The 54,453-nt window shown below is 67.9% G+C and carries 55 protein-coding genes and 1 tRNA gene; 26 read left to right on the plus strand and 30 right to left on the minus strand.

The window, feature by feature from the left end; translation table 11 throughout:
• Positions 1–948: 948 nt before the first annotated feature.
• The 7 genes from ACQE3M_RS14910 (at position 949) to ACQE3M_RS14940 (ending at position 6,851) form a co-directional block, all read left to right on the plus strand.
• Entirely contained in the window at positions 949–1,188 is a 240-nt protein-coding gene (locus ACQE3M_RS14910; protein WP_430506324.1) for a SelT/SelW/SelH family protein, read from the plus strand.
• A 161-nt stretch (positions 1,189–1,349) separates the two neighbouring features.
• Positions 1,350–2,246 (plus strand): bile acid:sodium symporter family protein, encoded by an 897-nt coding sequence (locus ACQE3M_RS14915; RefSeq protein WP_430506325.1) that lies wholly within the window; start codon positions 1,350–1,352, stop codon positions 2,244–2,246.
• Between the two features lie 146 nt (positions 2,247–2,392).
• Positions 2,393–3,469, plus strand: a complete 1,077-nt coding sequence (locus ACQE3M_RS14920) for a metal ABC transporter substrate-binding protein (RefSeq protein ID WP_430506326.1) — start codon at positions 2,393–2,395, stop codon at positions 3,467–3,469.
• 2 nt (positions 3,470–3,471) lie between these two features.
• A complete protein-coding gene (locus tag ACQE3M_RS14925) occupies positions 3,472–4,338 on the plus strand; it encodes a metal ABC transporter ATP-binding protein (protein WP_430506327.1) in 867 nt (288 codons plus the stop codon).
• Between the two features lie 20 nt (positions 4,339–4,358).
• Positions 4,359–5,345, plus strand: coding sequence for a metal ABC transporter permease (locus tag ACQE3M_RS14930; protein WP_430506411.1), 987 nt, complete (start codon positions 4,359–4,361; stop codon positions 5,343–5,345).
• A gap of 509 nt (positions 5,346–5,854) precedes the next feature.
• Positions 5,855–6,019 carry a DUF7838 family putative zinc beta-ribbon protein gene (locus tag ACQE3M_RS14935; RefSeq protein ID WP_430506328.1) on the plus strand — a complete coding sequence of 55 codons (165 nt, stop codon included), beginning with the start codon at positions 5,855–5,857 and terminating at the stop codon, positions 6,017–6,019.
• Positions 6,020–6,497: 478 nt separating this feature from the next.
• Complete coding sequence (locus ACQE3M_RS14940) at positions 6,498–6,851, plus strand: hypothetical protein (RefSeq protein ID WP_430506329.1); 354 nt, start codon at positions 6,498–6,500, stop codon at positions 6,849–6,851.
• Positions 6,852–7,076: 225 nt separating this feature from the next.
• Here ACQE3M_RS14940 and ACQE3M_RS14945 read toward each other — a convergent pair whose 3' ends face one another.
• From ACQE3M_RS14945 to ACQE3M_RS14955, 3 genes are all read right to left on the minus strand, one after another.
• Positions 7,077–7,901, minus strand: a complete 825-nt coding sequence (locus tag ACQE3M_RS14945) for a fumarylacetoacetate hydrolase family protein (protein ID WP_430506330.1) — start codon at positions 7,899–7,901, stop codon at positions 7,077–7,079.
• On the minus strand, positions 7,901–8,248 hold the full coding sequence (locus tag ACQE3M_RS14950) for a cupin domain-containing protein (RefSeq protein ID WP_430506331.1): 348 nt from the start codon (positions 8,246–8,248) through the stop codon (positions 7,901–7,903). Before ACQE3M_RS14950 ends, ACQE3M_RS14945 begins: the two co-directional genes overlap by 1 nt.
• Positions 8,249–8,346: 98 nt before the next feature.
• A complete protein-coding gene (locus tag ACQE3M_RS14955) occupies positions 8,347–9,141 on the minus strand; it encodes an SDR family oxidoreductase (protein WP_430506332.1) in 795 nt (264 codons plus the stop codon).
• 160 nt (positions 9,142–9,301) lie between these two features.
• Here ACQE3M_RS14955 and ACQE3M_RS14960 point away from each other — a divergent pair, with 160 nt between their 5' ends.
• Entirely contained in the window at positions 9,302–10,549 is a 1,248-nt protein-coding gene (locus ACQE3M_RS14960; protein WP_430506333.1) for a CaiB/BaiF CoA transferase family protein, read from the plus strand.
• Between the two features lie 107 nt (positions 10,550–10,656).
• On the opposite strand, the gene aceA is transcribed toward ACQE3M_RS14960, so the two are convergent.
• A complete protein-coding gene (gene aceA / locus ACQE3M_RS14965; protein WP_430506334.1) occupies positions 10,657–11,730 on the minus strand; it encodes an isocitrate lyase in 1,074 nt (357 codons plus the stop codon).
• 7 nt (positions 11,731–11,737) lie between these two features.
• On the minus strand, positions 11,738–12,067 hold the full coding sequence (locus tag ACQE3M_RS14970; RefSeq protein WP_430506335.1) for a hypothetical protein: 330 nt from the start codon (positions 12,065–12,067) through the stop codon (positions 11,738–11,740).
• Between the two features lie 350 nt (positions 12,068–12,417).
• Between ACQE3M_RS14970 and ACQE3M_RS14975 the strand changes: the two genes are divergently transcribed.
• Together ACQE3M_RS14975 and ACQE3M_RS14980 are read left to right on the plus strand one after the other, a co-directional pair.
• A complete protein-coding gene (locus tag ACQE3M_RS14975; RefSeq protein ID WP_430506336.1) occupies positions 12,418–12,552 on the plus strand; it encodes a hypothetical protein in 135 nt (44 codons plus the stop codon).
• A gap of 212 nt (positions 12,553–12,764) precedes the next feature.
• Complete coding sequence (locus ACQE3M_RS14980) at positions 12,765–13,526, plus strand: class I SAM-dependent DNA methyltransferase (protein WP_430506337.1); 762 nt, start codon at positions 12,765–12,767, stop codon at positions 13,524–13,526.
• A 540-nt stretch (positions 13,527–14,066) separates the two neighbouring features.
• Here ACQE3M_RS14980 and ACQE3M_RS14985 read toward each other — a convergent pair.
• Genes ACQE3M_RS14985 through gcvT form a run of 5 tightly spaced genes read right to left on the minus strand, consistent with a single transcriptional unit; the run spans position 14,067 to position 18,635 of the window.
• A complete protein-coding gene (locus ACQE3M_RS14985; protein WP_430506338.1) occupies positions 14,067–14,333 on the minus strand; it encodes a hypothetical protein in 267 nt (88 codons plus the stop codon).
• The gene (gcvPB, locus tag ACQE3M_RS14990; RefSeq protein ID WP_430506339.1) at positions 14,297–15,733 is read right to left on the minus strand and encodes an aminomethyl-transferring glycine dehydrogenase subunit GcvPB; all 1,437 of its coding nucleotides are present in this window, start codon (positions 15,731–15,733) and stop codon (positions 14,297–14,299) included. The genes ACQE3M_RS14985 and gcvPB overlap by 37 nt, the downstream gene beginning before the upstream one ends.
• Positions 15,733–17,052: an aminomethyl-transferring glycine dehydrogenase subunit GcvPA gene (gene gcvPA, locus ACQE3M_RS14995; RefSeq protein WP_430506340.1), complete on the minus strand. Its 1,320-nt coding sequence runs from the start codon at positions 17,050–17,052 to the stop codon at positions 15,733–15,735. Before gcvPA ends, gcvPB begins: the two co-directional genes overlap by 1 nt.
• A gap of 13 nt (positions 17,053–17,065) precedes the next feature.
• Complete coding sequence (gcvH, locus tag ACQE3M_RS15000; protein WP_430506341.1) at positions 17,066–17,446, minus strand: glycine cleavage system protein GcvH; 381 nt, start codon at positions 17,444–17,446, stop codon at positions 17,066–17,068.
• Position 17,447: 1 nt separating this feature from the next.
• On the minus strand, positions 17,448–18,635 hold the full coding sequence (gcvT, locus tag ACQE3M_RS15005; protein WP_430506342.1) for a glycine cleavage system aminomethyltransferase GcvT: 1,188 nt from the start codon (positions 18,633–18,635) through the stop codon (positions 17,448–17,450).
• 207 nt (positions 18,636–18,842) lie between these two features.
• Between gcvT and ACQE3M_RS15010 the strand changes: the two genes are divergently transcribed.
• Both ACQE3M_RS15010 and ACQE3M_RS15015 read left to right on the plus strand, forming a co-directional pair.
• Positions 18,843–19,313 (plus strand): NYN domain-containing protein, encoded by a 471-nt coding sequence (locus ACQE3M_RS15010; protein WP_430506343.1) that lies wholly within the window; start codon positions 18,843–18,845, stop codon positions 19,311–19,313.
• Positions 19,314–19,442: 129 nt separating this feature from the next.
• Positions 19,443–20,462 carry a sodium:calcium antiporter gene (locus ACQE3M_RS15015; protein ID WP_430506344.1) on the plus strand — a complete coding sequence of 340 codons (1,020 nt, stop codon included), beginning with the start codon at positions 19,443–19,445 and terminating at the stop codon, positions 20,460–20,462.
• 854 nt (positions 20,463–21,316) lie between these two features.
• Here the strand turns inward: ACQE3M_RS15015 and ACQE3M_RS15020 are convergent.
• A complete protein-coding gene (locus ACQE3M_RS15020) occupies positions 21,317–22,567 on the minus strand; it encodes a tRNA (N(6)-L-threonylcarbamoyladenosine(37)-C(2))-methylthiotransferase (RefSeq protein ID WP_430506345.1) in 1,251 nt (416 codons plus the stop codon).
• 129 nt (positions 22,568–22,696) lie between these two features.
• On the opposite strand from ACQE3M_RS15020, the gene ACQE3M_RS15025 reads away from it, so the two are divergent.
• Entirely contained in the window at positions 22,697–22,882 is a 186-nt protein-coding gene (locus ACQE3M_RS15025) for a DUF5786 family protein (RefSeq protein WP_430506346.1), read from the plus strand.
• A gap of 93 nt (positions 22,883–22,975) precedes the next feature.
• Here the strand turns inward: ACQE3M_RS15025 and ACQE3M_RS15030 are convergent, their stop codons facing one another.
• From ACQE3M_RS15030 to deoC, 3 genes are all read right to left on the minus strand, one after another.
• Positions 22,976–25,402: an amino acid permease gene (locus ACQE3M_RS15030; protein ID WP_430506347.1), complete on the minus strand. Its 2,427-nt coding sequence runs from the start codon at positions 25,400–25,402 to the stop codon at positions 22,976–22,978.
• A 242-nt stretch (positions 25,403–25,644) separates the two neighbouring features.
• Entirely contained in the window at positions 25,645–26,385 is a 741-nt protein-coding gene (locus tag ACQE3M_RS15035) for an Lrp/AsnC family transcriptional regulator (RefSeq protein ID WP_430506348.1), read from the minus strand.
• Positions 26,386–26,499: 114 nt separating this feature from the next.
• Positions 26,500–27,135: a deoxyribose-phosphate aldolase gene (gene deoC, locus ACQE3M_RS15040; protein ID WP_430506349.1), complete on the minus strand. Its 636-nt coding sequence runs from the start codon at positions 27,133–27,135 to the stop codon at positions 26,500–26,502.
• A gap of 140 nt (positions 27,136–27,275) precedes the next feature.
• Between deoC and ACQE3M_RS15045 the strand changes: the two genes are divergently transcribed.
• The 3 genes from ACQE3M_RS15045 (at position 27,276) to ACQE3M_RS15055 (ending at position 30,647) form a co-directional block, all read left to right on the plus strand.
• On the plus strand, positions 27,276–27,677 hold the full coding sequence (locus ACQE3M_RS15045; RefSeq protein ID WP_430506350.1) for a hypothetical protein: 402 nt from the start codon (positions 27,276–27,278) through the stop codon (positions 27,675–27,677).
• Between the two features lie 98 nt (positions 27,678–27,775).
• Positions 27,776–28,201 (plus strand): universal stress protein, encoded by a 426-nt coding sequence (locus tag ACQE3M_RS15050; RefSeq protein ID WP_430506351.1) that lies wholly within the window; start codon positions 27,776–27,778, stop codon positions 28,199–28,201.
• 82 nt (positions 28,202–28,283) lie between these two features.
• Positions 28,284–30,647 (plus strand): amino acid permease, encoded by a 2,364-nt coding sequence (locus tag ACQE3M_RS15055; RefSeq protein ID WP_430506352.1) that lies wholly within the window; start codon positions 28,284–28,286, stop codon positions 30,645–30,647.
• A 37-nt stretch (positions 30,648–30,684) separates the two neighbouring features.
• On the opposite strand, the gene ACQE3M_RS15060 is transcribed toward ACQE3M_RS15055, so the two are convergent.
• The 3 genes from ACQE3M_RS15060 to gatD are packed head-to-tail and all read right to left on the minus strand — an operon-like array spanning position 30,685 to position 33,302.
• Complete coding sequence (locus ACQE3M_RS15060; protein WP_430506353.1) at positions 30,685–30,927, minus strand: hypothetical protein; 243 nt, start codon at positions 30,925–30,927, stop codon at positions 30,685–30,687.
• A 39-nt stretch (positions 30,928–30,966) separates the two neighbouring features.
• Positions 30,967–32,019 (minus strand): GNAT family N-acetyltransferase, encoded by a 1,053-nt coding sequence (locus tag ACQE3M_RS15065; protein ID WP_430506354.1) that lies wholly within the window; start codon positions 32,017–32,019, stop codon positions 30,967–30,969.
• The gene (gatD, locus tag ACQE3M_RS15070; RefSeq protein ID WP_430506355.1) at positions 32,016–33,302 is read right to left on the minus strand and encodes a Glu-tRNA(Gln) amidotransferase subunit GatD; all 1,287 of its coding nucleotides are present in this window, start codon (positions 33,300–33,302) and stop codon (positions 32,016–32,018) included. The genes ACQE3M_RS15065 and gatD overlap by 4 nt, the downstream gene beginning before the upstream one ends.
• A gap of 956 nt (positions 33,303–34,258) precedes the next feature.
• On the opposite strand from gatD, the gene ACQE3M_RS15075 reads away from it, so the two are divergent.
• Complete coding sequence (locus ACQE3M_RS15075; protein WP_430506356.1) at positions 34,259–34,543, plus strand: transcriptional regulator; 285 nt, start codon at positions 34,259–34,261, stop codon at positions 34,541–34,543.
• 22 nt (positions 34,544–34,565) lie between these two features.
• Here ACQE3M_RS15075 and ACQE3M_RS15080 read toward each other — a convergent pair whose 3' ends face one another.
• Entirely contained in the window at positions 34,566–35,120 is a 555-nt protein-coding gene (locus tag ACQE3M_RS15080) for a GNAT family N-acetyltransferase (RefSeq protein ID WP_430506357.1), read from the minus strand.
• A gap of 110 nt (positions 35,121–35,230) precedes the next feature.
• On the opposite strand from ACQE3M_RS15080, the gene ACQE3M_RS15085 reads away from it, so the two are divergent.
• The 4 genes from ACQE3M_RS15085 to ACQE3M_RS15100 all read left to right on the plus strand — a co-directional run bounded on the left by ACQE3M_RS15085 (position 35,231) and on the right by ACQE3M_RS15100 (position 38,182).
• On the plus strand, positions 35,231–35,794 hold the full coding sequence (locus ACQE3M_RS15085) for a cupin domain-containing protein (RefSeq protein ID WP_430506358.1): 564 nt from the start codon (positions 35,231–35,233) through the stop codon (positions 35,792–35,794).
• A gap of 164 nt (positions 35,795–35,958) precedes the next feature.
• Entirely contained in the window at positions 35,959–36,189 is a 231-nt protein-coding gene (locus ACQE3M_RS15090; protein ID WP_430506359.1) for an AbrB/MazE/SpoVT family DNA-binding domain-containing protein, read from the plus strand.
• Complete coding sequence (locus tag ACQE3M_RS15095; RefSeq protein ID WP_430506360.1) at positions 36,190–36,564, plus strand: PIN domain-containing protein; 375 nt, start codon at positions 36,190–36,192, stop codon at positions 36,562–36,564.
• A 43-nt stretch (positions 36,565–36,607) separates the two neighbouring features.
• Complete coding sequence (locus ACQE3M_RS15100) at positions 36,608–38,182, plus strand: replication factor C large subunit (protein WP_430506361.1); 1,575 nt, start codon at positions 36,608–36,610, stop codon at positions 38,180–38,182.
• Between the two features lie 57 nt (positions 38,183–38,239).
• On the opposite strand, the gene ACQE3M_RS15105 is transcribed toward ACQE3M_RS15100, so the two are convergent.
• The gene (locus ACQE3M_RS15105; RefSeq protein WP_430506362.1) at positions 38,240–39,832 is read right to left on the minus strand and encodes a S8 family serine peptidase; all 1,593 of its coding nucleotides are present in this window, start codon (positions 39,830–39,832) and stop codon (positions 38,240–38,242) included.
• 1,220 nt (positions 39,833–41,052) lie between these two features.
• Between ACQE3M_RS15105 and ACQE3M_RS15110 the strand changes: the two genes are divergently transcribed.
• Positions 41,053–42,111 (plus strand): zinc-dependent alcohol dehydrogenase family protein, encoded by a 1,059-nt coding sequence (locus tag ACQE3M_RS15110; RefSeq protein WP_430506363.1) that lies wholly within the window; start codon positions 41,053–41,055, stop codon positions 42,109–42,111.
• 41 nt (positions 42,112–42,152) lie between these two features.
• Here ACQE3M_RS15110 and ACQE3M_RS15115 read toward each other — a convergent pair whose 3' ends face one another.
• From ACQE3M_RS15115 to ACQE3M_RS15135, 5 genes are all read right to left on the minus strand, one after another.
• The gene (locus ACQE3M_RS15115) at positions 42,153–43,082 is read right to left on the minus strand and encodes an amino acid ABC transporter permease (RefSeq protein ID WP_430506364.1); all 930 of its coding nucleotides are present in this window, start codon (positions 43,080–43,082) and stop codon (positions 42,153–42,155) included.
• Complete coding sequence (locus tag ACQE3M_RS15120; protein ID WP_430506412.1) at positions 43,082–43,831, minus strand: amino acid ABC transporter ATP-binding protein; 750 nt, start codon at positions 43,829–43,831, stop codon at positions 43,082–43,084. The genes ACQE3M_RS15115 and ACQE3M_RS15120 overlap by 1 nt, the downstream gene beginning before the upstream one ends.
• A gap of 128 nt (positions 43,832–43,959) precedes the next feature.
• Positions 43,960–44,703 carry an amino acid ABC transporter permease gene (locus tag ACQE3M_RS15125; RefSeq protein ID WP_430506365.1) on the minus strand — a complete coding sequence of 248 codons (744 nt, stop codon included), beginning with the start codon at positions 44,701–44,703 and terminating at the stop codon, positions 43,960–43,962.
• Between the two features lies 1 nt (position 44,704).
• Positions 44,705–45,502: a basic amino acid ABC transporter substrate-binding protein gene (locus tag ACQE3M_RS15130; protein WP_430506366.1), complete on the minus strand. Its 798-nt coding sequence runs from the start codon at positions 45,500–45,502 to the stop codon at positions 44,705–44,707.
• A gap of 227 nt (positions 45,503–45,729) precedes the next feature.
• Positions 45,730–46,629: a COX15/CtaA family protein gene (locus ACQE3M_RS15135; RefSeq protein ID WP_430506367.1), complete on the minus strand. Its 900-nt coding sequence runs from the start codon at positions 46,627–46,629 to the stop codon at positions 45,730–45,732.
• Positions 46,630–46,777: 148 nt separating this feature from the next.
• Here ACQE3M_RS15135 and ACQE3M_RS15140 point away from each other — a divergent pair, with 148 nt between their 5' ends.
• Positions 46,778–48,109 carry a hypothetical protein gene (locus ACQE3M_RS15140; RefSeq protein WP_430506368.1) on the plus strand — a complete coding sequence of 444 codons (1,332 nt, stop codon included), beginning with the start codon at positions 46,778–46,780 and terminating at the stop codon, positions 48,107–48,109.
• Between the two features lie 10 nt (positions 48,110–48,119).
• Here ACQE3M_RS15140 and ACQE3M_RS15145 read toward each other — a convergent pair whose 3' ends face one another.
• Entirely contained in the window at positions 48,120–48,347 is a 228-nt protein-coding gene (locus ACQE3M_RS15145) for a hypothetical protein (protein ID WP_430506369.1), read from the minus strand.
• 112 nt (positions 48,348–48,459) lie between these two features.
• Here ACQE3M_RS15145 and ACQE3M_RS15150 point away from each other — a divergent pair, with 112 nt between their 5' ends.
• Positions 48,460–49,002 carry a DUF1684 domain-containing protein gene (locus tag ACQE3M_RS15150; protein ID WP_430506370.1) on the plus strand — a complete coding sequence of 181 codons (543 nt, stop codon included), beginning with the start codon at positions 48,460–48,462 and terminating at the stop codon, positions 49,000–49,002.
• Positions 49,003–49,071: 69 nt separating this feature from the next.
• On the opposite strand, the gene ACQE3M_RS15155 is transcribed toward ACQE3M_RS15150, so the two are convergent.
• The 3 genes from ACQE3M_RS15155 to ACQE3M_RS15165 all read right to left on the minus strand — a co-directional run bounded on the left by ACQE3M_RS15155 (position 49,072) and on the right by ACQE3M_RS15165 (position 50,642).
• Positions 49,072–49,902 carry an HpcH/HpaI aldolase family protein gene (locus tag ACQE3M_RS15155; protein ID WP_430506371.1) on the minus strand — a complete coding sequence of 277 codons (831 nt, stop codon included), beginning with the start codon at positions 49,900–49,902 and terminating at the stop codon, positions 49,072–49,074.
• Positions 49,903–50,030: 128 nt separating this feature from the next.
• Positions 50,031–50,330: a hypothetical protein gene (locus ACQE3M_RS15160; RefSeq protein ID WP_430506372.1), complete on the minus strand. Its 300-nt coding sequence runs from the start codon at positions 50,328–50,330 to the stop codon at positions 50,031–50,033.
• Between the two features lie 154 nt (positions 50,331–50,484).
• Positions 50,485–50,642, minus strand: a tRNA-Met gene (locus ACQE3M_RS15165).
• A 227-nt stretch (positions 50,643–50,869) separates the two neighbouring features.
• On the opposite strand from ACQE3M_RS15165, the gene ACQE3M_RS15170 reads away from it, so the two are divergent.
• The gene (locus ACQE3M_RS15170; protein ID WP_430506373.1) at positions 50,870–52,162 is read left to right on the plus strand and encodes a DUF7115 domain-containing protein; all 1,293 of its coding nucleotides are present in this window, start codon (positions 50,870–50,872) and stop codon (positions 52,160–52,162) included.
• A gap of 57 nt (positions 52,163–52,219) precedes the next feature.
• Here the strand turns inward: ACQE3M_RS15170 and ACQE3M_RS15175 are convergent, their stop codons facing one another.
• Positions 52,220–52,594, minus strand: a complete 375-nt coding sequence (locus ACQE3M_RS15175; RefSeq protein WP_430506374.1) for a DUF5830 family protein — start codon at positions 52,592–52,594, stop codon at positions 52,220–52,222.
• Positions 52,595–52,723: 129 nt separating this feature from the next.
• On the opposite strand from ACQE3M_RS15175, the gene ACQE3M_RS15180 reads away from it, so the two are divergent.
• Complete coding sequence (locus tag ACQE3M_RS15180) at positions 52,724–53,368, plus strand: TVP38/TMEM64 family protein (protein WP_430506413.1); 645 nt, start codon at positions 52,724–52,726, stop codon at positions 53,366–53,368.
• Positions 53,369–53,400: 32 nt separating this feature from the next.
• On the opposite strand, the gene ACQE3M_RS15185 is transcribed toward ACQE3M_RS15180, so the two are convergent.
• A complete protein-coding gene (locus tag ACQE3M_RS15185) occupies positions 53,401–54,390 on the minus strand; it encodes an alpha/beta fold hydrolase (RefSeq protein ID WP_430506375.1) in 990 nt (329 codons plus the stop codon).
• Positions 54,391–54,453: the final 63 nt, after the last annotated feature.

A 54,453-nucleotide genomic window follows, 5' to 3' on the forward strand; every position in this document is an offset into this window, starting at 1 on the left:
ACTCGGTGAGGCGGGCGGTTTCTGGCATAGGCACTAGAAGATCCTCCCGCCTCATCCTTAACTTAACACCGCGGAAATCCCTCGGCCGCTCTTTATAACCGGGTTCAAAAAGGCGATACGGTCTTGCTCTCGACAGTACCGCAAACACCCAGAAAGCCCTCGGCCGCTCGCGGTCGCTGAGCAGGATATCTGCGCTCTCCGCACCGCCCGCGCAGATAGGGCCTGCTCAGCGACTCCCCGTTGGCGCGACCGGCCATCGCCCTTTCAGTCCGCCAGGACCGCGACCGCACGGCAACGGCACCGCCTGCAACGCAACCGCAATACCTCAGTCCACCCCAGCCTCCGCCGGGGCGCGCCGGCACAGCACCGCACCGATCGGCGCGCCCCGGCCTCCCTCGCACGCGTTGCTCGCGCGCGCGCCGACCGCCCTGCACTGCATGCCGGACAGCCGGCCAGCGACGCCCGCCGAAGAACCGCTGCGAGCGACATCCGGCCACCACTCCCGGGCGGGACTGAAAGGGGCAGTCGCTGAGCGGGACGCCCTGCGAAGTAAGCACCGCAATCCCGGCGAGCGACCGTAGGGAGCGAGCCGGGTGAGGAGCGCAGGGAGCAGCGCGACCGCTCAGCGGCTGGGGCTTTCTAGGCATGCTGAGTGGTGTCGCTGATGGCAATCACCACTCTTACTTATAAAATCGCGACCGCTCAGCGGCTGGGGCTTTCTGGGCATGCCGAGTAGTGTCGCAAGCGACGATGCCCGGAATCATTTATAAATGCGACCCTCGCAGCAGCTTGGGATTTCGACGCGAACAGCCCGATCTCGCCGCGGAAGAATTCCGATACTCCCCGCCTGGTCACCGTCGATTAAAGCCAAACATCCATCTTTCACCACTTACCTGCAGGGTATCCCGCCTTTATCAGGCGGCGCGGTATATACTAACACGAAAGACCATGACAAACATCGAGATCGAGTACTGCGTCTCCTGCAATCGACGGCGCGAAGCGCTGGACACCGCGGACCGCATCCTCGCGGAGTTCGGGCACGACCTCGACGCCGTGGCGCTGACGCCGGGTCGCGGCGGCGTGTTCCGGATCGCCGTCGACGGCGACCTCGTCTACGACATGAAAGAGCGGGGCTACGACGTCGACGCGATCGTCGACGCGGTCGCCGAGCGCGCGAACGCGACGTAACCCCGTCCATCGGGGACGTACAGGGTCCGCGACCACGGAGACGGACGCGGCAGGGCCAGACTCAAGGGGCATCGACGATGACCGCAAAGGAAATGCGGACCGCCGGTCGGAACGTAACGCAGTACAGGCTGGGCGCCGCCACCGGTAGCGGGGTCGCCTGAATGCGCGTGTCGACGCTCGTCGACGACTACCTGCTCCTCTGGATACTCGCCTCGGTGCTCGTCGGCGTCCTCGTTCCGGCGGTCGGCGTGATCACGGAGCTATCGACCCTCATCCTCGCGGTCATGGTCGGCAGCGTCTCCCTGACGCTGTCGCTCGGCGAGTTCCGCGAGGTCGACGTACCCGGGCTGGGGTCCATCCTGCTCGGCCACGTCGCGATGCCGGTCGTCGCGCTGGCCATCGCCCGGGCACTCGGGCTCTCGCCGGCGCTGACCGCCGGGTTCGTGCTGCTCGGCGCCGTGACGCCGGAGCTCGTGACGCCGACGATGACGAAGCTCGCCGGCGGCGACACCGCCCTCGCGTCGATCGCGCTCGTCGTCATCGGCTTCGGCAGCAGCCTGTTCATCCCGGCCGTCGTGACGGTCCTGCTCGGCGGGCGCGTCGCCGTCGACGGGTTCGCAGTCGTGACGCAGCTGCTCGTCGCGGTCGTGATCCCGATGATCCTGGCCATCGGCATCCGCGCTCGCTACACGGACCCGGTCGCGAGCCGCGAAGCGCTCTACTCGTCGGTGTCCGCGGTGATGGTCGTCCTCATCATCGGCGGAGTGACCGCCGAGAACGCCGCGCTCATCCGCGGGAACGTCGACACGCTCGCCGTCGTCGGAGTCGGCGGCCTCCTGTTGAACGCCGTCGGCTACGCGCTCGGCTGGCTCAGTTCCGTCTCCAGCGACCGGGAGACGCGCATCGCGGCGGCTCTCTCCGTCGGGATGCGGGACTTCGCCATCGCCGCGGCGCTCGTCGTCGCCGCCGGCTTCCCCGCGGCCGCGTCGCTTCCGGCGGTGGTCTTCGGGATCGTCGAGATGCTCTCGAGCGCCGTGCTGGTGCGGGTTTTCCGCTAGTACCAGGAACTTCGCGCGAAGCAACGGGCAGATTCTCGGTGCTTTCGGATCAGGGAGGCTCGGCTCAGACGCAAAGGATTAGACTTGTCTAAATTCTGGATTTGATCCAAACTACTATATTGTTCGTCCACTCACTATCAGACGAGATGAACGACACGCGACGAGCGGAAGAACCACGGGAATCTACACGCCGGCAGGCGCTCGCGGCCGGTGCCGGCCTTCTCGGGACCGGTCTCGCTGGCTGTCTCGGCGGCGGCGCGAGCGGCGAAACTGGGTCGAACGGGGGCGACAGCGACGACGGCCCCGTCGCCGTCGCGTCCTTCTTCAGCTTCTACGACTTCGGTCGGAAGATCGCCCAGGACACGCCGATCGACGTGAAGAACCTGGTGCCGACCGGCCTCCACGGGCACGGCTGGGAACCGAACGCGAGCGTCACGCGGGAGATCATCGAGGCGGACGCGTTCGTCCACGTCGGCGAGGGGTTCCAGCCGTGGGCGGACCGGGCGATCCAGACGCTCGAGGACGACGACGTCGACACCCAGCTCATCAACGTCCGCGAGAACGTCGAGCTGATCTCGCTCGCGGAGACCCTCGACGAGGAGGAGGAAGGCGTCGGCGAGGACCGGGGGAAGGACCCGCACTTCTGGCTGGACCCCCAGCGCGCGAAGCAGTCCGTCGACAGCATCACGGAGGGGTTCGTCGACCTCGCGCCCGACCACGAGTCTACCCTGCGTGAGAACGCGTCGACGTACAAATCCGACGTCCTCGAGCAGATCGACCGGGACTACCGCACGATCTTCGAGGAGGCCGACCGCGAAGTCGTCCAGCTGGCCGCGCACAACGCGTTCCAGTACGTCGGCAACCGCTACGGGGTCCGAATGCGGCCCCTCGTCGTCAACCTCGCCGCCAGCGGCGACGTGAAACCCTCCGACATCACCGAGGCGAAGGAGGTGATCGAGGCCAACGACATCGAGTACGTCGCGAACGGCGTCTTCGAGTCGCGCCGCCCGGCGAAACAGCTCGTCGCCGAGACCCCCGTGACGGCCTACTTCCCGGTGACGCCGTACGCGGGCGTGCGCGAGGACTGGGTCGAGAACAACTGGGGCTACGAGGAGATCGCCTACGAGATCAACATGCCGACGTTCAACGTCGTCGTCGGCAACAAAACGCCCGCGGAAGCCGGCCCCGAGGGCTGGGCCGAGCAATGGCGGAACTTCGAGTGACCATGGCTGAGGACGTCGCAGTCCCGACCGACGAGACGGAGAACTCGTCGGCTGAGGCGGGAACCTTGACCGACGAAGACCGAAACCCAACCGCCGAAGCGACGGCCGCAACCGACGAGGCGCGCAGTTCACGCGAGACGGTCATCGAACTCGCCGACGTCGAGTTCGGCTACACGGCGACGCCGGTCGTCGAGAACGTTTCGCTCGGCGTCGACGAGGGCGAGTACGTCGCCATCGTCGGCCCGAACGGTTCCGGGAAATCGACGCTGCTGGAGCTCATGCTCGGCCTCCTCCGGCCGGACGAGGGAACGGCACGGCTGTTCGGCGAGCCTGCCCACCAGTTCGACGATGGGAACCGGCTCGGGTACGTGGCCCAGCAGGCCACCGCAGCGAAGGACATGCCCATCACCGTGCGGGAGGTGGTGAAGATGGGCCGGTTCCCGCACGTCGGGTTCGGCAGGCTGTCGGACGCGGACTGGGACATCGTCGACGACGCGCTCGAGACGGTCGGAATGAGCGCGTTCGCGGATCGACGAATCACCCAGCTCTCCGGTGGCCAGCGCCAGCGAGCCTTCATCGCCCGTGCGCTCGCGAGCGAGGCCGACCTGCTCGTCCTCGACGAGCCGACCGTCGGCGTCGACGCGGAATCCGTCGAGGCCTTCTACGAGCTCCTCGACGCGCTCAACGACCGCGGTATCACGGTCCTCCTCATCGAGCACGACCTCGGGGCCGTCGCCGAGCAGGCCGACCGCGTCGTCTGTCTCAACCGCGAGGTCTACTTCGACGGCCCGGCCGCTGAGTTCGTCGAGAGCGACGCCCTCGGCCGAGCGTTCGGCACGGCCGCAAAGTTCGTGGGTGATTCCGCGTGAGCGTGCCAGCCAGCACCCCGATGCAGTCGAGCACGATCGACGTCGTTCTGGGACCCCTCTACTGGTTCCTCGAGCTCTGGTCCGCGCTGCTGTTCGCGGTCGCCCGCGTCACCGGTCTCGAACTCCTCCAGTACTCGTTCATGCATCGGGCGATCCTCGTCGGGCTGTGTATCGGCGTCATGGCCCCCCTCATCGGCACGTTCCTCGTCCACCGCCAGCTCGCGCTCATCGGCGACGCGCTCGCGCACACGGCCTTCGCGGGCGTCGCCATCGGTCTGTTCCTGAACGCCGTCCTCGAGCTCGGCGTCTCCCCGTACCTCACGGCCGTCGTCGTCGCGGTGATCGCCGCGCTGTTCATCGAACTGATCTCGGAAGCGACCGACGCCTACAACGACGTGTCGATGGCCATCGTGCTCTCGACCGGGTTCGCGCTCGGGACGACCCTGATCAGCATCAACGCCGGCGGCCTCGCCGTTGGCGTCAACCAGTACCTCTTCGGGAACCTCTCGACCGTCTCGGCCGAGAACGCGGCGATCCTGCTCGTCCTCTTCGGGATCATCGTCGCCACGGTCGCTCTCACCCGCAATCAGCTCCTCTACGTGACGTTCGACGAGACTGCCGCCGAGGTCTCCGGCCTCTCCGTGAGCTGGTACAACCGCGTGATGGTGATGTTGACCGCGCTGGTCGTCGTCGGCGCGATGCAGATCATGGGGGTCATCCTCGTCGCGGCGATGCTCGTCGTGCCCGTCGCCGGCGCGACGCAGGTCTCCCGGAGCTTCAGCGAGTCCATCCTCGTCTCCGTCGTCCTGGCGGAACTTGCGGTGCTGCTCGGCATCGGCGTCGCCTACTACGGGCAGGCGACGGCCGGCGGGGTCATCGTCCTCGTCGCCGTCGGGCTGTACGTCCTCGCAGTGGTGTTCGGCAAGGTTCAGACGCGACTCGGCGAGGACTCGACGCCGGAGCTTGACGCCATCGACGCTACCGATGCCGAAGCACGAGGAGACTGAACGAACTCCGGACCGGGTTCTTCCGGCTCACGTGACGCAACGTCCCACCGAGGGTGGGAAACGTCGTACGAGCTTCGTCGTTCGAGGATCGTTCGTAGCGACGAAGCAGTAACTGGAACGACCGGGACACATTCGATATCGCGATATGCGGTTTATTGAGAGGCATACTTAAAAGATAGCGGCGTTCGTTCCCGCATCCGCCGAGGTCTCGGGACGGCCGTAGCGACAGTCGAGTCGTGAGCGACGGGTCCTCGACGACAGCTGCAGCAGCCGATCGACGGCTGCGGCGTTCGAGCGGTCCGATCGGGACACCGACCTCCGAACGACGATAGCGCCAGCAACTTCCGGTACTCTACCCAGCGGTGTCTCGTGTTTGGACGCACCCCAAACCACGACGATCCCGATGGCGAGCTATCGAACTTCGTGTTTCCGAGGAGGTTGCTCCAGCGAGCTGGTCGGCGGTAAGGCGAATCAACATGTTAAACATGGACGCGGACGGAATCCAACGTATGGCTCTGGAGAAAGAGATCGAGTGTCCGCGCTGTGAGGAGACCCATCCGTTCTACCGGACGGCCGCGACGACGCTTCACCTGGGTGAGAAGTCGAAGTGGCGGTGTCCCGAGTGTAGCTACGGATATATCGAAATCAACGGTATCTCGACGCTGGAAGCCTGACCGCTTCTCCGCCCCGAACCCCTGGGGTGACGCCCCGAAAGACACCCTCGAGGGACCGCTCTATCACGAGGGTCGTAGGTCAGTTTCCACGCACGTGCGACCGGGCGTGCAATTTGCACTCCGTTGTCCTGGCTACTGCGTCGACACTGACTCCGAATTCACCTTACCACCCCTTTTCGAAAGTGTCGTAGTCGACCCACGGAGCTCGTCGAAACGGGATGAGCAACCAGGACTGATATCGCTGTTTCCGGTTCCGGACGGCGCGATCGTGTATCCAACCTTCCCGTTTTGATGCCGCGACGACGACTGATAAACTGTATATCGCGATAGCAAAAGAGAGAGTCGGATCGATCCTCGAGCTTTTCCGAAACCAGCCGAACGCTGCGTCTCGGAGCCGATAGCGACCGTTGCGGACTGACTGCTAAGGGCTCGAGAGGGGGACAGTCGAAAGGGGGCGTGATCGGATTTTAGGGTCACCGTGACCCCGATACTGGACCTCTCAGTCGGGTCGTTGCGTTCAGGACTCGAGATCGAGCGCGACGACCCGGCCGTCCCCGTAGCGAACCAGGATCTCGGCGCGACCGTCGCCGAGGTCCGCAGTCGTCGCGAACGGCAGTATCGGCACGTTTCGCTCGTAGGTTGCCAGCTCGCTTTCGGACGACGCGTCGAATACGGTGACGCTTCCCGGTTCGGCGACAGCGACGACCTCCCCGGAACCGTCACCGTCTACGTCGTCGAGGACCGGCGAGCGAACGGCTGCGTCGCTGGCGGACGTGATCGTCGTCGACCACTCCGTGTCGCCCGAGGCGGCATCGAGCAGCGCGAGCGCTAAAGCGGCTGGGGCTTTCGAACCATGTTGAGTGGCGTCGTCGGCGACGATAATCGACGTTATTTATAAGGGTGACAATCTCAGCGGCTGAGACTTTCGAGACGGACTGAGTGGTGTCGCAATCGACGAGAAATCGTTAACAGCGGGAATTCCAGACAAAATAGCTCGGTGTTCGGCTCGCGCCACGACCCCCAAACCCCACTTATAAACCGGATGTCGCTATCGCAATTACGGCTCGCGCCGGACGACGTCGGCTTCGAGTACGCCGACGCCGTCGACTTCGGCGCGTACCGTGTCGCCGTCCTCGACCACGCCGGCGCCGGGCGTCCCGGTCGAGATGAGGTCGCCGGGCTCCAGCGTCATCACGCGGGAGTGGAACGCGACCAGCTCCGGCGGCGAGAACAGCATGCGGTCGAGCGTGTTCTCGGCGACGACCTCGTCGTTGACGACGGTCCGGACGGAGACGTCCGCCAGCCGGTCCCGCGTCGCCGGCACCGAGATCCAGGGGCCGACGACGAGGAACGAGTCGTAGCTCTTCGCCCGCGTGAGGAACCGCGGGTTGCGTTCGAGGACGTCCTCGGCCGTCACGTCGATAACGGGAACCAGTCCGGCGACGACGTCGCCGAAGTCGTCGGCGTCGACGTCCCGACAGGTGCGACCCAGCACGACGCCGAGCTCCGCTTCGGCCGTGACGCGCTCGCTCTCTTCGATCGGCGGGAGCTGGATCGGCCCGCCAGGGGCGGCGAGGCTCGTCGCCGGGCGCATGAAGCTCGCCGGCTCGTCGGGACGAACTTCGTCGAGGTCGGCGGCGTGGTCGGCGTAGTTGAGCCCGATCCCCCACAGCTTCCCCGGGTCGAACGGCGTGGCGAGCTGGTGGTGCTCGGCCGGACGCCGGCTCGCGGGAAGCGCGTCCAGGTCGGGCAGCTCGTCGGTCGCGCCGAGCGCGTCGTCGACGGTGTCGAAGCCCGCGGACGCGAGCGGAACGAACCCCTCGTCGTCGCCGAGCAGTGGTCGTCCCTCGACCGTTCGGGCGAGGCGTTGCTGTCCGGCCATTACTCCTCCCGGTCCGTCCAGAAGTCGAAGCCGCGGCCGGGGGCGAACACGTCGAGGCCGACGGCGCGCTCGTCGCTCTCGTTCTCGACGCGGTGGGACTCCCAGGCGTCGAGGTGGACGGAGTCGTACTGCTCGAGGGTGACGGACTCCTCTTCCGTATGGACCGTCAGCTCGCCCTCGAGACAGACGCAGACCTGCTCGTTCTCGTGGTCGTGCATCGGCGAGGAGTGGCCCGGCGGCTTCTCGAACCACTCGAAGGTCGCCCGGTCGCTGCCCGCCAGCGACGCGCGCATCCAGCCTTCGTCCGGTTCGTACTTCTCGGCGTCGTCAAATGGGACGTGTTCCATACCCGGTCGGTGGCACAGCCGGGCCTAAGCGGTTGTGGAAGCGGCGGAGTGGACGCGGTCGCTCTCGTGTTCAAAAACCCGGACTGCGGCGGTGCTGCCTACAGGTTCGACTGCGACGCGCCGCCGTCGATGGTCACCGTCTCGCCGTTGATGTAGCCGGATTTCGGCGACGAGAGGAACGCGACCGTGTTGCCGAGTTCGATGGGGTCGCCGATGCGGCCCAGCGGGTTCGCGCCCCAGTCGTCGAGCCCCTCCTCGTAGTTCTCGTACTCGCCGCGCTCGATGGCCTGCTCGATGAGGTCCTCGATGCGGCCCGTCTCGTGGGGGCCCGGCAGCACCGCGTTCGAGCGGACTTCGGGGGCGAGTTCCTTCGAGAGCGTCTTCTCGAGGCCGATGACGCTCATCCGGACGGAGTTCGACAGCACGAGCCCGTCGATGGCCTCCTTCACGGAGCGGGAGGTGATGTTGACGATGGTGCCGCCGTCGTCGGCCTGGAGCGGCTCCGCGACCTTCCGGGTGAGGCGCACGACGCTCATCACGAGCAGCTCGTAGGCCTCCTCCCAGTCCTCGTCGGACGTCTCGAGGAACGCGCCGGACGGCGGGCCGCCCATGGAGGTGACGAGGTGGTCGAGGCGGTCGAACTCCTCGAGGGTCGTGTCGACGAGTTCGTCGATGTCGTCCTCGTTCGTGAGGTCGCCCTGGACGGCGACGACGCGCGCGTCGCCCGTTGCTTCCTCGCGGAGTTCCTCGGCCGCTTCCTCCAGTCGGTCCTGGTCGCGGCCGTTGATCACGACGTTCGTTCCCTCGCGGACGAGCGCCTTCGCGGACGCGAAGCCGAGGCCGCTGGACGATCCGGTCGTCAACGCGACGTTGCCGTCGATATTGAGGTCCATACCTCACCGTGTCGCCTACGACGGCTTAATCGTTGGCGACGCGGCCGGGGAAGCCGCCGTCAGCGCGTTTAAATGCGCGGAGTGGAACCTCCGAGCATGCAACCGATTTCGAACGGCGGCGCCGGCGCGTCGCGGCTGGCCAGCCGGTCCGGAGGTGCCGATGGTCGGTGAAGCGGAGACCGCCGACGAGGACGAAGGGCCGCTCGACGGACTCACCGTGCTCGACGCCTCGCGCGTGCTCGTCGGCCCCTTCTGCACGATGCAGCTCGGCGACCTCGGCGCGGACGTGATCAAGATCGAGCGCCCGGGCTCGGGCGACCAGACGCGCACCTTCCGGCCGCCGACGTACGGCGAGAGCGACGAGAGCGCCTACTACATGTCCGTCAATCGCAACAAGCGCTCGGTCGAGCTCAACCTCGCAAGCGAGGAAGGTCGGGCCGTGTTCCGGGACCTCGCGAGCGAGGCCGACGTCGTCGTCCACAACTTCCGCGTCGGGAAGATGGCGGAGTGGAACCTCGAGTACGGCGACCTCGCCGCCGACAACCCGGAACTCGTCTACTGCGCGCTCTCCGGGTACGGGGAGTGGGGGCCGGACAAGGACCGGCCGGCCTACGACATCATGATGCAGGCGAAGGGCGGGCTCATGAGCATCACCGGGATGGAAGACGGCCCGCCAGTCCGCGTCGGCGTCGCGCTCGCGGACATCGGCGCCGGGATGTTCGCCACACAGGCGATCCTCGGCGCGCTGCTGGAACGCGAACTCGGCGACGGCACGGGCCAGAAGATCGACGTGAGTCTGCTCGACGGGCAGGCCGCCTGGATGAGCTATCAGGCGATGAACTACTTCGCCACCGGCGAGTCGCCGGGGCGGATGGGGAGCAAACACCCCTCCATCGCACCGTACCAGGCGTTCGAGACCGCCGACGGCTACGTCGTCGTCGCCTGCTCGTCGAACAACTTCTGGCCGAACCTCTGTGAGGCCCTCGACCGGCCGGAGCTGCTTGCCGACGAGCGCTTCGAGACCAACGAGAAGCGCGTGCGCAACCGCGAGGAACTCGACCCGATCCTCGACGAGGAGTTCGCGACGTACGAGACGCGGGAGGCGGTCGACCTGCTGGAAGACCACGGCGTCCCCGCCAGCGACGTGAAGAACATGGAGCAGCTGTTCGAGGACCCCCAGATCGAGGCTCGCGGGATGCGCGCCTCGGTCGAGCATCCCACCGCGGGCGAGGTGGAGATGCCCGGCTCCCCGATGCACTTCTCGCGGACGCCGACGACGATCCGTCGGCACCCGCCGCTGCTCGGCGAGCACACCGACGACGTGCTCGGGGAGTATGGCTACACAGACGGGGACCTGTCGACGCTGCGAGAGAAAGGCGTGATCCCGGAGTCACCGGGACACGAGTGAGCTACCAGTCGGTTCGTTCCGTCGAGCGATTCGGGTGCCGGACCAACCTTGCCGTCGTGTTACCGGTCATCGGTCGGGGGCACTGAACGGGCGAGCCCGTTCGGAGTTCAGTCGTCGTCGGTCGACGACGGCGGGGCCTCCGCTGGCTCCTCGGAGTCCGAGCTGATCGGGTCGCTCTCCTCCTCGCTGAAGCCGGCGGACTCCTCCTGGCGCTGCTTCGCCTCGGGGTCGAAGCGGGCCTCGATGTCCTGGTACCGCGGGACGAAGGAGAGCTCGTGGTGGCTCTCCGTCTCGTGGCCGATGTAGCGGTCCTCGAGGTCCCACTGCGCCTCCTCGGCGTTCTCCGCGATGTTCTCCATGTCCTCGTAGACGGCGTGGGCGCCGGAGTGGAGCCCGTAGAGGGTGATGAAGATGTAGCTGTACCCCAGATCCCCCAGCTCCTGGAACGTCAGCGGATCCTCCTCCTCGCTCCACGCGAACGACGAGGAGTAGTTGAACGCGAGCTCCAGGTCGGGGTGGGTCTCCTTGATCTCCTCGGCGTACCGGACGGCGTCCTCGCGGGACGGGTCCGGCATCTCGGGCCAGACCATGTCGACGCCGGCGTCGGCGTAGATGCGGCCGCGCTCGAGGTGCTCCTCCCAGTCGCCGTTGGCGGAGCCGTACGCGTCCGTGCGCGCGATGATGACCGTGTCCTCGCTCTGCTTCGCGTCGACGGCGGCCTCGAAGCGCGAGCGGGCCTTCTCGCGGGAGACGATCTGCTTGCCGGCGATGTGGCCGCAGCGCTTCGGCGAGGTCTGGTCCTCGATGTGGATCGCGGCGACGCCGGCCTTCTCGTACTCGCGGACGGCCCGGCGGACGTTGTGGACCCCACCGTAGCCGGTGTCGCAGTCGGCGACAATGGGGAGGTTCGTCGCCTCGACCATGCGCTTGGCGTTCTCGACCATCTCGGTCATCGAGACCATCTCCAGGTCCGGGAAGCCGAACTGCCCGAGGACCGTGGAGTAGCCGCTCATGTAGGCGGCGTCGAGGTCGGCCATCTCCGCGAGGCGCGCGTCGAGCGCGTGGTAGATGCCCGGGGCGAAGACGTAGTCCTGCTCGTCCAGTAGCTCCCGGAACTCGCGGCCGGCCGGGTTGTCGATATCACGGGTGAAGACGTCGTCGTCGAGGTCGTTGGGATGCATGGATGGGTTAGTTGGGTCGGTCGTCGCGCGGCTGCTCGGTCGTCGTTGGCTCGGTACTCGTCGGCGTCGCGTCGGCCCGGCGCCGCTCGGTCCGGCGCCGCTCGGTCCGGCGCAGATCCGGGACGAGCGGCGCGTTGCGCTCGCCGGCAGCCGGCGGGCGCCGTCGCCGTCGCTGGTCGGCTGGGTCGTCGTTCGGCGAACTCGGCGGCCTCGCCGTCGGCGGCGCCGTCGGAACGATGGGCGCCCCGGCCTCCTCCGTCAGGGGCGTGCGGCCGGGAATCGAGATGGTCGCGGAGCGGTTCGTCCGGGTCGTGGGGGAGTCGTCAGTTCGTGGCATTCGGTCGTGTCGGGGGTTGCGGCGATCGGCTGTCGAACGGTTCCGGCGCGGTGCGTGCGTGAGCGGATACGTGTACTGCCATGCGCACCTGGGAAGACCGGGGACTCCTAAATAAATGTAATGAACAATAATGATAATATTCGTTAATGGGTTTTAGGTGGACGAGGCTCCTTAAATGGCCCTTGGTAACTTGCCACACTATAGGTCGAATACACCTGAAAACAAAACGCACGTCCGATATCGACGTTCGAGGCGCCGGGATGGACCGCGACCACGTCCGCTCATCGGTTGTGCGGACACTGTGCACGGGCGGGGTACCATTAGGTGTGCGGGGAGTTACCACGCCCACCATGAGCCAATCCGAGACCGACCTCGCGACGCCCGAGTTCCGCGGCTGCGTCTTCTGTTACTCGGCGGAATGGGGCATCTACGGCGTCCGGAAGGCCGCGAAGCAGCTGGGCGACGGCGGGGACGACTGCGGGTAGCGCTGGTCGGCAGTGCTGTTGTGAGTCGTGTTCGGCGACAGTCGATCCCGTGAGAGCTGGCTGGGTTTCTGGCAGTCACGCGAATACAGCAGAGAAACCGAAAAGTTCGGTGCAGTTCCGATCGGTCTATACATGGGTGGGATAGCACGATGGGAGACAACAACTCACACGGACCCGGTACTTCTTTCTCCGGAATGCGCCTGCGTGGTCATATGAGTCTCTCGAGCGTCATCGAGGACATACACGAGAACCCGCATCGGCAGCGAAGTTTCTACGAGTATCCGGAACTCTACGACTTCTATCACTCACGGATTCTCAATCAGGATCTGCAGGTAAACCTGCTGAAGCAATTCGAACCAGACAGGACGAGTCGGGTGCTTGAATTGGGGTGCGGAACCGGCCCGCTTCTGACGCGGATCGAAGACGAGTACGATGCGGTTCTGGGCGTTGATAACAACGAAGCGATGCTGGAACTGGCCCGGGAGAAAGTCCAGGAGGCCGACGTTCTCGAGGCCGATTTCACGGAGTGGTCGGCCGCTGACGAAGGGCTGGTATTCGACGCGGCCGTCCTCATGGGCGGGTTACTGCATCTCACCGATGACCGCAGTATCGAGTCCTTCGCCGAGAACGTCTACCGGAGTCTTCGAGACGGGGGGACGTTTATCACCTTCTTCCAGCCGTTCGACAAGAGTGTGGACAACGGGAGTAAGGAGGTTCAAACAGTCGAATCGGAACGGTTCTCGCTGGACCGCCACTCGATTAGCGCACTAACCTCGACGGAGGGTCACTACACGACGACGTACCTGTTCGTCATCCGGGATAACGACCGAGATACTGAAGCGAGAATGGGTACGGTGTTTCACGGCCGCTTCCACGACCCGGACGCACTCGAGTCAACGTTTACCGAGGTTGGCTTTGCAGACGTCGAGATCGTCGAGCGGGACGGCCCAACGATACTCCACGCCGTGAAATAAGCCCCACTTCGACAGCTAATTCGAACACGACACGGCGAACCAGGCGGGCGCCTCTCGAGGGATGGAACAGCCGTACCGACCAGGGACCGTCGGAAATATCACCGATCGAGAAGCGCAACAGGAATCCGCGTCTTATAAAAGACGTTGGCCCTCTTCTCGGCAGTCCCTTCAGGGCCCTCCGGGAAACCCGACCGGCAGTACCAGCAGCAATAGACGCGTGGTCACGGCCCTCCGGCGGAGTCCGCTCGACACGGTCAGGACTCCGCCCGAGACCGGCGACGTCGAGTTCGTGCTGTTGCTGCTATCAGTGCCCGAACCCGCGGAGGGTCCTCGGAGTGTGCTATCGTGGCAATTCTACGGACACTGTAAACCCGGATGGGTCGAATCACGATGGTACTACTCGAAGCGATCAGCTGGTACTTCCTCCAGTCGTCACGGAACACCGATCGCGGTACCGCCACGGCGACCTCGTCGATAGCTGATTCTGCAGAGCGGTTGCCGAGCGAAACAGTCGGCCGCTGTTGCACTGTACTACCCGACTCACGGCCGACGAGTTTCGACGAACGCGACTGACTCAGCCACTGGGTCCTGCTGGCGACTGTCCAGGGGCGGTGCCAGCGACGACGACAGCGACAGCGCCGACGAAAGAGACAGCGACGACGACAGCGACGACGACAGCGACAGCAACGGCGACAGCGACAGCAACGGCGACAGCGACAGCAACGGCGACAGCGACAACGACGGCGATGGCGAAGCCGCCGACAGTCCGCTCAGTCCGCGTTCGCGTCGGCGTCGATGGCCTGCCACGAGAGCTGCGGGTCGCGGGCGGCCGACACCTGGTCGATCCGGGCGGCGGCCGTCCGGTTCGGCGCGCTCTCGAGCACCTCGTCGCTGTCGGCGTACGCGAGGTTGAACGCCTCGGCGAGGTCGTCGAGCGAGCTTTTCCCTTCGATCTCCGTCGGCTCGGTCAGCATCGCCTCGGGCACCATCTCGGGCCACTTCGTCGTCGGCGGGTGGACGCCGTAGTCGAGCATGCGCTTGGCCACGTCGGCGGCGTCGCGTTCGCCGGAGGTGGCGGCGAACTCGTGGTGGAACGGGCCGTGCGGGATCTCCAGGTCGATCTGCTCGGCGAGGTAGTTCGCGTTGAGGACGGCCTTCGCGGAGGCGTCGAGGAGCCCGTCGTCGCCCAGGCGGGCGATGTAGGCGTACGCCTTCACGAGGACGAGCCAGTTGCCGAGGAAGCCGTGGACCTTGCCGATCGAGTTCTCGGGCTCGTAGAGCTCGTAGCCGGCTCCGGTCTCCGTCTCGCGGACGCGCGGGCTCGGGAGGTACTCCGCGAGCTCGTCGACGACGCCGACCGGACCGGCACCCGGCCCGCCGCCGCCGTGGGGCGTCGCGAACGTCTTGTGCACGTTGTAGTGCATGATGTCGAAGCCCATGTCGCCGGGGCGCGCGCGGCCCAGCAGGGCGTTGAGGTTCGCGCCGTCGTAGTAGAGGAGCCCGCCCGCGTCGTGGACGATCTCGGCGATCTCCTCGATGTCGCGCTCGAAGAGCCCGACCGTGTTCGGGTTCGTGAGCATGAGGGCGGCGGTGTCCTCGGAGACGGCGGCTTCGAGGGCCTCGAGGTCGACGCGCCCGTCCTCGCCGGACGGGAGCTCGACCACGTCGTACCCGGCCATCGCGGCCGTGGCGAAGTTGGTCCCGTGCGCGGACGCCGGGACGATCACTTCGCTGCGGTCGTTGTCGTGGGCCTCGTGGTACTGCTTCGCGACGAGGATGCCCGTGAACTCGCCGGCGGCGCCGGCGGGCGGCTGGAGCGTGACCGCGTCCATCCCGCCGATGGTCGCGAGCTGCTCCTGGAGCCCGTGGAGCAGTTCGAGGTTGCCCTGGACCGACTCGGCGCTGCGGTCCGGGTGAACCGCGGCGTTGGGGTCGGCGGCGACGTCCTCCGTGAACTTGGGGTTGTACTTCATCGTGCAGCTCCCCAGCGGGTACGGGCCGGCGTCGATGGCCCAGTTCATCTGGGAGAGCCGCGTGTAGTGCCGGGCGATTTCCGGCTCCGAGAGGTCGGGGAGCGTCAGCTCGTCCCGGGTGAGGTCGTCCGGCAGCGGCGAGTCCTCGGTCGTGTCGACCGTGGTCTCGTTCTTCTCCGAGAGGAGCGGTTCGTGCTGGCCGTCGCGGCTGTAGCGTGCCTGGTCGTAGTTCATCAGGCCACCTCCTCGAACGCGGCGACGAGGTCGTCCGCGTGCTCGGCGTTCAGGTCGGTCACACACACTTGCAGCAGATGGTCGTCGATCGCGTGGACGGCGAACCCTTCCGCTTCGAGGTCGCCGGCGATCGCCTTCGCGGGCTGGTCCGTCCGGACCGCGAACTCGCGGAGGTGATGGCGGTCGTGGACCGGCGCCTTCACGCCCGTGAGGTCGTCGAGGCGGTCGGCGAGCTCGCGGGCGTCGCGTACGCAGGTTTCCGCGAGGTCGACGAGCCCGTCCGGCCCGAGCGTGGCGGCGTGCATCGCCGCGCGGAGCGCGACCCACGCCTGGTTCGTACAGATGTTCGAGGTCGCGCGCTCCTTCCGGATGTGCTGTTCGCGCGTCTGGAGCGTCAGCGTGTACGTCCGGGTGTCCTCGGCGTCCTCCGCCGCGCCGACGAGCCGCCCCGGCACCTGCCGGAGGTAGTCGTCCTTGCAGGCGAACAGCCCGAGACCCATGCCGTACGAGGCCGGGAGGCCGAGCGCGCCGGCCTCGCCGACGACGACGTCGGCGCCGACGGCGGCCGGCTCCTGCAGGATGGAGAGCGCGACGACGTCCGAGCCGAGCACGAACAGCGCGTCCGTGTCGGCGGCGACGTCGCCGATCCGGGCGAGGTTCTCCTCGATGGGGCCACGGACGGTCGGGTTCTCGGCGTAGATCATCGTGACGTCCTCGCCCGCGCGCTCGGCGAGCGCGTCGACGTCGGCGTTGCCGTCGACCATCGGGTACTCCTCGACGGTGAGGTCGACGCCGTCACAGTAGTTCTCGAGGACCGAGCGCTTGCCCTCGCGGAGCTGCTCGGGCACGAGCACGACGTCGCCCGAGGTCGACCGGACGCGATCCGAGAGCGTCGCGGCCTCGGCGAGCGCGGTCGCCGCGTCGTACATCGAGCAGTTGGCGACCGGCAGCCCCGTCAGTTCGACGAGCATCGACTGGTACTCGAACAACGCCTGGAGGAACCCCTGGGCGATCTCCGGCTGGTACTGCGTGTAGCTCGTCAGAAACTCCGCGCGGTCCGAGAGGTGGTCGACGACGCTCGGGACGTAGTGGCTGTAGTGGCCGCGGCCGAGGAACTCCGTCAGGTCGTCGTTGCTGGTGAGGGTCCCCCGGACCAGCTGGCGCGTCTCGCGCTCGGTTCGTTCCGCGAGCCCGAGCTCGCCGTCAAAGGCAACCTCCTCGGGGATGTCGAACAGTTCGGCCTCGCTATCGACGCCGATGGCGTCGAGCATTGTCGCCGTCTCGTCGGGTGTGTGTGGTGCGTACGGTGTTCCGCCCATCAGATTCCCCCGCTCATTCGATCTGCTCGCTGTACTCGTCGGCGTCGAGGAGCTCGTCGAACTCGGCCTCGTCGGCCGGCGCCACCTCGATCAGCCAGCCGTCGCCGTACGGGTCCTCGTTGACCAGTTCCGGGCGGTCGAACAGGGCCTCGTTAACGGCGACGACCTCGCCCGAGATGGGCGCGTAGATGTCGGAGACGGCCTTGATCGACTCGACGACGCCGAAGGCCTCGCCGGCCTCGATCTCGTCGCCCTCGTCGGGGAGTTCGACGAAGACGACGTCGCCCAGCTCGTCCTGGGCGAAGTCGGAGATGCCGATCCGGGTCGGCTCGTCGGTCGTTGTCCATTCGTGTGATTCCTGGAATCGAAGGTCGTCTGGGACGTCGAAACTCATGTTAGTCGATGAAGGGTGGGGCTGTAATAGTCGCTCGCTTCTCCTCGCCACGGACGGCGACGGCGACCTCGGTGCCGTTGTCGGCGTAGTCGACGTCGACGTAGCCGAGGCCGATCGGCTGGTTCAGCGTCGGGCTCATCGTCCCGGACGTGAGCTCGCCGATGGTGGTGCCGTCACCGTCCGTTATCTCGTAGCCGTGCCGCGGAACGCCGCGCTCCTCGAGCACGAGGCCGGTGAACGTCTCGTCGACGCCGGCCTCCTGCTGGGCCGCGAGCGCGTCGCGGCCGACGAACTCGGTATCGAGGGCGACGGCGAAGCCAATGGCCGCCTCGAAGGGGGTGCGCGGGTTCTCCTCGGGGTCGAAGTCCTGCCCGGAGAGGAGGAAGCCGAACTCCATCCGCAGCGTGTCGCGGGCGCCGAGCCCGCAGGGCTGGCAGTCGAAGGCGTTCCAGACCGCCTCGGCGTCGACGGCGGGACAGACGACCTCGAAGCCGTCCTCGCCCGTGTAGCCGGTGCGGGCGACCCAGCTCTCGACGCCGGCGACCTCGGCGTGGGTGGCCTGGAACTTCGAGAGGTCGCGGACGGCCGCGGCGTCGCCGCCGCCGGCCGTGGACTCGATACCTTCCGAGCCGGTTTCGACCGCGTCGAAGACGAGGTCCGGCGCGTCCGGCCCCTGGACGGCGAACATCGCCCAGGAGTCGGTCGTGTTCTCGACGTCGGCGTCGAGGTCGCGCTCGTCGCGGTACTCCACCCAGCGCGTGTACGCCTGGCCGTCGTGGCCGGCGTTCGGGATGAAGAGGTAGCTCGGGTGGTCGCCGTCGGCCTCGCCGGCGGCGAGGCGCCCGTCGACGGCCTCGCCCGCGGGCGTCCCGTCCGGGAGCCGGTAGACGACGGTGTCGTCGATGATGATCCCGTCCTCGTCCGTGATCGTCGAGTACTGGGAGTCGCCCGGGTCGAGCGCGGTCACGTCGTTGGTCGTCAACCGCTGCATGAGCGTCGTCGCGTCCGGTCCGGACACCTCGATCTCGCCCATGTGCGAGACGTCGAAGATGCCTGCGGACTCACGAACCGCCGAGTGTTCAGTCCGGATGGAGTCGAACTCCACCGGCATGTCCCACCCGCCGAAATCCGTGAACGAGGCCCCCGCGGCCTCGTGGACCTCGTACAGCGGCGGTTGCTGTCGGGCCATACCGAATCGTGCGGCCGGCGTACCTAATGTTTTGTTATCGAGACCGGAATCTCCGGCTCTCCGACGCGTCGATGATACACAAATATGTACATCAGACTTTTGAATCTGGTTTATATGTACGCCAGCATGGATCGCTCACCGCGCGGTCGCCCGTGAATACCGTTGTCGGATCAATAGCCCTTTGGCCGGCGGGGAAGTAGCGGGTGTATGGACGCGGATTCGGACGAGGACGCGGCTGCGCCGGGCGTCGCGCTGTTCGTCGACGGGCCGAACGTACTGCGGGAGGAGTTCGACGTCGACCTCGACGAGGTGCGCGAGGCCGCCGAGGCGGAGGGCCATCTCGTCGCGACGCGACTCTACCTCGACGAGCACGCCACGCCGGGGCTCATTCAGGCCGCGGAAGCCCGGGGCTACGAGGTCGTCGTCACGAGCGGCGACGTCGACGTCAAGCTCGCCGTCGACGCGACGCAGTTCGCCGCCGAGGAGGACATGGACACCCTCGCCATCGCCTCCCGCGACACCGACTTCAAGCCGGTCGTGGAGACCGCCAACAGCTTCGGCATCCGGACGGTCGCCATCGCACCCGGCGAGTTCGGGCGCTCGGACGCGCTCCGGAACGCCGCCACCGACTCCGTCACGCTCGAGGGCGACCTCGACGGCGACGCGAACGCGGAATAACACCAGCGTCGTCGCTGCCGGTCCCCCGAAGCAGCCAACCTTTTCCACCCCTCGGCCGTCTATCGAATCGAACCGGTCGCCGGCCGGCGGTACGCATCGCCTGGCTACGCGCTCCGGGCAGGACCGAGCATGAGTGTACTCACCGGCGTCGCGACGCTGCTCGTCGGCCTCGCCCTCCTCATCGTCGGGAGCGACCGGACCGTCGACAGCGCGGCGACGCTCGCGGAGGTGGTCGGCTTCTCGACGTTCTTCGTCGGCGGCACGCTCGTCGCGGTCGGCACGTCGCTCCCGGAGATCGCGACCGCCATCTACGCCGCCGTCTACGGCGTCGGCGGGCTCGCCGTCGGCCACATCTCCGGCTCCGCGACGGCGCAGATCACCCTCGGGATCGGGCTCGTCGCGGTCACCGTCTCCTTCGGCGTCGCCCGCGACAACGTCCGGAAGTACGGCGGCGGCATGCTGTTCGCCATGCTGGCGATGCTGGTCGTCGTCCGCTCGGGCGACGTCTCCCGCCTCGAAGGCGCGCTGATGGCCGGCGTGTACGCACTGTTCGTCTCGCGGCAGTTCGACGCCGAGGACTACGACCACCACAAGCTCGACGTTGGCAAGTCGGAGGCCGCCGACGGCAGCGAGCCGGAGGTCTCGGACGGCAGCGAGTCGGACGCAGGAGACGCGACGGACGACGGCGACGCCGAGGGTGCGACCGGCCGCGCTGCGGTCGCTCGCCTCCTTGCCGTCGTCCTCGGCGGCCTCCTCGCCGTCGCGGTCGGCGGGCACCTCCTCGTCGCCGGCTCCCAGACGGTCGCCCTCGAGCTCGGCGTCTCGACGCACCTGCTGGGACTGCTCACCGGCTTCGGCACGACGGTGCCCGAGGTCCTGGTCGCCCTGGCCGCCGTCCGCCGGAGCGAGGGCGACATCGCCGGCGGGACCCTCCTCGGCTCGAACATCACCGACCCGCTGTTCTCGCTCGGGCTCGGAGCCTTCGCCGGCGGCATCGTCGTCGACGAGCCGCAGGTCGCCGTCCTGACGACCGGCTACATGCTGCTGGTGTCGGGTGTGGTGGTTGGGATGCTCTACTGGCGAGAGACGCTGTACCGACGGCACGGGGTCGCGTGCATCCTGCTGTACCTGCCCGTGTTGATGATCTAAATCGGGTTTTTTCGGGTCTCGGGAGAAGTGGCTATCTTAGTCGGGGGAGTCCTCGACCGATCCTGCTTATAAATTGGATGTCCAGGTGCAGACGCTGCCACACTTGACAGCACCGCAAACACCCAGAAAGCCCTCGGCCGCTCTTTATAAGCGCCTTTAAACGCGTGATACGGTCTTGCTCTCGACAGCACCGCAAACACCCGGAAAGCCCTCGGCCGCTCGCGGTCGCTGAGCGACATATCTGGACCTCTCCGCACCGCCCGGTCCAGATAGGGGTCGACTCAGCGACTCCCCTTCGGCGCGACCGGCCGCGCCCTTTCAGTCCGCCAGGACCGCGACCGCACGGCAACCGCGACAGCACCGCGACTGACCAGCAACCGCAAGCCTCGGCCCTCCCCAGCCTCGGCCGGGGCGCGCCGGCACCGCAACGCACCGCTCGGCGCGCCCCGGCCTCCCTCGCACGCGTTGCTCGCGCGCGCCGGCCTCCCGGCACCGCACACCAAACCGCCGGCGGACAACGACGGCGACCCAACCGCCGGGAGTGACGCCCGGCCACCACTCCTCGGGCGGGACTGAAAGGGGCAGCCGCTGAGCGGGACGCTCTGCGAAGTAAGCACCGGAGCCAGCGAATGAGCGAACGCAGTGAGCGAGTGAGCTGGTGAGGAGCGCAGCGAGCAGCGCGACCGCTCAGCGGCTGGGGCTTTCTACCTGTGCCAAGTGGTATCGCCGGTGACGACAGCCGAGTTCATTTATAAAACAGCGCACTCCACAACCTGCACTTTCAGGCTACCACGGGCGCTACTCACTGAGCAAACTGGGTCGGCACAGAACGCTATTTAAAAAGATCCGATCGATCAGACCGGGTCGCCGAAGGCGTACACCGTGTTCTGGCCCGTTACCTCGACGGTGGTGAAGTCGCCGGGCTCGAGGTCGTGCTCGGGCGCGTTCTGGACGATGATCTGCCGGTACGCGGAGTCCCGGCACTTCACGGAGTCGCCCGTGCCCTGCTCGACGACGAGGACGTCCTGGGTCGTGCCGACGAGTTCCTCGTAGGCCTCGCCGACGACGTCCATCTTCAGCTCGGACATCGCCTTCGAGCGCTCCTTCTTGACGGTGCCGCCGAGGCCCTTCATGTCGGCCGCGTCCGTGCCGGGGCGCTTCGAGAAGCGCGTGACGTTGATCTTCTCGGGCCGGACGTCGGCGAGCAGCTCCATCGACTGCTCGTGGTCGGCCTCCGTCTCGGTCGGGAAGCCGACGATGAAGTCCGTCGAGAGCGTCCAGTGGTCGAGCGTCGCGTCGAACGTGTCGACGATCTCCTTGAACTTCTCGACGCGGTGCTGGCGCCGCATCGACTCGAGTACCTCGTCGCTGCCGGACTGGACCGGCGCGTGGATGAAGTCGTAGAGCTTCTCGTTTTCGGCGAACACGTCGGCCAGCTCCTCGTGGATGCCGTGGATGCCGCCGGGGTTCGCCATGCCCAGCCGGACCCGGAACTCGCCGTCAATGTCGCAGATGCGGTTGAGCAGCTCGGGGAGCTTCCGGTCGCCCTCGTCCCAGCCGTAGACGCCGGTGTCCTGGCCGGTGACGCGGATCTCCTTCGCGCCGGCGTGGACCAAGGCCCGCGCCTTCTCGACGTTCTCCTCGATAGTGGGGGAGTCGACGCGGCCGGTCGCGAACTTGGTGATGCAGTACGAGCAGTTCGACATGCAGCCGCGCGCGATTGGCAGGATGCCGACGACGCCGTCGAGGACGGGCTCCGTGTCCGGGGTGTGGGTCGGACACTCGCCGTTCCGGACGGCCTCGGGCACCTCGTCCCAGTGGAGGACGTCGGCGTCGACGTCGGCCTCGCGGAACTCCTCGCCCTGGGCCAGCGCCATGCAGCCCGTAACGATGAGGTCGGCCGTCTCCTCCTCGAGCTCCTGCGCGCGGCGGAGCATGTTGCGCTCCGTCTTCTCGACGACGGTGCAGGTGTTCAGAATGGCGACGTCCGCGTCCTCGGGGCCGTCGGCCGGGTAGTGGCCCCCGTCCCGGAGCGTCCGCTCGATCTCACGGCTCTCGCCCCGATTGGAGGTGCAGCCGTAGGTCTCGATGTGATACGTCGCCATCGCTTACGGGTGTTACAGGGCCCGTGGGCAAAAACACGACGGATTCGGGAGGCGACGGCGCACGCTACCGCGTCGCAGGGGCGAGGCCCGGCCAACGTGGTTTTCCGTGGGGAGCCAGAAACCATATACATGGGCTTTGGCAGCTACGATGAATCCGAACAGGAGTCACCGAGCCAGGACGACGAGGACAAGGGTGAAGGGGTAACTGTCCACGAGAACGACCACGACGGCGAAGTGTCCTTCGAGAGCGAGGCCTCGACCGACGACCTGGTCGGGCGCCTCCAGGAGATGAAGGACGACGAAGACGACGAATAACTGGCCGGTTCGGCTCGAACTTCTCTGTACTGCACTCGACTGCCGAGCGCCGGCGTCAGTCGGTGGTACTTTTAAAAGAAAGCCGGTCGCCCCCTAGTTCCCGGAGGGGGCGTCGTCGGTCGGGGAGCTCTCGTCGACGGGCGTCGGTTCGTCGCCCTCGTCGGTCGGGGCGGCCTCGTCGGCCGACGGAGTCTCGTCGCTTTCGGCGGACCCGTCGCTCCCGACGTTGGCTCGCGTCCCGCTCCCGAACAGCCGGTCCCACAGCGACCGCTCCGACGGGCGCTCCGCGAGCAGCACCGAGCACTCGACCTCGTCGACGACGTCGTACACGAGCGAGCGGTTCAGGAGCCGCGAGAGGAGGCCGCGCTCGGTCGCACCCATCACCAGCATCGTCGCGTCCCGCGCGTGGCGCTCGATCGCGCCCTCGACGTCGCCGCTCGTGTCGACCGAGAGGGTGGCGTCGTCGAGGCCGTGCTCCTGGGCCCAGCCGCCGAGGAACTCCGTGCCGGCCGCGCGCTCCTCGTCGCTGTCGACGACGTGGAGCAGCTCCACCTCGGCGCCGCGGGTGTCGCGGAGCACGCGGGCGACCTCGGCGGAGACGTCCGAGTCGGTCCCGCCGGCGGTCGGGACGAGCAGGTGCGAGGGGTCGAAGCCGCGGTCCTTCAGGACGAGGAAGTCACACGGGAGGTTCCCGGCGAGCTCGTCGAACGTGGACTCGACGCGGCCGGCCGACCAGAACGGCTGGTCGCCCCAGCCCATCACGACGAGGTCGGCGTAACCGGTCTCGGCGGCGTCGAACACCTCCTCGAACGAGCGGTGGGAGATCACGGTCCGCGTCTCGACCGGGACGTCGAACGTCGTCGCGTCCTCGCGAGCCGACTCGAGCAGCTCCTGTGACTCGGCGTCGATGCGCTCCGTCTGCTCGGAGCCGGCGTACAGGGGCGTCTGGTCCGGCACCGTGACGATGTGGACCGCCTCGACGACGCCGTTGTTGGCCTTCGCCATCAGCGACGCCAGCTCGATGAGGTCCTGCTCCGTCCGCGGGTTCGCCAGCGGCACCATCACGCGGTACTCGCCGCCCTCGGGCTGGATCGACTCCGCGGCGGAGACGGCGGGCTCGGGCATGCTCTCGGCCTGAGAGAGGATGTACTGCCCCAAGTATCCTTGGTGGGTCGTCTCACGGCGCGCGTAGAGGAAGTACCAGCCGATCGCGGCGGCGACGAAGCCGAGCGAGAGGGCGATCTCGATCGGGGCCATGAACGTTACGAGCCCGAGCGAGAGGCCGGCACCCAGGATCGGCGTGATCGGGTACAGCGGGACAGTAAAGTCGGGGTCGTACTCCGGGACGTCGGCCTCGCGGAAGACGATCAGCGCGAGGTTCATCAGCGCGTAGACGATGAGGTGGAGCACCGACGCCGCCTTCGCGAGGACGGCGATGTCGCCGCCGAGGACGACGATCGATAGCAGGATCATCCCGCCCGTCACGAGGATCGAGCGGTACGGCGTCGCGAACTTCGGGTGGATCTCGTTGAGCCAGTCGGTGACGATGGCGTCCCGCCCCATCGCGAAGTTGATCCGCGCCGACGCGAGGATGGACGCGTTCGCGGAGGAGGCCGTCGCCAGCAGCGCGCCGAGGGTCATCACCGTCGCGGCCGCGGCGGCGACGCCGGAGACCTCGCCGAGCCCGGGGAGCGCGACCGAGCTCGGGAACGCGACCGTCGCGGCGTTCGCGACGGGGGCATCCAGGTCGAGGTCAGTCCACGGGACGACCCCGAGCATCACCGTCACGAGGATGCCGTAGATGACCGTCACGATGCCGACGGACCCGATGATGGCGATCGGGAGGTTCCGGCCGGGATTCTTCATCTCCTCGCCGACGGTCGCGATCTTCGCGTACCCGAGGAAGGAGACGAACACCAGCGCGGTCGCCGGGAGGAGTTCACCGTACCCTATCGGAGCGATCCCGCCCTCGCTCGTCAGCGTCGCCCAGTCGAAGGAGAGCCAGCCGGCGACGGCGAACGCGCCGAGGATCGCCAGCAACGTGAGCACGATGATCGTCTGGAGCCCGCCGGTCTCCTTCGCACCGATGTAGTTGACCGCGACGAACACCGAGCCGGCGATGATGGCGCCGACCTGGACCTCGTTGAGGAACAGGAGGCTCGGAATCGGCGCCAGCGTCGCGAGGTACTGGCCGAACCCGATGGAGTAGAACGCTGAGGCGAACGCCAGCCCCATCCAGTCGCCCATCCCCGCGACCGAGCCGAACATCGGCCCGAGCGCGCGGTTGACGTAGTAGTACCCCCCGCCGGCCTTCGGCATCGCCGTGCCGAGCTCGGAGACGGACAGCGCGTTCACCATCGCGATCACGCCGCCGACGATAAAGGAGATGACGACGATCGGACCGGCCTCCCGGGCGGCGACGCCGGGAAGGACGAAGATACCCGCGCCGATCATCGTCCCGATGCCGATCGTCATCGCGGAGAGGAGCCCGAGGTCCTTCGCGAGCTCGTCGTCGCTCATCGGCAGTCACCTCCAGCCCGGATCGCGAACCGGTCGGCAGCGGCTCGTTGTGAAATCATACCCGATCCAGCGGTGGCACTCACTTAATCTAACTGGTGTGAGATTACGGATACAGTAATTTACTATTTATAAGAGATAGCTATTCAAAAGATACTCAACGAATTTTCACGGGTTCCAATACCAAAGCAGACGGTACCACGGCTATCAATACGACCACCGTCGGCGTCGGCAACGTCGTCGTCTCACTCACCCCGGAACGCCGCGAGCACCTCGTCGTCGACGCCGCCCCGCGAGAAGATGGTGACGACGTCGCCGGCCTCGACCGTCGTGTCGCCGTGCGCGGTCCGCACCTCGTCGTCGCGCTCGATGGCGATGACGAGTGCGTCGTCGCTGATGATCCCCCGACTCGAGGCCGTCGCGAGCGTCAGGCCCGCGATCGGCGCGTCCTCCCGGACCGTCATCTCGGCGACCTCGGAGCCGCCGGAGAGGCTAACGAAGTCGGAGATGCTCCCCTGGCGACCCTGGTCCGGGCTGTACGGGGTGTACGGGTGGTGCGTTTCCGACTGCACCAGGTCCTCGTCCTCGATCTCGACGCCAATCCCGGTGATCGCGCGGGCGATGCGCCGCAGATCGGTCGTGTCCTTGCCGACCGCGAGCACGTGGAGGTTCCGCCGGCCGGTCATCAGCTCGCGGACGTTGACGACGCCGGGGATCGCCCGCACCTTCGCCGCGAGCTTCTCGCGTTCCGCGACCGGCGCGTTACAGAGGTAGAGGTTCCGCAGGCGGCCGTCGGCCTGCTCGAAGTCGACGGCGGCGTGATAGCCAGTGATCACGCCGGCCTCCTCGAGCCGGCCGATCCGATTGCGGACGGTCCCCGGCGTGACGTCGGCCGCCTCCGCGATCTGCGGGGCCGAGGTCCCGCGGGCGTCGTCCATCAACGCGTGGATGATCCGGCGGTCCAGGTCGTCGAGCCGATAGCTCATGTCCGGGCCGAGGCCGTGCACTCACAAACGTGTTGCCGTCGCGACCGACTCCCGACTCCTCGCGACCGACTCCCGACTCCTCGCGACCGACTCTCGACTCCTCGCGACCGACCGCTACTCCGAGAACCCCTCGACGATCGCGACGCCCGAGGACGCGCCGATCCGCTCGGCGCCGGCGTCGAGCATCGCCAGGGCCTCCTCGGCCGAGCCGACGCCGCCAGAGGCCTTCACCGGCAGGTACTCGCTCATCAGCTCGACGTCCGGAATCCGCGCGCCGCCGTCCGCGAAGCCGGTCGAGGTCTTTACCATGTCGGCGTTGGCGGCGACGGCGGCCTCGCAGGCGCGACGCTTCTCGGCGTCGGACAGCAGCGCGGTCTCGATGATCACCTTCACCGGCACCGCGACGGCCTCGACGACGGTCGCGATCCCCTCGGTGACGACCTCGTCGTCGCCGGCTTTCAGTCGGCCGACGTTGATCACGAGGTCCAGCTCGTCGGCGCCGTCGGCGACGGCGTTCTCGGCCTCGTCGCGCTTCGAGGCGATCGAGCCCTGGCCGTGCGGGAAGTCGATCACCGTCGCGACCGTCGTGTCGGGGGCGTAGTCGACGGCCTCGGCGACGTAGCAGGGAGGAATACACGCGTTCATCCCGTACTCGGCGGCTTCGTCCAGCACGGTCCGGACGTCCGCCCACGTCGTCTCCGGCCCGAGCACGGTGTGGTCGATGCTCGCAGCGAACTCCTCGCGGTTCATGTCCGGCGAATTCCGGCGCTCGGTGAAAGGTGTGTGGGTCCGGCCCCGAGGACCCCGGTGGATCCGCCCGCGAGCGGTCCCGCCCACGAGGGGCGCGGGAGTTCGCATGCCCTTATACCGGAAGCCGCGCAAATGGGCGTATGACCCGTTTCGAGGCCGCCGAGGAGACCGAGCGACTGAAGCTGTTCGCGGACGCGATCACGGCCCACCGCAACCGCGGCAGCACGGTGATGACCGTCGACGTCGACCCCGAGAGCGACACGACCGAGAGCGAGGGGGAGATCCCCCCGTGGATCCAGCTGGCCGGCACGGAGGTCGTGCTGGACTGCACGGACGCGGAGCTCGAACGTCTCAAGGACCTCGTCGGCGACTACCCCGAGTTCCGGATCGACGAGCTCGAGAGCCCGGAGGAAGCCGAGGGGACGAACGCTGTCGTCACGGCGCGCTCGGACGCCAACCGCATTGCCGACTTCTTCGAGCGCGCCTTCCGCGAGGTGTACGAGCTCGAGGAGGACTTCAAGGCCTGGGTTACCCAGATCTAGGGGCCGGCGACGACCGTCGCCGGATCCCTGCACGCCAGCCGGTGCCACACCTTGCGCACGACAGCACGACTAAGGGCGATGACGACGAACGCGGGGGTATGAGTGACCTGCTCGCGCGCCCGCTCGTCCCGGTCGCGAACGAGGACGACGCCGTGGCCACGTACGAGAGCCTTCGGGAGTATCTCGTCGACGACGACGGCACTCCCCTCGTCGTCAACGTCATCGAGAAGGCCGGTGGGGCGCCGGACAAGGCGGGCGTCGAGCAGCGACAGAAGGCCGCCGAGGCCGCGTTCGAGGCGTTTCGCGAACGCGCGGCCGCCGACGACCTGACGGTGAAAACCGAGATCATCTACGGAACGGACGTCGCGGACGCGATCATCGACCACGCTCGCGACGTCGACGCATCCGCCATCGCCTTCCACTCGCGCGGCGGCGGCGCGCTCCTGAACGTCCTCTCCGGCAGCGTGCGAACGAAGCTCGTAACGGAAAGCGACCGACCAGTCATCGTCCTCCCGAACAAGTGAACTACCCACGAGAACGCAACGACGTCACCATCGATAGCATCGGCCAGCGCAACAGCAACAGGCGCCCGTACGGAGGTGGCCTGTGAGCGCTGACGAGGAGCTCGCGAAGGACCTCGGTCCCCTCGCGGCGCTGACGATCGGGATCGGGACGATGATCGGCGCCGGCATCTTCGTCCTCCCGGGAACCGCCGTCGCCCGGGCCGGGCCGCTCGCGGCCGCGACGTTCGTCATCGGCGGGGTCATCGCCCTCTTCACGGCGCTGTCGGCCTCCGAACTCGGGACGGCGATGCCAAAATCCGGCGGCGCGTACTTCTACGTCAACCGCGCCCTCGGGCCGCTGTTCGGCTCGATCAGCGGCTGGGCGAACTGGATGGGGCTGGCGTTCGCCTCGGCCTTCTACATGTACGGCTTCGGCGAGTACGTCAACGCCCTGGTCGGCGCGCCCGCGCTCGCGATCGGGCCGCTCTCGCTGTCGGCCGCCAAGACCATCGGCCTGCTCGGCGCCGTGCTGTTCATCGGCGTCAACTACCTCGGGGCAAAGGAGACCGGCGGGCTCCAGAACGTCATCGTCCTGACGCTGCTCGGTATCCTGGGCGTGTTCACCGTCGTCGGCCTCGCGAATGCCGACATGGAGAGCCTCCGACCCATCGCCCCGCCGGGGGCGACCGCGGAGGTGTTGCCCGTCACCGCCATCGTCTTCGTCTCCTACCTCGGCTTCGTCCAGATCACGTCCGTCGCCGAGGAGATCAAGGAGCCGGGGAAGAACCTCCCGCGCGCCGTCATCGGATCGGTCGTCATCGTGACGACTATCTACGCGCTGTTCCTCCTCGTGCTGCTCGCGGCGGTGCCCACGGAGCTCGTTGCGAACAACGACACCGCCGTCGTCGAGGCCGCGCAGCTGCTGTTCGGAAAGTACGACGTGTTCGGCTTCGACCTCGGCGGGCTCGGCTGGGGGATCCTCCTGCTCGGGGGGCTGCTCGCGACCGCCTCCTCGGCGAACGCGTCGATCCTCTCCTCCTCGCGCATCAACTTCGCGATGGGTCGGGAGAAGATCGTCACCCCGAAGCTGAACCGGATCCACCCGCGGTTCGGCACGCCGTACCGCTCCATCGCCGTGACGGGCGCGCTCATCGTCGTCTTCCTGCTCGTCGGCAACCTCGAGCTGCTGGCGACGGCGGGCTCCGTCCTGCACCTGATCGTTTACGGGCTGCTCAACATCGCGCTGATCGTCATGCGCGAGGCCGATCCGGAGGGGTACGAGCCGGACTTCGAGGTCCCCTTCTACCCGTTCGTCCCGATAATCGGCGCCATCACGTCGTTCGCGCTGATCGCGTACATCGAACCGCTGGTCATCCTCCTCTCCGGCGCGTTCACCGTGTTCGCCGGGCTCTGGTACCTGCTGTACGCCCGGCGACACGTCGAGACGACCGGCGTCCTCGCTGACTGGGTGATGGACCGGTCCGAGGAGCTCCCCGACGCGGCCGTCTCCGCGGCAACGACGGTCAAGCCGGAAGGCGGCGAGTACCGCGTGATGGTCCCGCTCGCGAACCCGGCCACGGAGAAGCACCTCATCTCGCTGGCCGCCGCTATCGCGAATCAGCGCGACGGCAAGGTCGTCGCGGTCAACATCGCCAACGTCCCGGACCAGACGTCGCTCGAGTCGGCCAGGGAGCGCGGCGCCCACGACGCGGCCCACGACCTCCTGGAGACGGCGAAGGCGGACGCCGAGACGTTCGGCGTCGACGTGGAGACGCACGTCGTCCTCTCCCACCGCACCTTCGAGGAGGTGTTCGACGCCGCGACGACCTACGGCGCGGACATGACCGTGATGGGCTGGGGCGAGGACTCCCACGGCGCGCCGGGGCGGGCCGAGTCCGCCATCGACGAACTGGCGAAGTCGCTCCCCTGTGACTTCCTCGTGTTCAGGGACCGCGGCTTCGACACCTCGCGGATCCTGGTGCCCACGGCCGGCGGCCCCGACTCCGAGCTGTCGGCCGCCGTCGCCCGGATGCTCAGGGCCGAATTCGGCTCCGCGGTGACCCTGCTGCACGTCGCCGACGACGTCGAGGCCGGCCGCGAGTTCCTCGAGGCGTGGGCCGACGAGCACGGTCTCGCGGACGCGGAGATCCGGGTCGAGACGGGCGACGTGGAGTCCCGCATCGCCGAGGCGGCCGAAGCGGCGACGCTGCTGGTCATCGGGGCGACCGAGAAGGGGCTGCTCTCGCGGCTCGTTCGCGGCTCGCTCGTGCTCGACGTGCTGTACGACGTCGACTGCTCGGTCCTGCTGGCGGAGCGGGAACACGAGCGCTCACTCTTCGACCGACTGCTCGGGTCGGGTGCGCGGGCGACGGAGCCAGCCGAGACCGGGGTGGAAGCGGAGCCGACGACGCCGACGGTCGACCCGGATTCGCCAGCCGACGGCGACGGCGAACCGACCGAGTCGTAGTCCCGGCCCCGTCACGCCTCGAAAGGCGGTTCGCTCGCTATTCCGGCTTCCCGACAGCGTCTCCAGCCGCCGGCGTCGCCCGCCAGCGAAGGTAGAGGTAGCTTACTACGGGAATGATGGTGAGCGCGAGCGTCGCGAGCGCCCAGGCCAGCGGGGCGCGGCTCCCTCGTGACTTTGCGTCCTGATAGATCCAGGCGGCCATCCCGACGACGATCGCGTAGACGGCGCCGTAGTAGAGCACCGACCGGACGGTGGCGAGGTCGACGAAGAGCGGATCCATTGCCGGCGCTAGGGACGTGATTTAAAAGAGGATGCCGGTTCAGGGGTCGTCACCGACGACGGCGGGGTCGGTGAGGTCGGCCGCGAGCACGAAGTCGGGTTCGTCCGAGACGGCTGTCCTGGTCGCTGCCGTGTCGCTCACGGCCGCGACCGTCTCCGGGATGAGCACGCGCGTCTCGTCGGCTCCGACCGCGGCCGCGTCACGCGCGACGGCAGCGTAGAGGGCGGCGGCCGCGTCGACGTCGCGCCACGCGGCGACGCCGTAGATCGCCCGCGAGACCGTCTCGCCGGCGTCGTTCGCGCCCTCCCTGACGTACGAGCGGTAGGTCATCGCGGCGACGCCGTCGTCGCGGACGGTGATGAGCCGGTCGTCGGCCGCAGCCGCCCGCAGCTCCTCGCGGGTGAGCGCCGAGCAGGCCCACGACTCCGCGGCGTCCATCGACAGCCCGCGGAGGTGGTCGCGGGCGTCGCTGTCGGTCCAGAACGACCAGGCCGCGTTCGGGTCCGGCGCTGGCGCGGAGCCCACGTCCGTTACGTCGGCGGCGACGGTGAGGTCCGCGGCGCGGTCGGCGGAGGGGGTCGCCTCCGCGTTCGGGGTCGGCATCGCGAAGCGGAACTCCGTGCAGGGGCCGAAGCCGACGGACCGCGACTGGCCGAGTCCGGCGACGTTCCAGGAGAAGACCATGTTCCGACAGACCGTCGCGCCCGCCTCGCGGGCCCAGCCGAAGATGGCCTCGGAGAGTCGCGGGGAGAGCCCGAGCCCGCGACAGTCCGGGTTGACGCGGATCCCCTGGCCCCAGGCCTCCCAGTCGGAGAGCATGACGCCCTGAATGCAGCCGGCGACGACCTCGTCGTCGACGACGGCGTCCGGATGCTCGAGGTCGCCGAGCGCGTCGCGCGGGACGGTCGCGACGAAGGTGCGCTGGGTCTCGTCGTCGGTCTCGACCCACTCCGGGAACGTCTCCGGGATGTAGTCGCCGTGTTTCTCGCCCCAGGTGTCCTGGGTGAACGCGGCGACGGCCGGCGCGTCGGCCGGCTCGGCCTGGCGGACCTGGACCGGAACCTCGTCGGCCGCCTCGCTACCCCCGCTCATCGCCAGGGCTGGGACTGCTCGGTCAGTTCGCCGGCGAGGTCGGTGCGCATCGTGCTGGCCACGTCGTCGGAGTTCGCCTCGGCCCACAGCAGCTTCACCTTCGCCGTGCCGGGGAGCGTGTCGCCGGCCTCGATCACGCCGGCGTCGAGCAGGTCGCGGCCGGTGTCGTACACGCGGTCGCAGACGCGTCCGTCCAGACACTGGCTCGTCATGACGACTGTCGTGCCGTCCTCGACGAGTTCCTCGACGCGCGGGATGAAGTCCGTGTGAATGTGGCCGAGCCCGGTGCCCTCGATGACGACGCCGTCCTTCCCGTCGAGATAGTCCCACGCCGCGGGATCCATCCCCGGCGTGAACTTCACGAGTTCGACGTCGCTCGCGAGGTCCGGAGCGATGGCGAGGTCGGCCTCGCCGCGTGCCCGGTAGTCGCGGCGGAACTCGAACGCGTCGGCCGCAACCGCTCCCTCGGCGCCCTGCTCGGTTGCCGTCTCGTACGCGATCCGGGCGAGCGGGTTCGCGCCGACCGTCTCGAAGGCGTCGCGGCGCGAGGTGTGGTTCTTCCGGACGCGCGTGCCGCGGTGGAGCGCGCAGTAGTCGTCCGACTGCGTGGCGTGCATGCAGACGAGCACCTCCGCGGCGTCGGCCTTCGCGGCCTCGACCGCACAGACCGCGTTCATCACGTTGTCGGAGGACGGCCGGTCCGCGGAGCGCTGCGAGCCGGTGAAGACGACCGGCACCGGCGTGTCGAGCATGAACGACAGCGCGGACGCGGAGTACTGCATCGTGTCAGTCCCGTGCATGACGACGACACCGTCGGCGCCGGCCTCGATCTCCTCGTGGACCGCCTCGGCCAGCTCCTGCCAGATCGGCGGCTCCATGTTCTCGGAGAGGATGTTCGCGACGACGCGGCCGCGGTAGTTCGCCCGGCCCGCGAGGTCCGGCACCGCGCGCAGGACGTCCTCGGCGTCGAACTGCGCGGTCACCGCGCCCGTCCGGTAGTCGACGGTCGACGCGATGGTCCCGCCGGTCGAGATGAGCGAGATGGTCGGGAGGTCCTCCTCGAAGGTGATCTCCGAGACGCCGCCCGGTTCCGTCTCCTCGCCCTCCTCGACCTCGTACACGTCCGATTCGAGCACCTCGACGTCGGCCTCGTCGCGGTCGATCCCGACGTTGTAGCCGCCTTCGAGCTTCACGACGAGGTGCTCGCCCGTCGAGGACGGCATCAGGACGCCTTCGTTCTCGACGCCCGCGCGCTCGACGCGGACGCGATCCCCTGGTTGCATGCGTACGGCTTCCCCGGCGTCGGACTTGAATCCAACCGTTCCGATTCGAGGAATCCTGGTCGGGTGTGGATGGATTTCTCGATACTCTTTCAGTGGATGTCGGTCGCGATCTCTCGAAACCTTCCGCCGTCGAGGGTTCGAGCTTATAAATTGGATAAGCTATCGTCGCTTGCGACACCACTCAGCATGCCTCGAAAGCCCCAGCCGCTGAGGCGGTCGCGCTGCTCGCTGCGCTCCTCACCCGGTTCGCTCACTGCGTTCGCTCACCGGGTTGTGGTGCTTACTTCGCAGGGCGTCCCGCTCAGCGGCTGCCCCTTTCAGTCCCACCCGGGAGTGGTGGCCGGGCGTCGCGAGCGGCGGTTCATAGGCCATCGTCGACCGCCGGCTGCCCGGCGTGCGGTGCGAGGCTGTCGGCGCGCGCGAGCAACGCGTGCGAGGGAGGGCGGGGCGCGCCGAGTGGTGTCCTCGTGAGCGGAGCGAACGGGGGGCCGGAAGTCGCAGCCCGGCAGCCCGCTACCGCAGGCAGCCCGGACCGTCTTCCGAGGCGGGGCCGGCGCGCCCCGACCGAGGCTGGGGAGGACTGAGGAATTGCGGTTGCTGTGCGGTGCTGTCGCCGTCGCGGTGCGATGCAGTCGTGGTCCTGGCGGACTGAAAGGGCGACGGCCGGTCGCGGTGTAACGGAGTCGCTGAATCGACCTCTATCCGCGCCGGGCGGTGCTGAGAGGCGCGGATATGTCGTTCAGCGACCGCGAGCGGCCGAGGGCTTTCTGGGCGTTTGCGGTGCTGTCAAATATAGCAGCGTCTGCACCAGTCCATCCGGTTTATAAGCAAGAGCGGTTGAGGGCTTTCTAGACGTTTGCGGTGCTGTCAAGCGCAAGACCGTGTCATCCATTTAACTGGTCTTATAAAAGGCCCGAACCAGCGCAGTTTAACCAAACCCGACACAACCATGATCCATGGCCGATCTACACCCCGTCGCCAAGCGGATCCACAACGTCCAGCCGGACCCAGTCCGCCTCACGCTCGACGACGACGAGACCGGCGTCTTCCGCTTCTCCTCGACGGAGTTCTTCCAGCAGGAGTTCCGCGGCGAGGGCGCCCGCGAGGGCGACGACGCAGACTACCGCCTCGTCAGCAGCGAGGACAACGAGCGGATCCTGCTCGGGCGCAAGGGCCCCGACGAGGAGAGCTGGTCGATGGTCGCCGAAGTCACCGCCGCGGAAGCCGTCGATTCCAGTTAAAAGGAGAGCCGACTCACTCGCGTTACTTTCGGTCTTCCCACTCCTCGCGAAGCAGTCCGTACTCGATGCGGTCGACGTACTCGCCGTCGATGAACCGGTCTCGCCGAATGCGACCTTCCTCCGAGAACCCCAGCGACTCGAGGAGCCCGCGGGAGGCGTCGTTGAAGTCGTACGCGCCGGCGCCCACGGCCGGGTGCGCGTACGTTCGGAAGACGTAATCGACGAGGAGCGAGACGGCCTCCGTTCCGTAGCCCTCGCCGTGGACCTCCGGGGCGATCCAGTAGGCGAGCTCCGGCCGGCGCCAATCGACGTCGTTGGCGTGAACCATGCCGATCCGCTGGATCTGGTCCTCCTCGGGGCCGCCGGGGCCGGCGGCCTCGCCGTCGAGACAGACGACGAAATCGTCGCTGCCGTCGTTCTCGTCCCCGACGTCGATCTCCTCCTGGTTCCGGACCGGGCTACCGATCGGGTAGCGGATCCCGGGGTTGGTGCAGCCTCGCTGGTGAAACGGCACGTCCTCCGTTTCGAACGTCCGGAGCGTGACGCGTTCGCCCTGCGTAACGCGGGGACCTGGCATACGAATCGCGTCCGCGCAGAGCGTAATACGCTTTGTGCTGCCTCGGATTTCGGTGGCCACGCCCCGGAAACCGGGGATCGTTTTTTGTGAGTGCTCGCGCAGCGTCGACCATGCGCAAAGTCGCCATCGACGACGTCGACCGCGAGGACGCGGACCCGGAACGCGCCCGGGAGCGGCGCGACCTGACCGACCCGCTCGGCGCCGCGAACGTCGCCGTCTCGCGCTACGTCCTCGACCCCGGCGAGCGATTCAGCGGCTCGCTGCACGCGCACGCCGACCAGGAGGAGGTGTTCCTCGTCGTCGAGGGCACCGCGACGTTCGAAACGACCGCGAACGACGACGCCAATGACGAACCGAGTGACGTGACTGTCTCGGCGGGCGAGGCGATCCGGTTCGCCCCTGGCGAGTTCCAGACCGGCCGCAACGAGGGCGACGAGCCCGTCGTCGCGTTCGCGCTCGGGGCGCCGCGCGACAGCGAGGACGTCCGCATCTCGCGGATCCCGGTGCTCGACGACCGGGACATCTCCTGTCCGGACTGCGGTCGCGGCGACATGCGGATCGCTCGCGGGGGCGACGGCAACGAGGCCGGCGATGGCGATTGCGACGGCGACGGGGACGACCCCGACGCCGACTTCGTCTGCCCGGATTGCAGCGGGACGCTAGCGCTGGACTAACGGCTGATTCCGAAACGACCGTAATCGGGAAGCATCCCGGAGCATAGGAACGGAGCTGGCTAGCCAGCTCAACCCCGAACTGCAAGACTCGGCTCGTGGGGATGCGATGGGTTTCCTCAAATATTCGGGGAACTTTCTTATTTCTTCCCACCGTAGGTCGGTGTATGTCCGAAGCTACACTGGACGATCGCGGGCGCCTGACGATTCCGAAGGAGCTTCGGGAGGAATACGGGGACCAGTACCGGATCGTCGAGCTGCACGACGGGATCAAGCTGGTCCCGGTGACGGAGGACCCGCTCGACACGCTCCGGGACGAGTTCGCGGACGTCGAGAAGTCCGCTGAGGAACTTCGCGAAGAGGCATGCGAGGCTGCGCTGGACGAGGCTGGACCCTGAATGTACGTGGAGACCGATTTCCTGCTCGCGCTTATCAAGGACGAGGACTGGCTCGGCGACGCCGCGGAGACGGTGTATCGAGAGCACCAGGCCGAACTGTGGACGTCGAAGTTCACGCTCATCGAACTGCTCCTGGTCGCCTATCGGGAGGACCGAAACACGGAACGAGTCGTCACGAACACCGCCGATCTCATCGAGGTTCGCGGTGACGTCGATTCAGTCGTCGCGGCAGCGACATACGTCGAGGACCACGGGTTCACCCCGTTCGACGCGCTCCACCTCGTCGAGTCCGACGGCGACACGATCGTCTCCAGCGACGAGACCTACGAGTCCTTTGCACCCCGTCTGGACCTGAAAACAGTGAGCGAGGAGTAGCGCTCCGCAACCACTAAACGCGGCTCACTCCTACGGAGAATCAATGGCCGACTGGACGGAGAAGTACCGACCGGAAACGCTCTCGGAGCTGCGCGGCAACGACAAGTCGGCCGAGCAGCTCGCGGAGTGGGCCGACACGTGGGACGACCACGGCGAGGCGGTCGTGCTCTACGGGAGCCCCGGCATCGGGAAGACGAGCGCCGCCCACGCGCTCGCGAACGACGAAGGGTGGGCAACGGTCGAGCTCAACGCGTCCGACCAGCGCACCGCCGACGTCATCGAGCGGTTCGCCGGCCGCGCGGCGAAGAACGCGACGCTGCAGGGCAGCGCGGGCGGCGCCGGCGCTGACGGGGGCGACACCGACTCCCGCCAGCTCGTCATCCTCGACGAGGCGGACAACATCCACGGCAACTACGACCGCGGCGGCGCCTCCGCGATCACGAAGCTGGTGAAAGACTCGGGCCAGCCCATCGTGCTCATCGCCAACGACTACTACGAGATGTCCCGCGGGCTCCGGAACGCCTGCCAGGAGATCGAGTTCCGGGACGTGTCGGCGCGCTCCATCGTGCCCGTCCTCCGGGACATCTGCCGCCGCGAGGACGTCGAGTTCGAGTCCGACGCCCTCCAGCGCATCGCCGAGCGCAACAAGGGCGACCTCCGCGGCGCCGTCAACGACCTGCAGGCGATCGCCGAGGGCCGGAGCAGCGTCGAACTCGACGACGTCGTCACCGGCGACCGCGACCAGTCGATGGGGATCTTCCCGTTCCTCGACGCGGTCCTGAAAGAGCAGGGCGCAGAGGAGGCGCTCCAGTCCGCGTACGCCGTCGACGAGACGCCCGACGACCTGACGAAGTGGATGGAGGACAACATGCTGAAGGTGTACGACGCCGACGAGGCCACCCGCGCGTACGACTTCCTCGCGAACGCCGACGTCTGGCTGGGCCGCGTCCGCGCCTCCCAGGAGTACTCCTACTGGCGCTACGCCACCGACAACGCCGCAGCCGGCGTCGCCGCCGCCCGCGACGGGGAGAAGGGCGGCTGGACGCGCTGGGGCCGCCCGCAGTTCTGGCCCTCCTCGGACAAGACGGCCGACGAGGTCGTCCGGAAGATCGCCACCAGCGAGGGCTGCAGTATGAAGACCGCACGCATCGAGATCCTGCCGTTCCTCGCGGCGATGACCCACCACTGCAAGCCGCGGGAGCTCACCGTGGCGATGACCGCCGCCTACGACCTCGACGAGGCCGCGGTCTCGTTCGTCACCGGCTCCGGCGAGACGACGAACAAGGTCGAGGGGATCGTCGAGGACGCCCAGGAACTGCGCGACGAGCGCGTCGAGGAGCACGCCGAGGGCGCGTTTGCGGGGGTTCCGAACCGCGAGCCGGCCGAGGGCGACGCGGACGCGACGGACGCCGGCGAGGGCGGAGCGGCCGTCGCTGGCGGCGACGGCGGCGACGGCGGCGACGGCACCGTCGCGGCGACCGGTGGCGACGGCGACGACTCGCAGGCAACGCTCGGTGGCGGGAGCAGCGCGACCGACGACGACGCGTCGGACGAGGTGGCCAAAGCCGAGGCCGCCGAGGAGGACGATGACCAGGCCGGCCTGGGCGACTTCGTCTGACCAGCGGGGTCGGCGAGCCGTTCAGTCGGTCGGCTGTGCGAGTGGCAGGGTGATTGCTTACGTCGTCTTCTCCGTGATCGTCAGCGTGTAGTCGCCGCTGCCACTGTAGGAGTCGACGAGCATGTACAGCGCCGCCGACGTGTCGGGATCGTCGATGACGATCTGCTCCTGGCTGTCCGTGGAGATGGAGCGGTGCGTGTAGCTGCTGGTCGTCGGGCAGTCCCCGGTGCCCTCGTTCACGTAGAGGTCGAAGTCGGCGTCGCTGGGGCCGTCGAGCTCGACGACGACCTGACACGGCGAGCTGTACTCCCAGTTGTAGTAGTAGCAGTCGCTGTCCGTGTAATCACTCAGCGAATCGGAGACCGACGAGCTGGTCGACGTGTCGCCACAGGTGCCGCCACCGCCGCCGCCGGACGGGTCCGTCGTGACCGCGTTGTCGGCGTCGACTCGGCCGTTCCCCTGCTCGTTGGACGCGAGGCCGACGTCGACGGCGGTGTCGTTGAGGTGGTTCCGGAGGTCGGTGTTCGAGAGATCCCACTGGTCAAGCGCGAGGCTGGCGACCCCGGAGACGACGGGCGTCGCCATCGACGTTCCCGAGAGCTTCTCGTAGTCGCCGCGGTCGGAAGTCGTCGTCGAGAGGACGTCCGTCCCCGGGGCCGCGAGCTCGACCTCCGAGCCGGTGCTGGAGTAGGAGGCCAGCGTCTCGTCGGCGTCGAGCGCCGAGACTGCGACACACTCGCTGTAGGCCGCCGGGTAGCCGACGCAGTCGGAACAGGGCCCGTCGTTGCCGGCGGCGGCAGCGAGGTAGACGCCGTTATTGTACGCGTACTCTACGGCATTCTTCAGCGTCGAGGATCCGCTTGACCCCCCGAGCGAGAGGTTGATCACGTCCGCGCCCTGGTCGGTCGCGTACTCGATCGCGTCCGCGATGCCCGAGAAGGAGCCGGAGCCGCTCTCGTCGAGCGCGCGACACGAGAGGATCGCGGACTCGCTGGTCCCGGCGATGCCCTCGCCGTTGTCCGTCTCGGCGCCCGCGATCCCGGCGACGTGGGTGCCGTGGTACTCGTCGCTGAGGACGTCCGGGTACGGGTCCTCGTCGTCGTCGACGAAGTCGTAGCCGTGGTTCGAGTCGGCGTCGGACATGTTGCCGTCGAGGTCCGGGTGGTCGTACTGGATCCCGGTGTCGACGACGGCGATCGTGACGTCGCCCGATCCGAGCGTCGTGTCCCAGGCGTCGTCCGCGTTGACCTGCTGGGGCGCGTACTGGTCCCCGAACTTCGGGTCGTCCGGCGTGTACAGCGCCTCGTAGGTGCCGTTCTCCTCCGCGTACTTGATCGGTCCGTGCTCGGTAACCGTCTCGATGAACCCCTGCTGGGCCTCCTCGCTGCCGTCCGGGAACGAGACCGCAACGTACCGGAGCGTCTCGTTCTCGTGGACGACCGCCGCTTCGTCGGGAACGTACTGTGCGACGACGTCCGAGGGCTGGCCGGCGCCCGCGGAGACGCCGACGAGGACCTCGTTCGACTTCGGCCCGGAATCGCGACCGGGTGACGCCGTGGCCACGCCGCCGACTGCGCTCAGACCGGCCGCGGTTCCCGTTAGCTGAAGGACTTTCCGTCGACTTACGCCGGGGGTGCCATCGTGTGGCATGGTCGTTGCTGTCGAGGGTACACATTAATTATTTCGATCTATTTTAGTTTGTATGAATGGCCTATATTATTGAGTTATTAAATATGTGTTAGCAACTTCCCGTTATAGGCTTAGATACCCAACTCTGACTCGCGGCGTCTTCGTTCTGATAACAGACGGGACACGGCTGATGAGTTGATGTCGGGTTTATAAGCTGTTTTCAGGGTGAGACGGTCTTGCCCTCGACAACAACGCGGACGCCCGGAGAGCCCTCGGCCGCTCGCTATGCGTGGATTGGGTTAGGTGATACGGGCTTGCTCTTGACAGCACCGCAAACACCCGGAAAGCCCTCGGCCGCTCGCGGTCGCTGTCCTCGAAAATCGGAGATTTTCGGGCTCCGAGAAATCCTCGATTTCTCGCGAAGCAGGATATCTGGGCCTCTCCGCCACGAAAGACGGTCCGGGCTGCCTGCAGTAGCGGGCTGCCGGGCTGCGACTTTCTGGCCTTCGTTCACTGCGTTCACGAAGACACCGCCCGGCCCAGATAGTGCCTGTCTCAGCGACTCCGTTACACCGCGACCGGCCGCGCCCTTTCAGTCCGCCAGGACCGCACCGCCCCGCAACCGCGACAGCAACGCGCAGCAACCGCAATACCTCAGTCCTCCCCAGCCTCGGCCGGGGCGCGCCGGCACGGCACCGAATCGGCGCGCCACTGGCCTCCCTCGCACGCGTTGCTCGCGCGCGCCATCCGCCCCGCACCGCACGCCGGTCAGCCGGCGCGCGTCGTCGGTGACCCAGCCGCCGCGCGCGACGCCCCGCCACCACTCCAGGGTGGGACTGAAAGGGGCAGCCGGCGAGCGGGACGCCCTGCGACGCAAGCACAGAGCCAGCGAACGAGCGAAGCGAGTGAGCTGGCGAGGCGCGCAGCGAGCAGCGCGACCGCTCGCCGGCTGGGGCTTTCGAGGCATGCTGAGTGGTGTCGCTGGCGACTATCCCCCGACTTTGTTTATAAGCACAACCGCCAGCGGCTAGGGCTTTCTACGTGTGCTGAGTGGCGTCGATCGCGACGCTACCCCGAGTTCATTTATAAGCACGGCCGTCTCAGCGGCTAGGCCTATCGAAACGTGCCGGTGATATCGCTGACGACGAACAACTACGATCCAACCATCCAGCGCCGTCCACGCCGCTCCCAACATGGCCGGGACCCACGCACTTTTGCCCCTTCCGTCGTCCCGTGTACCCATGCAAGCAGCCGTGCTGACCGAGCACGAGGAACCGCTCGAGATCCAGGAGGTCCCGGAACCGGAGCCGGACCCGGACGGCGCCGTCGTTGACGTCGAGGCCTGCGGCGTCTGCCGGAGCGACTGGCACGCCTGGAAGGGCCACGGCGAATGGGCGGGCGACGCCGTCCCGGAAGGCCAGACGCTGGGCCACGAACCGGCCGGCACGGTCACCGCCGTCGGGGAGAACGTCGAACGCATCGAGGTCGGCGACCGCGTCGTCGTCCCCTTCTCGCTGGGTGACGGAACCTGCCACCAGTGCCGGACGGGCCACAGCAACGTCTGCCCGAACGGGCTCGCGCTCGGCTTCGAACCCGACGCCCAGGGCGCGTTCGCCGAGCAGGTCGCAGTACCCGAGGCCGACTACAACCTCGTGGAGCTCCCCGAGTTCCTCTCGCCGCGTGACGCCGCGGCGCTCGGCTGCCGGTACATGACCGCCTACAACGCCCTCGTGAACCGCGGGCAGGTCACGGGCGGCGACTGGGTCGCGGTCCACGGCTGCGGCGGCGTCGGGCTCTCAGCCGTCCAGATCGCGGACGCGCTCGGCGCGCGGGTCATCGCCGTCGACGTCGACGAGGACGCGCTGGAGCGCGCGACCGACCTCGGCGCGCAGCTGACGGTGAACCCCGAAGAAGAACGCGTCGTGAAGGCGATCAAGATCGCAACCGACGGCGGCGTCGACGTCTCCATCGATGCGCTCGGCATCGCGGAGACGTGCCGAAACTCCGTCCGCTGTCTCGCGATCCGCGGCGACCACGTCCAGGTCGGGCTGACCACGGACGAGGAGCGCGGCGAGGTCTCGCTGCCGACCGACCGCATCGCGCACATGGAGCTGTCCGTCCACGGCTCCCGCGGGATGCCCCAGACGGACTACGAGAACCTCTTCGAGCTTATCGAGGCGACGGAGCTGGACCCCGGCGCGCTCGTGACGCGGGAGCTGTCGCTTTCGGACGTGTCGGACCGGCTGGCCGCGATGGACGACTACTCGACGGCCGGCGTCGAGGTCGTGACGGACTTTTAAAAGCTGAGAGGCCGACCGCCGGCTCAGTCCCGACCACCGACTCAGTCCCGGCCGCCGACGTTGCCGATGCCGGGGATGGCGACGGCGGCCTCGACGCGCCCCATGATCTTCGTCGCGGTGATGACCAGCGCGAGGTAGCAGAGTCCGGTGACGATGAAGATCGTCGTGTACCGGAACGTCTCGCTCGCGACGTTGAACGCCAGGTAGTACAGCTCCGGCACCGTGATGAACGCCGCCAGCGACGAGTACTTGATCAGGTAGACGAACTCGTTGGTCCACGAGGGGATCGCGTAGCGAAGCCCCTGGGGGAGCACGACGTAGTAGATCGTCTCGATCTTCGACAGGCCGATGGCCCGCCCGGCGGTGATCTGGCCCTCGCCGACGCTCTCGATGGCGCCGCGGAAGTACTCGGCCTGGTAGGCCGCGCCGTTGAGGACGAAGCCGAGGATGGCGACCCAGACGACGTTCCTGGAGAAGACGTCGGCCGCGAACGCCGGGACGTACTGCCCGACGTCGAGTCCGAAGTGGAGGACGAACAGCTGGGCTAAAAGCGGCGTCCCCCGCAGGAGCTCGGTGTACGCCAGCGAGACGTAGCTGGTGTAGTGGCCGTACACGCGAGCGACCGCCAGTGGGACCGCGATGAAGAAGCCGACGACCAGGCTCACGACGGTAATGGTGACCGTCAGCCAGAGGCCGTCCGCCAGCGTCGGCAGGATGGAGGCAGTGAAGCCGATAGGGTCGGCGTAGGTGCCCAGGACCGGGAGCCCGGCGAGCGCGCCGGCGGCCGTCTCCGCGGCGAGCAGCGGCTCGTCGACCGGGATAAAGGCGCCGCCGAGCAACCGGTTCACCCAGCGGAACAGCAGCCAGCTCCAGAACACGGCACCCGTGAGATACAGGAGCGTCGCTCCCGCCGTCGGCGTTCGTTCCTCGACCTCGCCGCGGACGCTCGCGGGACGCGTTGCACTCGCCATCAGTGGTGGGCTTCCGTAATGCGCTCGAGGAAGCGCTCCGTGCGCTCCTGCTCTGGACGTTCGAACAGCTGTTCGGGCGGGCCGCGCTCGACGACGCTGCCGTTATCGAGGAAGACGATCTCGTCGGCGACCGACCGGGCGAAGCTCATCTCGTGGGTGACGACGAGCATCGTCATCCCCTCCTCGACGAGGTCGCGCATGACCTCCAGCACCTCGCCGACGAGCTCGGGGTCGAGCGCGCTCGTGGGCTCGTCGAACAGGAGGAGCTTCGGGTCCATCGCCAGCGCGCGGGCGATGCCGACGCGCTGCTTCTGCCCGCCGGACAGCTCCGCTGGATAGGAGTCGGCCTGCGGGGAGAGCCCGACCTGTTCGAGCTGGGCGCGGGCCCGCTCGCGGGCTTCCTCCTCGTCGAGCCCGAGCACTCGCCTGGGACCGATCGCGACGTTCTCCAGCGCCGTGAGGTGCGCGAAGAGGTTGAAGTCCTGGAACACCATCCCGACCTCGCGACGGAGCTCGTTCACGTCCAGCTCCGTGATCTCCTGGCCGTCGAGGTAGATGTGCCCCTCCTGGGCCTCCGCGAGCCGGTTGACACAGCGGAGCATCGTCGACTTCCCGCTGCCGGAGGGGCCGATGAGGAACGTGACGTCGCCTCTGTCCATCTCGAAGCTGACGTTCTCGAGCACTTTCTCGTCGCCGTACCACTTCGAGACCTCCTCGACGCGGAGGATCTCGTCGTCCGTGCCGGCCACGTCGTTTGCGTCGCCTGCGTGGACGTCGTTTGCGTCGTCTGCGTTGCCCACGTTGCGCGCGGCCGTTGCGTCCGCACCGTCGCTTGCGTCGGCAACGCCATCCGTGTCAGTTGCGTCGGTTCCGTCAGTCACGTCTGTTCACCACTGGGGATCGCGTAGTAGTCTTCGAGGTGGTCGAGCGCCCGGTTCGTCGTGAAGGTGAGGACGAAGTAGATTGCACTGATGAAGATGATCACTTCGAGGACGGCGGTCGTCTGCTCGACGAAGAGGTCGTAGCTCCGCGTGAGCAGCTCCGCGAGCCCGATCGCGAAGACGATGCTGGTGTCTTTCAGGACGATCGTCATCTCGTTCTGGAACCCCGGCACGGAGCGCCGGAGCGCCTGCGGGACCGCTATGTGCCGCACGGCCTCGAACTGACTCATGCCGAGCGCGCGGCCGGCCTCGAGTTGCCCCTCGTCGATGCTCTGGAGCGACGCGCGGAAGATCTGCGACTGGTAGGCCGCGCTCCGGAGCCCCAGGCCGAGGATCGCCGAGGTGACAGCACCCGAGAGCGTCGCCACGCCCATCCCGATCGACGGCACGCCGACGACGAAGTACATGATCACGAGGATGACGACGAGCGGCGTCCCGCGGAACACGACGCCGACGCTCTCGACGGCGCGCTTGCTCCAGGTCCCGCCGTACACCTCGACGGCGCCCGCCGGGAAACCGACGAGGAAGCCGACGAGGAGTGACGCGATCGTCAGGCCGACCGTGAGCGCAGCGCCCTCCAGCAGGTAGCCGGCGTTGTTGAAGACGAACTGCCAGTCGTCGGTGAGGACCTGGGCGAGATCGACGGCGGTGAGCGCCGGAACGGCCGCGGACGTCCCCATCTTATTCGCCGAACCAGGTCTTCGTGAGTTCGTCGTACGTGCCGTCCTCTTTCACGGCCGCGAGACCCTCGTTCAGGGCCGTCTGGAGCTCGCTTTCGCCCTGCCGGAGACCGAAGCCGAACTGCTCGTTCGTCTCGTGGACGAACGCGGCTTCGACGTCGCGCTCGGCGGCGAACGTCTTCGCCACCGGCTGGTCGATGACGACGGCGTCGATGTTCTCGTTCTCCAGGTCCTCGACTGCGAAGACGTAGGAGTCGTACGTCGAGAAGTCCTCTTTGGAGATGATTTCGGGCTTGATCAGTTCCTCGTCGACGAGTCCCGCACCCGTCGTCCCGGACTGGGCGCCGACGGTCTTGCCCTCGAAGTCGGACCAGTCGCCGGGCTGGAAGTCACCGCCCTCGCGCACGAGTATCGACTGGTCGGACTCCCAGTACGGGTCCGAGAAGGCGATCCGCTCCTTGCGCTTCGCGTTGATTGTCATCGCGGCAGCAATCACGTCGATCCGCTCGTTGGTCAGCGCGGGAATGAGCGAGTCGAACTTGATCTCCTGCCAGTCGTCGAGTTCGTAGTCGGTCTCCGCGACTACCGCTTCGAGGAGGTCGACGTCGAACCCAACCAGTTCGCCGTCCTTTTTCATTTCGAAGGGGGCGAATCCCGGTGCCGTCCCCGGAGTGATCGTCTGGGTGTCGTCGCCGCCGCCGATACAGCCGGCGGTCGCTGACAGCCCCGCGACGCTCGATGCTCCGGTCAGCTTCAGATACGTGCGACGGCTGACGTCGGACGTAAACTCGCGAGTCATATACTAGCTTCTCGCGCAGTAGCTGTTTCAATCTTTCTTTGCAAAACGAGTGAACGAGCGTTTTCCGAGCCCCCGAGAGGGTTCCTACACCCGCAGCAGTTCGGCAAAATCCTGTCCGGATGCGTGACCAGCGACGGTGTTCTTCGCGCCATTCACCGGCAAACATCGTCGACATCTCGGAGACAGTATCCAGTCGATGCGATCCGCACCGACGGCGACGCCGACCCTCAGTCCCCGCGGACCGTCGTCGCCGCCACGTCGTCGTCGCCGTCGCCGTCCTCGCCGCGCGTGACGATCCAGAACCCGCCGGCAGCGGCGAGGACGGCGACGGCGAGGGTGATCCGGTTGACCGTCTCCCAGGCGGCCGTGTACAGGACGAGGTCGCGACCGAGCAGCATCGTGACGAACAGCGCACTGAGCCCGAGACCGCCGACCGCAGCCGGGCGGTGTCTGTCGGTCTCGAGGCCGACGACGACCGCCGCCAGCAACGCGAAGTGGGCCGCGAGCGCGACCCCGTAGAACCACGCCTGGGCGCCCGGCGAGTAGGTGACGAACGGCACGGCGCGGTTCATCGTGGCGGCGACGAGGAGCAGCCCGGCGGCGACGGCGAACGAGCGCCCGAGCAGCGCCGTCGCGTCGCTCGCGGTTCGCCGCCGGCCGTCGCCGTCGAGGGCGGCGTACAGCGTCGTCAGGCTCAACAGTGTGAAGATGACGAGCGCGACGATCAGGTGAGCCGCGTGCGTGGGCGCGGAGTAGCCACCCTGGATCATGCCGCCGATCGTCACCGTGATCGCCCCGACGGTGATCTGCAGCGGGAGGACGACGACGGCAAGCGTCGCGGCGAATCGAACGCGCCGGCTCCGGTCGCCGAGCCAGGCCCAGCCGGCGAGCCCGAGCATCAGGAAGCCGGTAATCATCGCCCAGACGCGGTGGAACCACTCGAGGAAGTCCGGGTTGATCGTCAGCTTCGGGATCAGCTGGTCCGAGCAGAGCGGCCACTGGGCCTCGCAGGCGAGCCCGGAGCCCGTCGCTGCGGTGTAGATCCCCAGGCCGACCAGCACCAGCGTCATCGACGTCGTTGCCGCCGCGTAACGCCGAAACGAGAGCCACGGAGGACGAAGACTCATTGCCGGAACTCAGGCGCGTATCCACTTATGGCGTTCGACAGGCCTCTCCGCGTGGGAATCGCGACGCCCATCGTGCCGCTCTCCTGCCGCACTCGGGGGAGGGGTGACAGCGACCAGTTATTTGTCACTGTCCGCCAAACCACGGACAATGGCTGTCGACGTTCGGCCCCTGACGGCAGTGCTGGTCCTCGCGGTCGTCCTCGCGGCGGGAACGGCCGTCTCCGTCGCCGTGGCGGAGGCCGGCACGGAGGAGCCGGACCCCACGACGCAGTCCGTGCCCCTCGAGGACGCCGACCACGAGCTCTGGCTGTACACGACGCCGACGCGCTCGTTCGACCGGCCCACACTCGCGGTCAACGTCGTCGTGTACGGAGCCCCCGAAGACGTCCGTGCGGCGTTCCTCCGGCGCGGGGAGGGCAACTGGAACGAAACCGATCCGAACGAGAGTGACGTCGCGCCCAACGAGGCCGCCGACGCCGCCGACGCCGACCCGACGGACGCCGCGCGCATCGAGTGGGATATGGCCGACGGATCGCGCCGCTACGCTCACCTCTCCAGACCCGAGGGCGGCGTCTGGCTCACCGAGGCCTATCAGGTCCACGACGGCGACTACCTGGGGAGCCGGCACCACGTCCGCGCGTACACCGCGCCAGCTGGAGACGCGAACTGGACGGCCCTGCAGGCGCACCACGAGCACTGGGACTGGTTCAGCGGTCGCCACGTCGTCACCAGCACCGACGACTCGCAGGTGTACGTCGAACGCGAGTTCGTCGACGAACGCGGCGCGCCGTCGATCACCAGGGTCCCCGTCGGCGACGCGACGACCGTCGACTTCGACCACTGGGTCACCGTGATCGACTTCCGCGAGTCGGCACCGACGAACCGGGTCAGTGCCGGAATCGAGTCGGCGTCGTCGCCGACGCCCGCGGAGGTCCTCGCGTCGGCCGCTCTCTTCGTGCTCGTCGGCGCCGTCGGCGCCGTTGGCGCCCGCCTGGGCGAGGTCTCGACCGCGCTTCGCCGGGAGTTCCGCGGGGCCGACGCCCGAACGGTGCTGCTCGGCGTCGTCATCGTCGCGGTGCTGCTCTCCGTCCGGCTGACGGGCATCGCCATCGAGCGCTCGTTCGGGGTGCCCCCGAAACCGGTCGCGTTCGTCCTCTCGCCGCTCCTCTACGTGGGGCTCCCGGTCGCGACGGGGCTGCTCGCGCGCCCCCTCGACCGGACGCGGGCGTTCGCCGGCGCGTCGCTCGGCTTCCTCACCGCCCTGCTCGTCGACTACACGTACCTCGGCGTCACGCGGCTCCCGCTGGACCTGCTGGTCCACCGCGGGACGCTGGCGGTCGCGCTCGGACTGATCGCCGCCGGGTGCACGCATCTCCACCGCGACAGGACGGACCAGCACCGCTACCTCCGTCTCGGCATCCTGCTGTGGGTCGTCGCGACGGGCGTCCCGCTGTTGCGGCACACGCCGCTGCCCGTGTGATCGCGGAACGCTAGTCGACCTGATCCCAGCCACTCGTGAGCTTGCTGTAGACGACGACGCCGCCGAACAGGACGAGGTAGTGGAGCCACTGGGGGAGCGTCAGCCAGCGGAACAGCGCCGCGGAGACGACGATCCACGACAGGAGCACGGCGGCGTCGACGACGAGCTGGTCCCGGTTCTGCCGAAGTGCCGCGATCGACCGCCGGAGCGCGGATCCGTCGCCGAGTGGGCCGCTCACATGGCGGGCTACGCCCCGGAGGGATATAATAAATGGCGTCGGCTTCGATACCCTTCGCTCGCGCACCGTCGGGACCGCGCCGCTGAAACCCCTGGCGCGTGAAGGGGTCGGCATGAGCAACTACACCGAGCGACTGGAGGCCAACCGCGCCGAGAAGGACGAGTTCTTCGCCGAGCATCCGCAGTCGCCGATCGCGCCGGAGCACCGCGATTCCTTCGAGGGGCTGGACTACTTCGAGCCCGACGAGGACTACCGCGTCGAGGCGACCGTCCGCGTCCACGACGACCCCGAGCCCGTCGAGATGGAGACGACCGCGAGCGCGCCCGTGCGCTACCTCCGCGTCGTCACCTTCGAGTTCGAGCTCGACGGCGAGGCGTACACGCTGGCCGGCTACCAGCAGGAACACGACGAGGGCGACACGATCTTCGTCCCCTTCCGCGACAAGACCACCGGCCAGCAGACGTACCACGAGGGCCGCTACATCGAGCTCGAACCCGAGGAGGACCCGGAAGACGGCGACACGGTCACCATCGACTTCAACCTCGCGTACAGCCCCTTCTGTGCGTACAGCGAGACGTTCTCCTGCCCGCTTCCACCCGAGGAGAACTGGCTGGAGACGACGATCGAGGCCGGCGAGAAGGCGCCCGACCTGTAACGACGCCTTTTCTTTTATAAGGGCCGCCACCTCCGTCGCCTCCCCTTTTAAACAGCCTCAGGCAACCCGCTACACCCGGCCGTCGCGATCGACGTGCTCCTCGTACCGGTCGATCGCCCGCGACGCGCCGTCGGCGAGGAAGCCCGCGTCCGTGCCGGCGATGAGGAAGTCGAAGCCGGCGTCGAGCCACGCATCGATGCGCTCCTCGGAGGTCGCCAGCGTGCCGACCGGGACGCCCGCCTCGTCACCCGCGGCGAGGGTGTCGGCGACGGCCGCCTCGAACTCGGGGTCGTCGAACTCCCGGAAGCAGCCGAGCGAGGCCGAGAGGTCGGCGGGGCCCACGAACAGTGCGTCGATCCCGGGGACTGCGGCGATCTCCGCGGCGGCGTCGACGGCGGCGCCCGTCTCGATCTGCGCGATGACGGCGAGGTCGTCGTTGACGGTGCGGACGACCTCGTCGAGCCGGGCCCCGTAGTCTGACGCGCGGGCGGCCGCGACGCCGCGCCGACCGCGGATGCCGTCCGAATCGACCGCCTCGCCGGCCGGTCCCGCCGCGGCGTCGCCCTGCGGCGGATAGCGACACGCACGGACGAGTTCGCGGGCCTCCTCGGCGGATTCGATCCGCGGAGCCATGACCCCCGAGATCCCGGTATCGAGGACGCGCTTGATCCGGACGTGGTCGTTCCAGGCGACGCGGACGATCGTCTCCGTGTCCCCGGGCGCGGCGTCGACGGCGCGGACGAGGTTCTCGACGGACTCGGTCGTCGTCGGCGCGTGCTCGGTGTCGACCGCGAGGAAGTCGAACGCCTGATTGGCCATGGCCTCGGCGACGGTCGGCGAGGGGATGGAACACCAGCCGCCGACGGGGCGGTCCGCGGCGAGTTTATCAGCGAGCTTCATACGGGTCCGTTCGCGAACCACCTTTAAAAGCCCGGAGGAAGCGGGTCTCTCCGCAGGGACCGCTGCTCGGTTCATCGCCCCCACCCCCCGCCTCAACCATCACCTCGGTTCGCGTCGAATGGCCGCTTTCACCGGCGACGGGAGACCTCCGGGCTGTCGGGTTCGACCATGCCCGGCAGGACGAAGACGAGAAACGCGAGGAACCCGGTGGCGACGACGAGGACTGCGACGAGGTAGTACTCCACCCGTACGCCGAGCAGGAACTCGAGGGTCGCGTCGAGGAGGACGATGCTCGGCACGAGAAGCCCCCAGAAGAGCCGGCTCGCGAGCGCGCTCGCGTCCAGCAGGTGCATGCCGGCGAGCGCGACGGCGACGCCACTGCCGACGATGACGGCGTACCCGAGTCTGTTCGGCTTCCGGTCGAACACGGTCGCTCTCGTCGCAGCCGACTGGTAAGCTTTGGGCGCTCGTTCTCAGACGCGAGAATCAGTGCCGGCCGAGCAGGGGCTGGCGACGTCGGGGCGTCGCTGGTGACGAACGGGGAGCCGTCGCTGGCGAGGATAGCAACGAACGGAATGAGAGTGGCCGGGGCGGGCTCCGAACCCGCGATCTCCGCATGGCCCAGGTTCGAGGCTCGGCGGGCCTCGACGGCCGTGCGGACGCTTCCAAGGCAGGTGAGTACCGCACCGAATCTCAAAACCCTATGAGTGCGGCGCTATGTCCAGCTAAGCCACCCGGCCTCACCTCTTCGTACCGGGATGAGACTCTTTAACCTTCCCATCTCCAGCCGGTTTGCGACCCGACGACATGCGGAGGGCGTGGCGGTGGGCGGGGCGGTAGGCAGTGATCGGCGAGCACGCGTGCGACGACGGCCGGTCGTCCACGGCACGGCCGATCGACCGTACCACGGGCACGCTCGCGAGCGCCGACCCGCGGATTTATACGCAGCGCGGGGAATCTCCCCACAATGAGCCTCCCCGACCTGCTTACCGAGGCGGTCGAGGGCGAGGACGTCGTCACCACCGTCGACCTCGGCGGCGACGACGCTCTCGTCGTCACCCCGAGCCGGACGCTCGTATACCGCGCGGACGGGCTCCTCTCCGACGAAACCGTCGAGGAGTACCCCCACGACGTCGACCGGATCGACATCTCCGAGGGCCGCCGCAAAGCGAAACTTGTGTTGGACTATGCCCTCGACGGCGAGGAGACGATCACCTTCCCCAGCAAGCGCCTCGACGACGTCCTCCACCCGGTCCTGGCCGGGGTCCTCTCAGCGACCGGCATCACGGACCCCGGCGAGTCCGCGCTCCGGACGTTCCGCTTCTCCGAACTGACGCTCGTTGTGACGAGCGATCGCCTCGTGAAGCACATCGGCGAACCCGTCTGGGACGAGGAGTACGAGGAGTTCCACTACAGCGACGTCACCGACCTCGACTTCGAGGAGGGGACGGTCGCCACCTCCGTCGTGCTCACGCACGACGGCCGGCAGGAGCGGTTCAAGGCGCCGAACGAGGACGCGCCCGCCGTCCGGCGCACCCTCACTGACGCACTCTGTGCGTTCCACGACGTCGAGAGCCTCGCTGAGTTCCGCGTCACCGTCGCGGACGAAACCGAGGACGAGTCGGACGCGGAATCGACGGCGGACGCATCGACGACTGACTTCAGCGACGGCCTCGACCCCCTCTCCGCCTCCCCGGCGACGGAGGAGACGGACGCGGCCGAAGGGAACGACGTCGCTGACGTGGCTGAGGCAGCTGGCGCGGACGACGGAGCCGCCACGGACGCCCCCGAAACGACCGACGGAGTGGATGTGGACGCTGGAAGCGCGGAAGGCATCGCCGAGACGGACGCCGCTGGCAGGTCCGACACCGCTGCGTCCACCGCATCCACTGCGTCCACCGCATCCACCACGACCGACGCCGCGGAAGCGACGGAAACTACCCCGACGGCCGGTAGCTCCAGCGGCGAGGCTGGAGGGTCCGCGGAACCGACCGCCGGCAGCGAGAGCGCTCGTGAGAACGAGGCCGGAGGATCCGCCGCGGCTGACGGCGAGGAGTCGGGGCGGCCCGGAGCCGGTAACCCCGACGGAGCCACCGGCACCTTCGACGAGAGCGGCTTCGAGCCGGCCGGCGTCGAGGACGAGACGCTCGCGAAGGAGATCGCGGAGCTCAGGGCCACCGTGGAGGCACAGACGGAGCGGCTGGACCGACAGGCGGAGCTCATCGAGAAGCTCGTCGAGGAACTGCGTCGCGGCCGGTAGTCGGTCGAAGCGCCGCTCTTGCCCGCCGGCTTCTCACTCGCGGTCGACGTTCAAGCCCTACTCACGTCCCGTCACTTTTCGGACGCACTGGGGGCCGAAGGGACCGAGTTCGCCGGTCTGGAACTGGACGAAGTGGCCCGTCGAGATCGACGCGCCGCAGCGGCGGCAGTCGAACTCGCCCTCGCGGGTGACGACTTGCTCGTCGAACGCGACGTAGGTGCCGCCGCGCTGGACGCGGATCCGGCCGTCCTCGCGCTCGATGATACCCTGTAACTCCGCGTCGTCGAGGATCGTTCGGGTGAGCGACGGGCTCGACGTGATCGTCTCGATGCGGTCGATCGTCTCCGCCAGCGAGAGCTCCTCGTCCTCGAGGTGGGCGAGCAGCTCCACGCCGAGTTCGCGCTTCTCCTCGCGACTCCGGTCGGCCGTCACAGTGCCCTGGTTCGTCGACGACCCTTATAAGCGGCCGGGAGCAGCGTTTCGATGGGCTTCCGCTGGAACGCCGCGGGAACGAAGGGGCGGTCCCGCAAGGGGTTTAGTACTGGCCGGCCCAGGGCCGGCGTGAAGCGTCGCCTCCTGGCCGGTGGGTTCGTCCTCGCGGTCGTCGCGCTCGGCGCGTGGCTCACGTCGCCAGCGACGGCGCTGGCCCGGCTGGAGTGGCTCGCGGCCGACCCGCTCCGGTTCGGCCTCGCGCTGCTCGTCGTCGCCGCCGTCCGGCCGTTTCTCGCCTGGCCGACGACCGCGCTCGCCGTCGCGGTCGGCTACGGCTATGGCTGGGTCGGCGTCCCGTTCGGCGTGCTCCTGGTCACGCTGACGGCGCTGCCGCCCTACGCCCTCGCCCGAAAGGGTCGCCGCGGTGGCCGCGTCGCCCGCGCCGGCGAGCGCGTCGTCGGCGTCGCCGGCGACACCCGGACCGTCGTCGCGAGCCGACTCCTGCCGACGCCGTCCGACGCGATGTCCGTCGGTGCTGGGGTGGCAAGCGTCCCGCTGCGGCCGTTCCTCGTCGGGACGGCCATCGGCGAACTGCCGTGGGTCGTCGCCGGCGTCGCCGTCGGCGTCTCGACCGACCGGCTGCTGGCCGGCGACCTCTCCGTCGTCGACCCGGTGCTGATCGTCGGGATGCTCGGCGGCGCGGCCCTGCTGCTCGCCGGGCCCTGTTACCGCGCGTACCAGTCCCGTGAGTCGGCAGCAGAGCTGCTCGGGTAGCGTTCGACACCGCCGTGCTGTCCCTCGACCGGTTACACGTTCGTCCCGGGCGCCAGCGGATCGATGTGGTCGTCGATCTCCCGCGCGACGCGGACCGGCTCCTCGTGGACGATCCAGTGGGTCGCCGCCTCGCGGACGAGGAGCCGACCGTCCTCGCAGAACTCCACGCTGTCGTGGGCCATCGAGCGCTCGAGGAACTCGTCGTCCGCCCCCCAGATGAGCAGCGTCGGGACGTCGACGGCGTTCGACAGCGGCGTCGGGCGGTCGCGCACGATCGCCCGGTACCAGTTCACCATCGCGGAGAAGGCCCCGTCTCGGGACCACGCGCGCCGATAGCGGTCGAAATCCATCGAGGAGAACGTACCGGGACGGCTCGAGCCTCGCATCCCCCGGACCAGCGGCTGCCAGTTGCCGAGGCTGGCGACGCGCTCCGGGAGCCAGGGGAGCTGGAAGCCGAGGATGTACCAGCTCTTCAGCCGCTGGCGCCAGGAGTTCCGGAGCGTGCGCTCGAAGACGGTCGGGTGGGGAACGTTGACGGCGACGAGCTCGGAGAGGTAGTCCGGGTAGTGGAGCGCGAGCCACCACCCGACCGCCGCACCCCAGTCGTGGCCCGCGACGGCGGCCTCCTCGCTGTCGTAGGCGTCGATGAGACCGACCACGTCGGCCGCGAGCTCGTCGACGTGATACGCTCCGACGCCGTCCGGTTTCTCCGAGAGGTTGTAGCCGCGCTGGTCCGGGACGACGACGCGGTAGCCGGCGTTTGCGAGCGTCTCCAGCGTCTCGTGCCAGCCGTACCAGAACTCCGGGAAGCCGTGGAGGAGCACGAGCAGTTTGCCGTCCGTCGGCCCCGCCTCGACGACGTGCAGCCGGACGCCGTTGGCGTCGACGAACTTCGACTCGCCCGGCACCGTCGGCGGGATCTCGTCGTCGGGCACCTCGCCGGCCGGGAGCGCGTCGGCCGCGAGTTCGTCGACCGGAACCGGCCCCGCCAGCTCCTCGCATGACTGCGTCGTGCCGCTCATGTCCGTTTGATCGGCCTCGTGTCGGAAATACCTACGTCCGAATCGAACTCCTTCGGTGTCGAA

It is taken from the genome of Halosubterraneus shenae (assembly GCF_050510935.1).
In the GTDB taxonomy this organism is placed as follows: Archaea; Halobacteriota; Halobacteria; order Halobacteriales; family Haloferacaceae; genus JBDGPU01.

What these genes read in the sequence shown, in the direction of transcription:
- ACQE3M_RS14910 (WP_430506324.1), top strand. Translation starts at nt 949, where the DNA reads ATGACAAACATCGAGATCGAGTACTGCGTCTCCTGCAATCGACGGCGC.
- ACQE3M_RS14915 (WP_430506325.1), top strand. Translation starts at nt 1,350, where the DNA reads ATGCGCGTGTCGACGCTCGTCGACGACTACCTGCTCCTCTGGATACTC.
- ACQE3M_RS14920 (WP_430506326.1), top strand. Translation starts at nt 2,393, where the DNA reads ATGAACGACACGCGACGAGCGGAAGAACCACGGGAATCTACACGCCGG.
- ACQE3M_RS14925 (WP_430506327.1), top strand. Translation starts at nt 3,472, where the DNA reads ATGGCTGAGGACGTCGCAGTCCCGACCGACGAGACGGAGAACTCGTCG.
- ACQE3M_RS14930 (WP_430506411.1), top strand. Translation starts at nt 4,359, where the DNA reads ATGCAGTCGAGCACGATCGACGTCGTTCTGGGACCCCTCTACTGGTTC.
- ACQE3M_RS14935 (WP_430506328.1), top strand. Translation starts at nt 5,855, where the DNA reads ATGGCTCTGGAGAAAGAGATCGAGTGTCCGCGCTGTGAGGAGACCCAT.
- ACQE3M_RS14945 (WP_430506330.1), bottom strand. Translation starts at nt 7,901, where the DNA reads ATGGCCGGACAGCAACGCCTCGCCCGAACGGTCGAGGGACGACCACTG.
- ACQE3M_RS14950 (WP_430506331.1), bottom strand. Translation starts at nt 8,248, where the DNA reads ATGGAACACGTCCCATTTGACGACGCCGAGAAGTACGAACCGGACGAA.
- ACQE3M_RS14955 (WP_430506332.1), bottom strand. Translation starts at nt 9,141, where the DNA reads ATGGACCTCAATATCGACGGCAACGTCGCGTTGACGACCGGATCGTCC.
- ACQE3M_RS14960 (WP_430506333.1), top strand. Translation starts at nt 9,302, where the DNA reads ATGGTCGGTGAAGCGGAGACCGCCGACGAGGACGAAGGGCCGCTCGAC.
- aceA (WP_430506334.1), bottom strand. Translation starts at nt 11,730, where the DNA reads ATGCATCCCAACGACCTCGACGACGACGTCTTCACCCGTGATATCGAC.
- ACQE3M_RS14970 (WP_430506335.1), bottom strand. Translation starts at nt 12,067, where the DNA reads ATGCCACGAACTGACGACTCCCCCACGACCCGGACGAACCGCTCCGCG.
- ACQE3M_RS14975 (WP_430506336.1), top strand. Translation starts at nt 12,418, where the DNA reads ATGAGCCAATCCGAGACCGACCTCGCGACGCCCGAGTTCCGCGGCTGC.
- ACQE3M_RS14980 (WP_430506337.1), top strand. Translation starts at nt 12,765, where the DNA reads ATGAGTCTCTCGAGCGTCATCGAGGACATACACGAGAACCCGCATCGG.
- gcvPB (WP_430506339.1), bottom strand. Translation starts at nt 15,733, where the DNA reads ATGAACTACGACCAGGCACGCTACAGCCGCGACGGCCAGCACGAACCG.
- gcvPA (WP_430506340.1), bottom strand. Translation starts at nt 17,052, where the DNA reads ATGGGCGGAACACCGTACGCACCACACACACCCGACGAGACGGCGACA.
- gcvH (WP_430506341.1), bottom strand. Translation starts at nt 17,446, where the DNA reads ATGAGTTTCGACGTCCCAGACGACCTTCGATTCCAGGAATCACACGAA.
- gcvT (WP_430506342.1), bottom strand. Translation starts at nt 18,635, where the DNA reads ATGGCCCGACAGCAACCGCCGCTGTACGAGGTCCACGAGGCCGCGGGG.
- ACQE3M_RS15010 (WP_430506343.1), top strand. Translation starts at nt 18,843, where the DNA reads ATGGACGCGGATTCGGACGAGGACGCGGCTGCGCCGGGCGTCGCGCTG.
- ACQE3M_RS15015 (WP_430506344.1), top strand. Translation starts at nt 19,443, where the DNA reads ATGAGTGTACTCACCGGCGTCGCGACGCTGCTCGTCGGCCTCGCCCTC.
- ACQE3M_RS15020 (WP_430506345.1), bottom strand. Translation starts at nt 22,567, where the DNA reads ATGGCGACGTATCACATCGAGACCTACGGCTGCACCTCCAATCGGGGC.
- ACQE3M_RS15025 (WP_430506346.1), top strand. Translation starts at nt 22,697, where the DNA reads ATGGGCTTTGGCAGCTACGATGAATCCGAACAGGAGTCACCGAGCCAG.
- ACQE3M_RS15030 (WP_430506347.1), bottom strand. Translation starts at nt 25,402, where the DNA reads ATGAGCGACGACGAGCTCGCGAAGGACCTCGGGCTCCTCTCCGCGATG.
- ACQE3M_RS15035 (WP_430506348.1), bottom strand. Translation starts at nt 26,385, where the DNA reads ATGAGCTATCGGCTCGACGACCTGGACCGCCGGATCATCCACGCGTTG.
- deoC (WP_430506349.1), bottom strand. Translation starts at nt 27,135, where the DNA reads ATGAACCGCGAGGAGTTCGCTGCGAGCATCGACCACACCGTGCTCGGG.
- ACQE3M_RS15045 (WP_430506350.1), top strand. Translation starts at nt 27,276, where the DNA reads ATGACCCGTTTCGAGGCCGCCGAGGAGACCGAGCGACTGAAGCTGTTC.
- ACQE3M_RS15050 (WP_430506351.1), top strand. Translation starts at nt 27,776, where the DNA reads ATGAGTGACCTGCTCGCGCGCCCGCTCGTCCCGGTCGCGAACGAGGAC.
- ACQE3M_RS15060 (WP_430506353.1), bottom strand. Translation starts at nt 30,927, where the DNA reads ATGGATCCGCTCTTCGTCGACCTCGCCACCGTCCGGTCGGTGCTCTAC.
- ACQE3M_RS15065 (WP_430506354.1), bottom strand. Translation starts at nt 32,019, where the DNA reads ATGAGCGGGGGTAGCGAGGCGGCCGACGAGGTTCCGGTCCAGGTCCGC.
- gatD (WP_430506355.1), bottom strand. Translation starts at nt 33,302, where the DNA reads ATGCAACCAGGGGATCGCGTCCGCGTCGAGCGCGCGGGCGTCGAGAAC.
- ACQE3M_RS15075 (WP_430506356.1), top strand. Translation starts at nt 34,259, where the DNA reads ATGGCCGATCTACACCCCGTCGCCAAGCGGATCCACAACGTCCAGCCG.
- ACQE3M_RS15080 (WP_430506357.1), bottom strand. Translation starts at nt 35,120, where the DNA reads ATGCCAGGTCCCCGCGTTACGCAGGGCGAACGCGTCACGCTCCGGACG.
- ACQE3M_RS15085 (WP_430506358.1), top strand. Translation starts at nt 35,231, where the DNA reads ATGCGCAAAGTCGCCATCGACGACGTCGACCGCGAGGACGCGGACCCG.
- ACQE3M_RS15090 (WP_430506359.1), top strand. Translation starts at nt 35,959, where the DNA reads ATGTCCGAAGCTACACTGGACGATCGCGGGCGCCTGACGATTCCGAAG.
- ACQE3M_RS15095 (WP_430506360.1), top strand. Translation starts at nt 36,190, where the DNA reads ATGTACGTGGAGACCGATTTCCTGCTCGCGCTTATCAAGGACGAGGAC.
- ACQE3M_RS15100 (WP_430506361.1), top strand. Translation starts at nt 36,608, where the DNA reads ATGGCCGACTGGACGGAGAAGTACCGACCGGAAACGCTCTCGGAGCTG.
- ACQE3M_RS15105 (WP_430506362.1), bottom strand. Translation starts at nt 39,832, where the DNA reads ATGCCACACGATGGCACCCCCGGCGTAAGTCGACGGAAAGTCCTTCAG.
- ACQE3M_RS15110 (WP_430506363.1), top strand. Translation starts at nt 41,053, where the DNA reads ATGCAAGCAGCCGTGCTGACCGAGCACGAGGAACCGCTCGAGATCCAG.
- ACQE3M_RS15115 (WP_430506364.1), bottom strand. Translation starts at nt 43,082, where the DNA reads ATGGCGAGTGCAACGCGTCCCGCGAGCGTCCGCGGCGAGGTCGAGGAA.
- ACQE3M_RS15125 (WP_430506365.1), bottom strand. Translation starts at nt 44,703, where the DNA reads ATGGGGACGTCCGCGGCCGTTCCGGCGCTCACCGCCGTCGATCTCGCC.
- ACQE3M_RS15130 (WP_430506366.1), bottom strand. Translation starts at nt 45,502, where the DNA reads ATGACTCGCGAGTTTACGTCCGACGTCAGCCGTCGCACGTATCTGAAG.
- ACQE3M_RS15135 (WP_430506367.1), bottom strand. Translation starts at nt 46,629, where the DNA reads ATGAGTCTTCGTCCTCCGTGGCTCTCGTTTCGGCGTTACGCGGCGGCA.
- ACQE3M_RS15140 (WP_430506368.1), top strand. Translation starts at nt 46,778, where the DNA reads ATGGCTGTCGACGTTCGGCCCCTGACGGCAGTGCTGGTCCTCGCGGTC.
- ACQE3M_RS15150 (WP_430506370.1), top strand. Translation starts at nt 48,460, where the DNA reads ATGAGCAACTACACCGAGCGACTGGAGGCCAACCGCGCCGAGAAGGAC.
- ACQE3M_RS15155 (WP_430506371.1), bottom strand. Translation starts at nt 49,902, where the DNA reads ATGAAGCTCGCTGATAAACTCGCCGCGGACCGCCCCGTCGGCGGCTGG.
- ACQE3M_RS15170 (WP_430506373.1), top strand. Translation starts at nt 50,870, where the DNA reads ATGAGCCTCCCCGACCTGCTTACCGAGGCGGTCGAGGGCGAGGACGTC.
- ACQE3M_RS15185 (WP_430506375.1), bottom strand. Translation starts at nt 54,390, where the DNA reads ATGAGCGGCACGACGCAGTCATGCGAGGAGCTGGCGGGGCCGGTTCCG.